Source organism: Pseudomonas sp. NGC7, assembly GCF_047159675.1.
In the GTDB taxonomy this organism is placed as follows: domain Bacteria; phylum Pseudomonadota; class Gammaproteobacteria; order Pseudomonadales; family Pseudomonadaceae; genus Aquipseudomonas; species Aquipseudomonas kermanshahensis.
Map to the genome: position 1 here is coordinate 1,975,099 of NZ_BAAFZY010000001.1, position 56,949 is coordinate 2,032,047.

Below are 56,949 nucleotides of genomic sequence, written 5' to 3' on the forward strand. Positions count from 1 at the left end.
ATAGGCAATCAGGTCCCGTACCCCACGGTCCGCCACAAACGCCGCACTGGCCGGGTTGCTGGCCAGCACATCCTGGTCAAGGCTGACCCGGCGGGTAACCGCACGCCCTTGGCGCATCTCCCAACCCGTGCTGCGCAAGGCACCCAGCTCGGCGCGCAACGCCGCGAACTGGTCAGCGGGCAGGGCGTTTTCGCGGATGAAAAACCCGTTTTCTTCAAAATGCGCACGCTCGCCGGCATCCAGGCGCGATGCCAGGGCCTGGCGACGGTAGCTGGCCATGGCCATCGCCAATTGGCGACGCTGCACATGCAGGCCAAGCGCATTGAGCCGCGCACTGCCGAGCACCGGGTTGTTCTCGAACGATTTCGCGTGGGTGGCCAGTTGCATGCAATGCCAGGGGAGCGCCGCATAGCGGCCGATGTCCTTGATCGATACGGGCATGTTCTAGTCCTTTGATGGGGCCAGTGGCCGGCCGCAGCCGAGCATGGTCCGGGAGTAATTGAGCAGCGGCGCCACGCGCCGGTGTTCGGCCAACCGCGCAGGGCGCGGCATCGACAGGCAAGCGAGGGCGTGCCAGGCATCGCAGGGCAAGTCTTGCTGAACGTCGGCATAGCTCGCATAGCGCATCAAGGCGCCGGCTACCAACTGGTCCAGGGTCAGGCACCGGGTGCGGCGCGGCAGCGGCTGGTGGTCGTGGGTCAACCCCCAGCCGGCGTAGAACGGTGTGCCGTAGGTCACCACCGGCACGCCGCGCAGCAGCGCTTCGAAGCCAGCGGTGGAGCTCAAGGTGTGCAGCGCATCGACCTGGCCGTAGAGGCTGGCGATATCGACACCGCCCAACACCTGGTCAGCCAGGCCCGCCAATAGCGCCGGGGCAACCTGGCCCTGGCGCTTGCCGGCCTCGACGTCCGGGTGGGGTTTGTAGATGATCCAGGCGTCCGGCAACTGCGCGCGCACCCGTTGCAGCAGGCGCAGGTTGCAGCCTGCGCCGCCGCCACTGCACAGCGCCGAAGCGTCATCTTCGACCTGGCCCACCACCAGCACCCGTGCTTGGCCCGGCTGGCCCAGCAACGGCGGAATCGGCCCGCTGCGCAGGTTGAACTTGCTGGTGCCGCTGGCGACGATCTGCGCCCTTAACTGCGCGGCTTCGGCCAGGCTGGCGTCGTCGAAGTCGGTATTGAGCAGCAGCCATTCCAGGTCACTGTCCGACGCGGCGTCATAGTGAATGCCGCCACGGTCCAGCACCAACGACAGGGCCGGGCTGTTACTCACCCCCAACCCCGTGGACCGCATGAAGCCGTCCTCGACCCGCCAGATCGGCACCCCCTGCTGGCGCGCGCGTTCAGCCAGGCTGGCGGGCTCCCGCGCCGCCCACACCAGCAGCCGCCCGTTTTCTGCCGCCACCTGCTGCACCAGTTGCGGGCTATCCACGGTAAAACGCAGCTGGCCCCAGCGGCTGGCAAAGAAGCGGCGAATGTTGTGCTGCTTGTGGCGCTTGACCCCCAGCACCGTGGTAGGCCCGGCAAATTCAGTGTCGCGTGCCTTTTTGCGCGCCAGCTGGCGAGCGACGGTCAGCGCATCGGTCAGCTGGCCGGTGAGCGGGTCGACATAGCGGCAATAACGGATGTACGCCGCCGCCACCAGTTGTTCCAGGCTCGGCCGCGCCTGGCGGCGGGGGATGGGCATGCGGTCGTCGGTCAGGCCCCAGCCAGCGTAAAACGGCAGCCCGAAGCAGGTCACCGCCACGCCCTGAATCAACGCCTCGAGCCCAGCCTGGCTGGTGCCCACATACACCCGCTGAGCCCGCTTGGCCAACGACGCCCACGCCACTGGTCGTGCCTCCAGCGGCACGCCCCGGGCTTGCGCGGCGGCCAGCAGGCAGCTGGGTTTCTGCCCGCCCAGGCAGTCCGGGTGAATACGCACCCGCACATCGGCATCAGGGTGCTCGGCCAAAGCGACATCAAGCATGCGCACGTAGTCCGCTTCGCACAAACCGCCACCGGGGATCGAATAGTCGCCCGCCGTCTGGTCAACCACCAGCACCAACGGCCGCTCACGGCCCAGCGGGTCGTCTGCGGGCAGGTCCTGGGCATTGTTGTACTTGCCGATGCCCGTGCTGCGCATCAGCGAGATCAGCGCGTGCGCGCACTCCAGCTCATGCTCGGTTAGCGCCTCGGGCTGTTGCAGGATGTTCTCGAGCAGCGAAGGCCGGTCTGCCAGGTAGTGAATACCTATCGGGTCGACCACCATCGACATCGGCGTGTCGCCTTCGATGCCCAGCGACGAAGACCGTAAAAAACCGTCCTCCAGCGCGATATAAGGCAGCCCCCAGCGCTGGCACAACACGCGCGCCTGCGCAGAAGACTGTTTGTAGCCGATGCCGGCAATCGCCTTGAGCCCCTTCGGCGCCTTGCTACCCCGGCGCCACAGCCAGAAGGGCGGGCCCTCGGGCCCAAGAAACTGCGGCAGGTGCAACACCTTCCAGGCAACCCACTGCGACATGATGCCGACCCAACCCGGGCCGTCCACCAGTGCTTGCAAGGCCACTGCTGCCGGCGCTTCAATACGGTTCATGGCACCCCCCGCCACATGCCACGCACCGGCGGGAACGGCACCCAACGCTTGCGGCGCAGGGCAAAGCCATTGTGCAGGTACAGCCGTTTGGCCCGTGGGTTGTTCAGCGGCACTTCCAGTTCGACCTGGGTAAAGCCCAGCTTGGCCGCATGCGCACAGCACGCCTGCACCAACGCCGCCCCCATGCCTTGCTGGCGAGCTGCTTTGCTCACGCGCAGTCCATACAACAAGAACGGGTAACGCCACTCGCGCAGCTCGCTCAGGCAAAACCCGGCAAAGCGCACCCAGCCACTGATTAGCCCGAACTCGCGAATGAACGGCCGCCAGTGCAACGCAAATGGCCCACGCCCGTCATGCTTCAAGGCGGCAAAACCCAGCGCCTGCTCGCCCTCGAAGGCCAGCAGCACGCGGTCCCAGTGAATGGCCCCGCCCAGCAGGCGATAGCGGCAAGTAGGGTTACCAATCAGAAACGCCAGCGAACCGCGCCCCTGGGTCAGCAACTGAGCCAAGGCAGGGTCTGCGGCACGCTCCGGCGCCAGGTCCGATCCCAGAACAATGCGCACCACGTTTTCAGGCTACCCCAGCCACGGCACTGTGCGCCGCCTGGCCCTGTGCGGGCGCCTGGGCGTGTGCCAGCAGTGCGCTGGACAGCTTGTGTACAGCGATGGGGCACGCTTGGCTGCCAGGCTGGCGCCGGTTGGACCAGATCAGGTAGTCAGTGTCGCCGGCCGGCGCGCCGACTGCCTGGTAAACCTCGGGCAGGATCGGTACATGGTCACCAAAGAAGCACAGCAGCGCCTCGTTCGGCTGGCTCAGTAACGTTTCGCGCAGCATGCCAAGCATGCGATCGGCATTGCCGATATGCCGCAGGTAAGGCGCCAGGTCTTGCATGCCCGGTTGCAACGGGCGGTCGAACCAGGCCGGCAGCTCGTGCTCGGCCACGCTTTCCAGGTGCAGCGGCCCGTGGTTTTCCATGGTGACCGCGTGGATGAACAACGGCTGAGTACGCCCAGGCGCCTCCAGCAGTTCGCGAATCTTCTGCGCAACCGCGCAATCGCCAATGAACGGCCCAGCCTTTTGCGACGGGTTGAACGCGCGCACATCGATGAACTCATCGAAGCCCAACGCCGGCAGCACTTTATTGCGGCCGTAGAACCCACCGTCATACGGGTGAATGCACACCGTGCGGTAGCCCAGCGCCTTCAGCCGCGAAGCGATGCTCGGCAAGCCCCGGCGCGCCAATACGCGATAAGGGTTGAAACGGTGCACGCCAAGCCGCTCGGACGGGATGCCCGTGAGGTAGGCGAACTCGGTACGCACCGTGTTGGCCCCCCACGCCGCCACCTGCAGCTTGCCGCGCGCAAGCGCCTGGCTGGCCAGCACGTCATACTCGCCCAGCACCTCGGCCCGCACGCCAGGCCACAAGCCACGCACATCAAAGAACGACTCGCTCTGCACCGACACCAAGTCCGCCAGCCCATTCCCCGTGGGAGCGGCTTTACCCGCGAATGCGCCAGCCGCCCCGACACTACCCTCACAAGCAAACGGCGACCCCAACCCAGCCTGATCAACCGGCGCCCGCGCCGCCCAAAAATACCGCCACAAACTAGCCGCCAACCCCCAGCCCCGCACATCACGCTCGGCATCAAAGCTCGGCACCACCCGACGATGCCCCAACCGCAGCAACCCCAGGCCAATCACCACCGGCAGCAACGCCTCACCCCGCGCCCCCGGCACCTCGAAGCGCAAGCCCGCCCACAGGTAAACCAGAAACCCGACCGCCAGCACTGCCGCTTTACCAAACCCAAAGAACGGCAAATACAACCGCGGAAACTTCACCGCATCGCTGAAGTACTCGAAATCCGCACACACAAACGGTTCGCGCAGCGAGTGGTACTTCGAGTTGCTCACCAGCACGATCAGCACCCACAGCAACAGCAGGTTCACGCCACTGAACAGTGGCCGCGCGGTCAGCGCATACAGCAACCCAAACCCCACGCACCACAACCCCACATGCAGCATCCAGCAGTCAGCCGGGCGGCGCAGGGCAGGGCGGGGTATCAACAAGCGTTCGACCAGCACGGTCAGCATCAGGCCGATCAACGCAACCGGTAGCAGAGAAACATCAATCACTGTACTTCAGCCCACGCAGGATCATCGAAGAAAGCCACTGCGGGATCAGCCCCAGCAGCCAGGTGCCCAGGTTGAGCGGGAACGGAAAACTGATACGCGCCTGGTTCGCAGCCAGCCCACGCTTGATGCGCTTGGCTGCTTTTTCGGCGGTCCACAAAAACGGCTTGGGCCCCGGCATTTCGAAGCACATCTTCGATTCCACGTAGCCCGGCACGATCACATTCACCTTCACCCCTTCCGGCGCCAGCCAATCGCGGATCGCTTCGCCATACACCCGAATCGCCGCCTTGCTGGCACTGTAGGTAGGCGTCACCGGCAGCCCACGCCAGCCCGCCAGCGAGCTGAACAGCGCAATCTGCCCATGGCCCCGGCTGCGCATGGCTGGCAGCGCCGCTTCCACGGTGGCCAGCGCCGCCATCACATTCACCTCGAGCAACGCCCGGCTGTCGTCCCAGCACTCGGCCTCGCCATTGGCGCCCACTGCCGTGTTGAGCCCGGCACCGACCAGCACCAGGTCCGGCTGATGCGCCTCGCTGACCCGCCGCACCATCGCCCGCAGGCCATCCAGGTCGCGCACGTCGATGGCTTCCAGCAGTACCTCGGCGCCCAAGGCGCGGCACTGCTCGGCCATCTCATCCAGGCGGTCCAGGCGCCGGCCTTGCAGAATCAGCGTCACGCCCGGCGCAGCATAGGCAGGCGCCAGCGCGCCGCCGATGCCGCCGGTGGCGCCGGTGATGAGGATGCAGCGGGGTGAAGCGGTGTGGTTCATAGGTATTTTTCGATTCTTGAAGTTTTCGCCATCAGCACTTCGAGGCAATTGGTGACCGCCATGTCGATGCCGCAGCCGGTGTAGAAACCGCCGTTGACCTGGGTGGTGTGGATGACTGTGTTGCGAAAACGATGAAAGAGCTTGATGTCTGGCATGTCCGGGGATTGCCAGAAATCGGCCAGCGCGCCTTGGTGAGTCAGGCCGGGCATGGCGTAGATTGGGTCGGCCAGCGTGATGGTTGGGCGGCCGTGGAGGATGGCTGATGCGCCGGCGGTGCTGTTGATGGTAATCATGCCGGTGATGTGAGAGAGCAATGTCGGCATGTGCCCGCTCTCCATGAATACGACGCGGTCTGCCACATCGTACTCGCGCGCCAGCGCTTCGGTGACCTTGCGGTAGTTGACTAGCCCCGGTGTCAACGGGTGGTTTTTGATCAACAGACGTGCGTTGAATGGCGCGTTCAGCGAAAACGAGTCGATCACATGCCTGATGACCTGGGTCATGTTGGAGAATGGCGAGTGATCGCGAATCTGCGCATCACTGTCCAGTTGCAGCGGTAGTAAGAACGTTGGTTGGCGCTCACGGGCAACATCGGCCACGAGTGCGTCGTCGCGGCTGCGAGCGAGCAAAAGACGCAAGCCCTGGCGAATGAACCCCGCGTATTCCACTGCAGCGTTAAACGGCGCGTGGGTCTGGTATTTCGGGTAGAACAGCGGGTTCAACGCTCCGCTGGCGTGATACAGCACGTCGTGTGCCGCGCGGGCGGCAAAAGACAGCTTGAACGCGTTGCCGTTCTGGTAGCGGGGGATGTACTTGCCCACTTCGCGGTACCAGTCGGGGTCCCTTGGCAAGCGCGAGTTGTTATTGACGCCATCGCGCTCCAGGGTGATCCAGTACGGGCGGAAGTAGCCTTCCTCGAACACGTGCACACGAATGCCCTGCAACCGGGCCAGCTTCACTGCGGTGCGGTGCACGGGGCGGCAATCGCCGAACAGCACCAGGTCGGTGATGTCGAGCTGGCGAAAGACATGGGAATACCAAGCATCCAGGTCTTCAGCCTTTTGCGGGCAACTCATGTTTGGGCCATCAGCACCGTAAAGTTCGTCACCGACATTGAAACGTACACTGTGCACAGTTTGGCCAATGTCACGCAGCCCTTTGGCCAGGCGGCTGAAGAAAGGCGAACTGACACCCTGCAGGAACAGAAAATTGTGCGTAGGGATGCGCAGCAGTGGACCACGCGTCGCCCTCGTATTCAGCCGGTCGGGCGCTTCATGCCCAACAAACTGCTCAAGCGTCGTTTCAAGTCCTGCCATCTGGAGATTGCTCCGAGCTGCGGTAGCCCATGCCAATGTTGTAATTCGTAGAGAGTCTGTTCAGCAGTGGTAAAACGATTGGTGATGCGACTGACATAGGTGGGGTAGAGCAAAAGTGTTCCCGCTACCAGTTGATCAAGTGTCAATTTTCGCGACCTTCGCGCTTGAACCTGCGGTTCCAGTTCACGATCGTCGGTTAGCCCCCAGCCGGCATAGAACGGCTGCCCGTAGGTCGTTACAGGTACGCCGCGCAACAGCGCTTCGAAACCCGACTGCGACGTCAGTACATGCAATTCGTCAACCACTTCCAGCAACTGCTGCAGCGGCGTGTTGCCAATCACCTCATTGCACCAGTGAACTGTTTGCGCTTCGTCATCGCCCTCGGGTCGTGTGCCGGCGAGTACCTCTGGGTGCGGCTTGTACAGCACCCAGGCCAAGGGATTGGCCTCACGCACTGCACGTAGCAGTTGGAGGTTGCTGCGAATGCGCGCGCTGCCGTAGCGAATGGAGGCATCTCCCTCGACCTGGCCGGTGACGAGAATGACGCGTTGCGCCGCTGGAGGACGCTGCCAGGCAGTACCGGGTAGATTGTATTTGGTCAGGCCAGCACTACAGATGGCCATGCGCAAGTCTGCGGCGCGACTCAGGAGGGCGTGATCAAAGCTGCCGCTGGCGAGAATCTGCTCCAAGCGAGAGGGGCGAGTAGCGTCGTAGTAGATACCCAGGTCATCAACCACCCATGACAATGGTCGTGCTTTACCTGCGCCCAAGCCGACAGAGCGCAGAAAACCGTCTTCAACACGGTTAACCTGTTGTGGGTGGGCATGGAGTTCGGCGTCGTGTTTACAGCCCCAAGAGACGACGGGTAGCGACGGCGAAAGAGGCTTCTTTGGTTTGATGAAGCGAATCGCGCTGCCGTCGAAAAACAGTTTAGCCAGTGGCATTTTCCAGCGACTGAAACCACAGATTTGTACTTGTGGGGGCATTAAGCTGCGGTGATGTCGCTGTAGGCCTAGCCAGTTAATGAGTGCTTCTGGCGTGCAAGAGTCGCCGCGCTCCGGACAGACATATCGCGGATAGCGCACCAAACTGGCATGGATCAACTGTGCCAGGCACACGGGTGTGCGTCGATGAGGGGCAGGGAGGCGATCATCTGTCAGCCCCCAGCCGGCATAGAAGGGCATGCCCCACGTGTGTACCTGCACGTTCCAGAGCAGGGCGTCGAAGCCCAGTTGCGAGGTCATTACGTAAACTGCTCGTACGCGCGGCATCAACTCAGCGGGATGAATGTTCTGAGCAAGGATCCGGACCCGCGGGTGCTTGGCCACTTCGGTCAAGTCAAAGTGTCCTGTTTTTCGGCGTGCGACGACGTCGGGATGCACTTTGAGCAAGATGGTGTGTTGGGGGTAGCGGGCTAACGCCGCATCGAGCATCGCCTTGAAGTCGGCGGGCCCAGCACCTTGAAGTGAGGCATCGCCCCGGGTTTGGTCGGCGACCAGTACACAGTCGTTGGGAAGTGTCGGTGTCTCGATTCTGGCGTCGTTGTATTTTGATACCCGATTTCGCTGCCATAGTGCCTGAAGCGAAAGTGCACGCGCATGTTCTTCGGGCGAGAGTGGCTTGACGATGAGTTGCTCCAGGCGAGAAGGGTGCCCGGAATCGTAATAAACACCGACGTCATCGACGATCAATGAGAGTGGTGGGTCGTCCGCACCCAAACCGACCGAGCGAAGGAAGCCATCCTCCAGAGTCAAGACAGGTTTGCCCGCTTTCTTAGCCTCAGCAATGGCCTGAAGTGCACTAGGTTTACGGCCCCATGCCATTACCCAGTCCGTTTTCACGACATCACCCACGACACCGCTCTGCAGCGAAAAATCAGGCAGCAACGAGGGCAAAGTAGTGATCTGCTGAGCTCCCTTTGAGAGGATCAGCAGGCGTGGGCGAGGCAGAGCATCATCCATAAACGTGGAGCGGCGTTCCATGCGTCGGACAGCTGAGGGCTAAAAGCCCTTAGGATCCAGTGAATTTTGAGGTCGCGAATCTTAATACAAATTCACGTTCATAGGATGACCCAAGTCGAAAATTTCCGATGAAATCCGAAGATTCCTACAGTTCCCCACGGATGACATCAAAATGATATCTGTTCACAGCAGAGTCAGCAGGTACTCGTATTTTTCTAGCAGCAGCGGCATGCGATTCTGCTCTTGGTATTCCTTGATGGTTTCTGGGCGCAGGCAGTGGTAAAGCGCAGTCTGCAAGAAGACATAGCGCTGGTTGCGTAATGCGTCTTCCTGGTCGAAGTGGGGAGCCAGCGCTTCGCGGTAGGCTTTTTCGAATTGGGCTTGAGCTAAAAGGAACTCTGACATCTCCTTACGTCGGAAGAGGCTACCCAGATAGGCGCCGCCGTCGAACCCGATCCTTCCAATTTTGGCCTCACTCCAATCGATGAGATAAAGGCGACGCTTGCGTATGAACAGGTTTTTGCGCAAATAGTCCATGTGGCTTATGCATCGGGGGCTGCGCCTTGCCTGAGATGCCAGCGTGCGAATTACGGGGGCAAATGCTCTGAGACGCTGCGCCAGCCCAGTAAATCGGGAGTCTTCGCGAGCCAAACGCTCTAGCTCAGGCAGGCAGCGTGTGAAGTTGAAACGTGGGCGCAATAGGAACCAAGGACGGAAAAAGTCCATGCTCCATAAGAGCAGGGTCTGATTTCGTGGCATTGCCTCGATGTAGGCGCTACTTCGTTCCTCTTGCTCGGCGATGCCTCGCCCCAAATGGCGGCCGATGGATTGCATACGGGGAGGGCGCCCTCGAATGTAGCGAGTGAAGATCAGGCTTTCCCATGGTGTCTCGATCACGCCTAGGCAGGGCGGATAGCGGAAATAGACGCTGCCTTGGAGCATCCCCTCAGCGCGGTGGAATCGTGCTTCCTGACTGCCAATGAATGCCACCTTGCGTATCGATTTCTCCACTACATCCATCGGTTTGCCGGTGATGGGGTCAATCAGGCGATGGAACCGAACATAGTTGACGAATGAGGCATTCGACTCCAGGTCGCGGCTGTGAATTGTCAGGGGGAGCCCGCCCCACTGAGGCATCAAGGTGTGGATATGGTGCTCGAGTGAAGCTCGCTGCCAGCGGAAGAAGGTCTTATGTTGGGCAGAGGGCTGGGTAGGGGCAGTCATTAGCTGTAGTCAGGTATAGCCGGGGGTCCGACCTGTATTTTTAAGGGGGCGGTATGCTGCGTCATAAGAGAACCACGCACAACGAAAAGTTTCGCAGCGCGGTCAATTGCTTGATGGCACAAGGCTAGTCTGAATGCCTGATTTTTGGGCGAATAGGGCGTACGATGAAGCCTGAAGCCCGGTAGTCTGATTCCGGATCGTTCAGGAGAGCTTATCTTTGCTTAATGTTGCAAACCCCTTAATATTCGTGCCCTTGCAAACCTGCAGCATTCAGGGACGGACATGAATCATCTCACCATTGCCAAAGAAGCCCTCATCGCTCAAGCCCAGGCTGTCAGTCAGCTGGCTGACCGAATCGACGGGGAGTTTCAGAGTGCTGTCGACCTCATTCTTGCCTGTAAAGGGCGTACGGTCGTCTGCGGTATGGGCAAGTCCGGGCTTATCGGTCAGAAGATGGTGGCCACCTTCGCGTCTACCGGGACGCCCAGTTTCTTCCTTCATCCGGCTGAGGCCTTCCATGGCGATTTGGGAATGCTCAAGCCAGTCGATGTGCTTATCCTGATTAGCTACAGCGGCGAGACCGAAGAATTAATTAAGCTGATTCCTAGCCTGAAGTCTTTTGGTAACAAATTTATTGCAATGACTGGCAATGGGCAGTCAACACTAGCTCGGCATGCTGACATCTGGCTGGATATCTCTGTCGAGCGAGAAGTATGTCCGAACAACCTTGCACCCACCACTTCCACCATCGCCACCATGGCCATGGGGGATGCATTGGCAGTTGCGTTGATCGAGGCCATCCAGTTCAAACCGATGGACTTTGCTCGTTATCACCCTGGCGGTAGCTTGGGCAGAAAGCTCTTGACTCGTGTGTCAGATGTTATGCACAGCCCGGCGCCCTTCGTCAGTCCGTCCACCAGCTTCCATGACTGTCTGCTGATGATGACGCAGGGCCGACTTGGCCTCACGTTGGTGAGTGACGAAGGGCGTCTGGTAGGGATCGTCACTGACGGAGACCTGCGCCGCGCTTTGCTAGATAACCCGGGGGTGGTAGGGGAGAAGGTTTCGGCGTTCATGACGGCTACGCCACACGAGATTGCCTCTGATGCGTTGATATCTGAGGCTGAAGGATACATGCATGAAAACAAGATCCGCGCGTTGGCGGTGAGAGATGCTTTGACGGGCGAAGTGAGCGGGATTGTGGAGATTTTTGACTGATCCCGAGGCATCAAAGGGCGTGTTTCAGCGTGTTCGAGCGCGCCTTTCGTCTATGGTTGTGAGCTGTAGTATTACGGTTGACCCTGATTTTTTGGAAGCAGTGCTTGCCTGATACATAAACTGAAATATTCGGTGCTCTATGATCAATTCAGCTCAGTGATGACTATAGATCTTAGAGTGTCGATATTCGGAGGGTCAGGATAATGTTTCTAGTTGCCTTATTCGCGATCGCAATGATTTTTCTCTGCTCCAGCCTTGGGTGGTTATTGCATTTGGATGACTGTGAGGGCTTTTAATGTCCAGTCGAGGGGTGCCCTTGACTTGAGCTAGGCACGCCCTGATACTCGTAGCTTTGCGGGCTTCGAGGTTTGGGTTTGGTATGGCGGTGAAATCGAAAAAAGTTGTACTAGGCTGTAATGTGAGTGATGCATTGTCGGATATTGGTGCATACAACTACTTTATGGTTGATCATTCGGCCTATCCTTCCTGTGATAATCTACTACATGTAAGTCGAAAAGACCCTGGCGCTAAAGAGTTGGTAGTTGCACTCGCCAATGCGGGTTTTAGTCTTTATAAATCGGAAGAGCATGTTTCAAAATTTGTTAGGAATAGCGAAATCGCAAATTTCTGGCATCGAGTAAAGGAAGGTGACTTTCTAACCTCAGACGGTCTGGTTTATCAGGTCGATCTTCCGGCAAATCCAGCGGTTTCTAAACTTTTGGTTGTTTTTTCCTCCATTGGTGAGGACATATTTATGTCTAGCCTGATGAGGATGTTTACCTTTAATTTTAAATCTATTGCTAAGTACATTCCAGCCGATGCCGCTGTTCTGCGAATTGCTGATGTTGGATCTGTGGTGGGAAGCTTCTATCTGAATAATAATTCGGATCGGACGTTCGGTGATCGTGTGACGGCCTTGATTCACAAGGTGAGTGATGATCTGAGGCTCTCTGCGGAAAACGTGACGTTGTACGGAGCGTCCAAGGGCGGAACCGCTGCGCTATATCATGGCGTCACAGGTGGGTTTAATGCGGTTGTTGTAGATCCAATAGTCTCAGATGAGTATTATGAGAGAGTTTTTGCGGACTCACATTTTACGCAGGGCACTTTTCCAGAAACTAAACAACAAACGTTCTCAAGGATTCTTGAGTCGGACAGGCTGTTGAAGCAGAAGATTTCGATTATCTATTCAGCTCGTTCGCCGCAGTACAGTTACATTGGTAGTATTGTTCGTGAGTCGAAGCTGGGAAGGCAGTTCAATTATTTGAATTCGTTGAACCCTTTGATTAATGACCATCCTGATGTGGGCGTGCAGACTGTGAATATTGCTGTAATGCTAATCAATATGTCCATGTATCACCTTAAGCCAGACACTTATAATATCGAGGTTGTTTGACGCCTATTGGCGACTGCGTTCATTGTATGGAGTGGGGCCATCGGTGATGGCCCCTGTTCTATTTAGTAGGCCTTGCCTGCTTTGTAGTAGTTCTCGAAGCAGAAGTTTGTTGCGTCAATGTACCCCTCTGCGCCCCCGCAGTCGAAGCGTTTGCCCTTGAACTTGTAAGCGATTACGCAACCGTTTCGTGCCTGTTTCATCAGGGCGTCAGTAATCTGAATTTCGCCACCTTTTCCAGGTTCAGTATCTGCGATGATGTCGAAGATGTCTGGGGTGAGTATGTAGCGTCCGATAATCGCTAGGTTGGACGGTGCGTCCTCCGGTTTCGGTTTTTCGACCATATTGGTGACGCGGAAGATATCGTCACGGATCATGTCGCCAGCAATAACTCCGTATTTATGGGTCTCTTGCGGGTCGACTTCCTGAATCGCAACGATTGAGCAGCGGAACTGTTTGTACAGTTTAACCATTTGCGTTAAAACACCATCACCTTCAGGGTTGACGCACAGGTCATCTGCCAGCACGACGGCGAATGGCTCATCACCGATCAGTGGGCGGCCTGTCAAGATTGCATGGCCTAAGCCCTTCATCTCAGTCTGGCGAGTGTACGAGAAGCTGCACTCCGAAAGCAGCCGACGGATACCTACCAGGTATTTTTCCTTATCGGTACCCTTGATTTGATTTTCCAGCTCATAGCTGATGTCGAAATGGTCCTCAAGGGCACGCTTGCCGCGGCCAGTGACAATGGAAATTTCGCTTAAGCCAGCGTCCAGTGCTTCTTCTACGCCGTACTGGATGAGAGGTTTGTTTACAACCGGCAGCATTTCCTTAGGCATTGCTTTGGTGGCTGGCAAAAAACGAGTGCCATAACCAGCGGCCGGAAATAAGCATTTCTTGATCATGAGTAACCTTAAATTGAGTGGCGCGAAATCTCAATGACTAGAGTTTTCGGTAGAGTGAATCATTTGAAAATATCATTCAGTACGTTGCCGAGCCGCAGGCCAGCGGCCAATAGTCGCTCGTCAACGATTTCCATATTTTCCTTGTAGTAATCCTTATCCAAGGAAATGGGGCGTCTAGATTTAGCTAAAGCATAGTTATCTCCATATATTATGCGTTTGGCAATGTCATGGCTCTCCATTGCCCATTGTTCTGGGGTGCCTTGTTGCACGGTTTTGTGTTTGGCAAGTAGTCGTTTAGCTATGGACTCGGAGCTCTGCTTAGAGCTTCGTATGATGATGGTATCCCAAACTTTGTGGAGTTCCCATTTCTGTCGGCTGGGCTGGGTGCGCATCGCGCCGGTTTCTTGTATCCCATGCAAAGGTTGGTGAACGTCTCCAATGTAGTGGACGAGAAACTTCAGAGCGCGCTGTTGCTCTATGGGGTCGGAGTCTTCGCGTCTGCCATCCTTTAATTCGCTCTCGGCTTTCAGGATGCCATAGACAACACATTTGTACTTCCCAGAACAGTCGCGTTTAGCCGAGTAACTTGTAGCTTTGAATGGGATTTTAACAACGTGGCTGATCTGAGGGCCAGGCTCTTTACCGCGAATTTTGTCGGCCCATGATGCAATGTCGGATATTTTGCCATTGGCATCTCGATGCATGATGATATCAATGCCGGCCCTGGCTTCCGGGGTGAGTTGTTGCTCGGCGATTAGAGCCACGACTTTGTGTCCTTCGACACCCCACCCGAACGAATGCTGGCAATAGGCCATGGAGAGGAGTGCGATAAGGGCTATTTTAAATCGATTGAGCATTTGGCCTCCTATGGGCTGCCCAGGAAAGTCAATAAGCAGGCGCCATTAAATTGACGCACATTATCCTTTCCTGTTTAATTCATTGCGTGGCTAGGGTATCATTCATCGAAGATGAAGCAAGTCCGAATGAGAAGGACATCACGTTTTGAAAATTTCAGGGCTTTTAGTTTTCGCCGCTTCATCGGGTTGGAGCGTTTAGTAGAAATGGATAGCAGGCGATAATTAGATTCTTCTGATATTGGATTCATGGATTTAAGCATTTTAAAAGGGTTTGGGATGACTGAAGTTGTGAGTGTCGACGATTCGTTGCGGCTGTCTGAAGTTCTTCGTGTGAGCGGGAAGAGAAAGGTTCAACTGCTGGGGCATGATTCGGATAATCTGAAGCTTCTCCGTACGCAAATTTTTTCCCAAATCAAGTCGACAGGCGGCCGTCAGGTCGAATGGTTCGAGGCTCTACCAGAAGCTCTAGAAGGGGCTCTACAAGAGGCCTTGCCAGACGGTTTGCAGGCTGAGGATGGCGCGTGCCTGACCGTTTCGTTGTTTGCAGGCATTCCTGCTGACGTTTTCCTGATGTTCGATCTGGCGGACCGACAGCACCTCAATCAAATCCAAGCTGATGGTAAGTCAGCCCTTAGCAACTTTAAGAAAATTCTTGTTCCAGGGCAGTGGATGGCGCGCAGTCTGCTGGGCGACAAAAGGCTCGGCTTAAAGGCCACAGATGTTTTGGTTGTGGGGGCTCCTAGGATTGACTATCTAAGATCGCTGGCTGAGCAAGCCGGCGAGACGGGTGAGAGAACGACTCCCCGTGTTCTTTTTGCCCCGATTCATAGTAACTGGTTTGACGCGGCCGGAAACCCTATGAGCTCTAGCTCGGGTCTCCAGGAATACCTAGAGGAGCTTGGGCACCACTGCGAGCTAACCGTTTCCGAGGACCAGCGAAATAAGATCAATAAACGGCCAGTAACGCGTGAGCTGATAGACGCTGATATTGTTATAACTGACTACACCTCCGTCGCATATGAGGCGTGGGCCCTAGGTAAACCGGTGATTTTTCCACGGTGGATCCTCGGGGATGCCATCTTGGAAAAGGCGCCAAACTCTGCAGAGGCGGAAATCTATCGGCGAAAACTGGGCTACCATCCTGAGAGTTTTGATGCGTTGCTCGAACTGATAGTTGCTGGCAGCAAGCTTGAAGTGAGCGCCGAGGTCAAAGATTTTTGCCGCGAGTATTTGAGCAATTTTGAAGAGTCAAATAGCGCCAGTAAGATTTGTGCTCATCTGGAATACCTAAGTGATCCGCAGTGGGAAGAGCGTGAAGAGAAAACGCTTGCGGATATTGAGCGATATTTGAAAGAGCATCAGTGGGCACAGGCCGAGTCTGCGCTCATGAGCTTGGTTTCGGTTTATCCTGAGGATGCCAGTCTCAATAATAAATTGGCACTTGCTTACCAAGGGCAGCACAAGTGGTGGCAAGTAGTTGCGACACTGCAAGCTGTTGTTCGCGTAGTGCGCAATAGCGCAGACATTTATCATCGACTGGGTGTTGCTGAGAAAAAAATGGGGCATTTCCGCTCCGCTGCGAACGCCTATGAGCATGCTATTTTGCTGAGTAAGACAGTGCCTGCGGAGTGGTACTACCGCCTTGGCTACTGCTATGAAACACCATGTCATGAGGGGCCGGCTGACTTGCCTGCTGCTATCAATGCCTATCAAAAAGCCTGTGAGCTGGACAAAAAGCACAATGCAGGTAAGTTTGGTATAGGCGTGTTTCATGCCGCCGCCGGTCGTTGGTCCAGAGCAAATGCTTCGTTTACCGAGCAATTGAACTTGGTGAAATTTGACTTCGATCTGCATTTCCGCCTTGGTCGTGCCCAGGAACGATGCTATCTATGGGCTGACGCTGAAGTATCGTTCCGGAATGCCGTTGGATTGCGGATGAAATCGGCTGAATCGCATTTCCGACTTGGCTTTACTCTGGAGCGTCAGAATAAGTTCGAGGCAGCCCTTTCTTCGTATAAGTACGCGATTACGCTCGGCGGAAAAAATATTGCCGAGTGGCGTTATCGGGCTGGTATTCTGCTCATGGAGTTGGGTAGGTTAGACGAGGCCTGTAATCTGTTTATGTCGATGCAGGGTAGCGGGGCTCACCAAGACTTTGACAGAAAGCGATATGAAGCATCGCTAATGTCAAATCGTATCGATACCATCAAAGCCGAGTTGGCCGACAACGCGGAGAAGAGTAGTGTTTGGTATGAGTTTTATGAGGCTAATCTACAGCTTGGGATGGCCGGTGCGGCAAGAGATAGCTTGGCAAATGCAGTGCGTTTCGCCCAAGAAGAACAAGTTCAGAAGCTTGTCTCTCTTTCGGGTTCGTTAAACACGAAGCTCGCCGAAGTTCAGTTTATTGAAAGCCGTTTGGAGAGAGATTGCACCCAGCCGGCCACTTGGATCTCCTACAGCAAGGCCCTTGTAGTCGTCGGGCAACTGGCAGCCGCGGCTGAAGCGATCCAGCAGGCTATCTGGCGTACGAATCAGCATGAAGCTGGTCTGTATTATGAGCTCGGAAGATTGTTGGCTCTCTCTGGTGCGATTGAAAAAGCTTGTGAAGCGTTCCGTTCGTACAAAATTATCCAGCGTCCGACCAGTGCTTATGAAGACAAGTTCCTCACCGACAGCACGCTAAACTTCCATGCTACGTATAAAGAGTATATCGAGCTACTGCCGGTAATGGATGATTGCATCCTCTATGAGGTGCATAATGGGTCATCAATGGCGTGTAACCCGCTTGCAATTTTTGAGCATGTTCTCGCTAGTGAGGAATATGCCAATCATAAGCATTTCTGGGTGATTAATGATCTTACTAAAGTTGAGCAAAGATTTAGAAATTTAAAGAATGTATTCTTTGTCAAGCGGGGCAGTGCACTCTACCTTCGTTTGATTGCTTCGTGTAAGTATCTGATTTGTAACGGTACCTTTGCAGAGTACTTTGTCCGGAAGCCAGGTCAGCAGTACCTGAATACCTGGCATGGAACTCCGCTGAAGACGCTTGGCCGCGCAATGAATACGCCACCGTACACGCGTGCCAATACGGCGCGTAACTTCCTGCACGCGACTCATTTGATTTTCCCTAATGAGCACACTCGCCTAACTCAGATTGAAGGTCATAGCATTGATCGGATTGTGAGCGGCGCTCAGTTGATTAGCGGTTATCCACGAAATGATCAGCTTTACAAGATTGACCAGGAAAAGCTGTACGAAGTTCGTCGGACTTTGGGTATTTCAAGTCGCAAACCAGTTGTCCTGTTTGCGCCTACCTATCGCGGTAGCTGGAATACGCCTGAGCTAGAAGCTGAGGTGCTGATCGAGCAGTTGAAGAGCATTATTTCGGATGATTACACTCTGCTTTTCCGAGGCCATCATTTGGTCGAAAAGCAGCTGGTTGAGATGAAGTTGCCAGTAAAGCTGGCGCCTCAATCGATTGATACTAATGCCTTGTTGCCAGTCGCAGATGTTCTGATTTCCGATTATTCGTCGATCATTATTGACTACATGACGCTTCAGCGTCCTGTCCTCCACTTCATTCCTGACTGGGATGAGTATAAGTCCGAGCGCGGCCTGTACTTCGAGCGCAGTGACTTGCCGTGGCCACAATGCCAGACGACAGATGAGCTCCGCGGCTTGATTCATAGTGCGTTGAATGATCCAGGCTTGTATGTCAATGCAACCTATCGAGAGTTCCATGAGCGCTTCTGTGGTGTTGAAGATGGTCGTTCGACTCAGCGAGTGGTCGAGTTCTTCTTCCAAGAAAGGGGAGTAGCGTCTCCGCGTAACGATAAAAAGCCGATTGTTGTACGATCTGCGCTTGGTACTATCAATGGTGTTGCGACTTCTGCAATTTCATTAGTGCAGAATCTTGCTGCACAAGGCAAAGATGTAGTGCTCCTTCTCGATACGGTAGAGTTGCGTAAGGAGGAGGCTGGGTTTGACGCGATACGCAAACTCGAGGAAGTGGCGAATGTGATCTTCCGAAGTGGTCGGACTTCCATGAGTCTCGAGCAGCAATGGGTCTCTGATAAGTTCAACGCTGAAGGTATCTTCTATTCGCAAACAATGCGCGATGTGTACGAATCTGCGATGCAGCAAGAAGTCTATCGTGTGGTCGCGGGCCTAGAGGCTGAGATCAGTGTTGATCACCAGGGCTATCACCCATTCTGGGCGGGTTTCATGGCGGCTATTCCAGCTAATCGTCATTTGATTTACCTCCATAATGATATGTTGGAGGAGTCGGAGAAGCGTCTTCCCAATTTGCGAAAAGTTTTTGAGTTTTATAGAGACTATGATGCTTTCCTTAATGTGTCTGAAAGCTCAATGCAAACCAATCGTGAGAGTTTCAAGGGTATAAATCCTGGTATCGTTGATCAGTTCCATCTCGTTAGAAACGGCTTGGATGTAAATCGAATTATCACTGATGCAGAATTGGAGCCTGATGACGCTGGTTATCATTTGCTTAAATCTGATCCGAGATTCAAGATTGTCAACGTGGCGCGCATGTGGCCCGAAAAAAACCAAGTAAGACTTATCGAGATGGTCAAGTTACTCGTGGAAGAAGGGCATGATGTTGCTCTTTATATACTTGGTACTGGCCCGCTTCACGCGGAGTTGGAAAATCTGATTAAAGAGCTTGAGCTGAAGGATCGAGTGATACTGCTTGGCGTTCAGCGCAATCCTTTCCCGTTCGTGAAGGCTTCGCAGTGTCACGTGCTGTCTTCAGATTACGAGGGGCAGGGTATAGTTTTGCTTGAGGCGATGACGTTGGGTGTTCCCTGTGTCTCCACTGATATTCCTGGCCCTGACAGTGTATTGGAGAACGGTTTGGGTATACTCACCCCGTTGACTCCTGAGGGCTTGGCTGAAGGTGTTAAACAAGTTATCAAAGGGGAGTTTATTCCGCGACCGTTTGATGCTCGCGAATATAACGCGGTCGCTTATGGGGACTTTGCACTCGCTGCCCAGTAACGAAAAAACGCCGGGTTTTGTCCCGGCGTTTTTTTTGGGGGGGGAGGGGCACCGAGCTTATTCTAAGTGCCCCTTCTGATGCTGGCTTATTTCACTTTTTGATCGCAGCGTTTGGGTTGGGTTGTAGTGTGAATGTCTTCGGTTTGAAAACTTCGATCTCTGCCGCGTCAATTGAGTGCTGTAACTCGGTGCAAAACCTCTCTGCATCTTTAAAGCCTATTTGGCATATCTTGCTGGGGTCGTAATTCCACCACTGCAGCCGGAGCAGTTCGGCAATTATTTCCTCCGAGAACCGATACTTCAGAACTTTTGCAGGATTACCACCCACAACCGCGTAGGGGGGGACGTCCTTTGTAACCAGTGCACCAGCGGCTATCACGGCCCCGTCGCCGATTGTAATACCCATCCTCAATGTTACATCGCGACCAATCCAGACATCATTTCCAATTTGCGGATAGGCCTTTCTGTCATATTTGTGCCAGTTGTACTGCTTTGTCTGCTCTTCGTTAGTGAAGTCGCGGACGAGATCGTTACCAGGCCTAAACGTGATGATAGAAGTAGTCACGAGGTCCATGGGGTGATGAGAGTCAAGTATGACGAGGCCAGTCGAGATTGAGCAGTATCGCCCTACCTTCATTGATTCAGCCAGGGCTGAATATGAGTATGAGAGTGAGCCGATGGAGCACAGGCCGGAGTACTTGCCTCCTCCTATGCTGCCTCTGTATGAGCCTTTGTAAAGAGCTGAGTGGCTCTCTATTGTCACTGCCCGCCAAGAAGGAATCGGTTGGTCAAGGGTCAGCCAGCCGTACTTTTTCTGCGACGGTTTCGGAGAGTTGAGTTTGAAAAGAATGCGGTTATTCCAAAACTCTTGTGCCAGGGCTTGAGTTATTATCATTTTACTTCCTACTCATGCTGCGCGCCGGCAAGTGGCAACGTGGCGCGGTGTGGGGCCCGGCCAGCGTAGCCGAGCGTAGAGGTCGCCCGATGATCGAGTGCCTTTATAACTATGTCAATTATTCTTCTTAGAGCTAGAGAAGCCTCCGCAGGAATTTCTCAAAGTCCCAAGCCTATAAGTACATTCAAAGTGCTTAAAGAGTGCAGCATGGTCACCCAGTGGGCAACCCAAACTTAATGCCCCACCTGTTCACAGGTGGGGCATTAAGTACTTTAAACAGCGACCAAGGGAGGTGCTCCGCGGCTCGGTGCAAGAACTTTTTTTGCGATCCTGAGATTGCCGGATTCCCAGACCTCGTCTACCGCTTCCGCAATTAGCTTGTAGGATGAGCCGAGTGTGCGCCGGGGTAAGTAGGACTCCATAAACTGTAGTGTGCGTGCATCTGGGCAGGTGACCTGGCGGATCATGTCCACCATCTCATCAAAGCTGTTGGCATGCAGTCCTAGACGCTCATGGAATATATGGCTTTCCGCCGAGCCGAGATCGTCATAAAGGTTGCCTTCACCAATAAGCCAAGACGGGAAGATTACAGGTTTACCCAGCGCCCACGCTTCATAAACAAGTGTGCCACGATCGGCGATAACAACATCCGCTTCGATGAGCTTTTCAAAAGTCGGTTTTTTGGACTCTCGTAGGTTTGGATGGAGCGAGACATCGTAATCGAAGAGCGTACGCAATCTATCTTCGTAGTGAAGAATGCCCGGATAGCTGGAAATCACGCCAGCTTTGCTTTCAGCGTTATGCGTCGGCGCCCACAAGACCTTAATCTTGCGGAAGGGGGAGAGTTTTCCGAGCTTCTCCGCCAGCGTTCGTTCTGACAAGTACTTACGCTGGGCAGCCAGCAGCGTATCGATTCGTGGCCAACCTACGACCTTAATCTGATTAGCCGACAATTCCACGCCACGGGTTGTGAGCAACTTACGCTTGAGCCAATCACCCGGCACGCAGACCGTTCGATACTTGTTGATCTCAAAGCCCCGTTGAGGGTCGCGTCGGGTCAGGTAATTCTTATCGGCAAGGCCATGAGACATCATGACGTGTGCACGTCGATAAATGAAAAACGTTACGTTCACCGCGCCTGCCCGTGTTACCACGGGCGCTTGCGTTGATTCCCAGTCGGGCAGCTGTGCGTCGATGCCCGCAGCAAATTCCTGCTCCAGCAAGCGGAGATTTTCGCTGGCAACGTAGGTGTAATGAACCTGTTTGCGGTCACTCATCGCATCCGACCTCAGGCGACCGCAGGGGTCGCTGGGTTTTTCAGGTGAGATTTGATCAAGCTGCTGGAGATCTCTGGAGTGCGAGACAGATATACGACTTCGCAAATGTCGTTAAGGAAGTCGAACTTGCCCTGCCAATCATCCCCCATCACAAAAATGTCAACATTATGAGCGATGATGTCTTCTCGCTTCTGCTCCCAAGTGAGTTCGGGGATGACGAGGTCTACGTGACGGCAGGCTGCTACGAGTTGGCTTCTGTCGGCGTAACTAGAGTACGATTTTTTGCCCTTGCCTTCGTTGAAGCTGTCCTCGGAGACGGCCACAATCAAGCGGTCGCCCAGGGAGCGTGCGCGCTCGAGCAAGCGAACGTGGCCGACATGGAACAAGTCAAAGGTGCCGTAGGTGATTACGGTTTTAGCACGAGTGCTCATGTGATCTTCCTGATTATGAGTCGATAAAATGTTATCGAATGGTTAATGGACGAAGTGCTTCAAAGACTGTTGATAAAGTCTTTACATTCCTCATCGACTTTGTAACGTGATCGCGACCACGTTACCCCGTGCTTAATGACTTTTGCCGGGATGCCGACCGCGAGTGTGCACGCGGGTACATCTTTCGTGACCACGGATGCCGCGCCTATTATCGCACCTTGGCAGATTCTATTGCCCGGCAGAACGATGACGCGCTTGCCAAGCCAGACGCGTGGTTCAATGATGGTCTGAGCGTCTTCAGAGTTGATCAGCTCAAGCGTGTCGATATCGACGATGCCATGGGCATCATGGCCTTGTATGACGACATCTTCACCAATCAGGCATTGCTTGCCAATACTGATACCGGTGCCATGCACAGCGATGTGCATACCCCGTGAGGTAACAGCATCGCCCACGCAAATTGTCGGCTTGAGGTTGTTAAGGCGAATGTCAAACTTTCCTTCGCATTTCGCCCCAATGAATACCTTTGCGTGGCTCTGACGGAACATCACCCGGATCTGGGCGGTGTCACTGAGGATGACGAGTGTGCAGTTGACAACTTTCTTCTTTCCCAAGAACTTGATTTCGACATTCTTCTTTCGTTGGAGAATATCGTTGTAGATCTTGGCTGTGGTGAATAGCTTGCAGCTCGGCTCGAAGAAGTCCGGCAGTATCTGCTTGGCCGCCAACTCGCTCAGGGCATACTCCTTGATCGGGAGTGTGCGTGTCTCTACGTCCAGCATCGTATCGATGCTGGTTTCGGGAAACATTGATTTAAATAGCTTCTCAATCACTGGATTTTTCCTTGATCCTGGTCGTCTAGGCAAGCTTACGCACTAGGTGAGGGGCTATGACGCTCCCACGGGGCGCTTTGGAATAGACGCTGATCGAAGAAAATCTGAGTCTGATTCTTATAGGTGGTGTCTTCTGCGCTGCCATTGCCATCGTTAAAGCAAATGAGCTTGTACTTGAAGCGCTCTTTGTTGACCACTCGGGAGATATTGGTGGGGCGAATGATGATACCTGGAGCATCTGCCTTGACCGCCAGGCCCGATGCGTAGGCAAAGTGGTGATAGAGGAATGATGTTAGGTTGATATCATCCGGGCTACGGCGTTTGGCCGATCGTGTCAAGGTGAAGACTTCTGGGAATAGCCCTTCGATCTTTTCTAATACCGACTTTTTCAAGCAGTAGGGTACATGCCGATGGAGGTTTTTGGCTTCGTAACTCGGGAAAACAGTCCGTAGCAACTTGCGTGAGTTGCTAGCAGCGACCAAATAGTCTGGTGTCTCTTCGTTGATTGCGTCACCGGCCATTCCGTAAGGTTCGAAGTAGGCAAGTGAGCGCCCGATCTCATCGAAGAAATCAGTCGGCAGGCACGGCTGGCCTAGGACAAAATCATCGTTTAGGTAGATGAAGTTTTCGCTAAGTCCTGGTATCCGATGCAGGCATGCTTCGATGGCGTGCGAGTTGAAGTTCGGAAGCACATCGGTATCTGGGAAGATCTCGTTGTGATCAACCCATACTACCTTTTTGTCATCGCGCAGCCATTCTGGTTTCTGGCAGTTAGAGACAACATAGATCTTGTTCAACCAAGGTGCGTACTTATTCAGCGAGCGTAGCGAATAGCGGAGCTCGTCGTTATTGGTATAGCGGTCTGGATCGAAGCCTTCTTCCGGGAAGGACTCTGTCCATAAGGTTTGCCAGTTTTCGTCTGTGTGGTTTACCCAGGTGTAAACCGCGTCGATGGTCTGATAATCCACGCGCTTGGCTTTGGGGGCGTAGATTTCTTCAAACATATCTATTGGGAAGCGGCGCTGCCATGCCCGGCCCGAGCGCATGGTGGCTTCACCCGTAGCGGCGAGGTCGTAGAGGTAGAAGTGCAGAACATGGGTCTCGCCAAGGATATTGCACAGTTCGACGACAAAATCTGGACGTTGCGCTAGCGCTGAACAGACTGCTTTCACATCAAAGCGGTCATCTGCACGCGAGGCTAGATTGAATCCACCGCCTAGGGTGTAGATTGTTACATTGGTCGGTGTGGATTCTTTTAGTCCGGCGATGAAGCTGATCAGGCCGTTGAGATACCCGCTCCACAGTACCAAGCTGTTAGGGTTGACGCCGTCCTCGGCGCCTATTCCAGCATTGAGATACTTGCGAATGTACTCCGGCAGCCCCAGGCGATTCACCTCTAAAAGGTCGACACTGCGTGTCACCGTCTGAGGTTTTGCTTCGGTCTTGGTGATAGCTGCAGGTGGAGCATCCTTGAAGACACGTTTACGAAACATGTCATAGAAAAACATGTTTGGGTCACGAAGAAATTTCCGTATTTTTTTGTACTTCACTGGCTTTTTATTCATTTAATAAAAATCTCAAACGTCGCTTGAAAGTATCGAATCTGTCTATGTGGCCTGGTTTGTTCTCGAAGAGCGCTGAGTAGTCGTCGACGCTTCGATCAGACAGGCGACAGGCTTCGATAAATTCTTCCAATAGGCTTTTGGAAATGTCGTCGCCCCAGTTCCTGTTGTGAGTTTCCACGAATCTTGAGTAATTAGATTCCCGTCTCTCTTTGTGCGCGATTACATTAGGTCGTTCATGATAAAGATGGAAAACAAAATCTTTGTTTAATAGAGCATCAAGAGAAAGGCGGCCTAGCGCGCGCCTGAACCCCGAGGTGAACAATGGCGAGCGCGCACTCTTGTTAGACATCATTTCTCTGCATGGCTGCAATGATCCATAATGCTGCGCCAAACGCATCATGAAGTCGAAGTCTTCGTAACCATGCCCGCTGTAGGATTCGTTGAACTGGCCGATGGCAGCGTAGTCATCACTTTTCATCAAAGTGACAGACGAGGGATTCGCCAGGTGCAGGAATTCTTTTCGAGAAAACGAGAAGTATTTTTCTTTCAGTAAAGCTGGGGTTGTTTTCCCCTTGCAAAGGTCTTTTGACCCTTTGGCCGTCAGATACATGCAGGGGAGGAAATAGAACGGGGAATGCTTGGCGGCTATAAGGTCTCTGTATTTTTCCAGGAGGGAAAAGTCGGGCCAAATGTCGACGTCCAGTAAGGCAATCAGCTCCGTGTTCACCACTTCGAATGCTCTGTTTCGGAGCAAAGATGGGTTCACTGAACCTGTATAGTGCTTTTTGGCCAGCAGCGTAGTATAGCGGTTGTTCTCTAGGCTTTTTTTGAGGCGCCGGTCATTGAGGCTGTTCTGATCGTTGAGCGAGAAAATCAGAGGTATGCGCGCGCTCTCGGCAGCGTCCGACATCCGGACTGCTTTTCGCAGAATATCCAGCGGACGTTGTGATAAGTCGAGAGGTACGATAATCGAGATGTCATTCATCGTTCAGGTTGCTGTTTACTCAGGACTGACGGTTATGCCGGTGTATTCAAGAGTCGGTGACGATGAGGTGGTCCATCTGACTCGCTGCGCGTAATCATGCCCGGCTGCCCGGGCATGTTTACGCCAGCTATCAATTCACACCAGTCGCGCGTCCCAGAACCATGGTTTGCACGATCGGGGAGATGACTTTTTGCCACTCATACACGGCTGCGTTTGTTACGTAGATCGTATCGTCTGGTTTAACCATCACCTGGCGGGCATAGAAAATGGCCGCAGGGTCTCGCATGTTCAGGCGCAGGACGACAGGTTTCGGTTTGCCAGCCTCCATGCGGAAGACGAAGACGCCTTCTGCGTTGGCGCTGCCTTCGCGCAGGCCACCTACGCTGCCCAATGCATCGAGCAGGCTAGTATTGCGGTCGGGCAAGTCTTTCAGCCCTGGCGATGTTACAGCGCCCATGGCGACGAAGCGCTGTCGTGCCCTGTCAAGCACTACTTCAGAGTTCGGGCGCAAAACCATGTTGTTGCCTGCCAAAACTTCTTCATAGTTGAACTGTTGGACTTGGCTGCCGTTGCGCACAGTCACGTTAACCAAGTGAGGCTCGAGTACCGGGCCTCCCGCCTGGTTGACAGCGTCGAGCAGGGTCAGCGGACCCTGGAGGGTGCTGAAACGTCCTGGGGTTTTAACCGCGCCAGCAACCAGTACCGAGCCCGACAGGTCACCTACCAGCTCGACGTGAGTCTGCACGTCTGTAGTAATGCCTTTCAATTGACGATGGATCATGTTTTCAACTTGATTCAATGTCATGCCGGCGACGAATTGGCGGCCCACATAAGGGAGAGATAGCTTCCCTTCAGAGTCAATACGAGACTTGAGCTGTGTGCCACCCGTAGCCAGCGGGGCGAACAGAGACGAGCCTTCCGGTGCGGTGTCAGCGATCAATACATTGAGTGTGTCACCTGCCATTAGCCGTACTTCCGGCGGCACGGGCTTGGTGACCGTTGCCAGCACCGGTGGAACAGCACCTCGCATGTAGGGCGCGATGGTCTTCGCGTCAATGTCGACGAGGGTGTAGGCCTCGGTTTTACTTTCGATCGCGCCTTTGTAAGGGCCTGCGCCGGAAATCGTACCGCCGCAACCGGCCAGGCTCAGGCTTGCCAGGGCCAGTGCTGCCAGCTTCAGGTTGAAGGTGCGAGAGACAGCCAGGGATTTAATCACGATGATCCTCGATCGAAGCCAGAATGAAGCGGGTGATGCCGTAGAGCATCAACAGGCCAAGCAAAATGGTCGCCAGGTTGTACCAACGTTCTGGGTACAGGGCGAGTTGTGGGGTATTTGGGCTAACAACTGTTACTAGCGTCCGAATTTTCTTACTAGCTTCGATGCGGGCGTTGTCAACAGCGGCAACAGCAGTCTTGTAGCTTTCTTCAGCGATCCCGGCATCCAGCGTCAGTTGTTGGAAGCGCGAGGCCACTACGTTCAACTGTGTACCTTGTGGGGAGGAGACCAAAAGGCGTTTTTCTTTACTCAGCTGTTGAGTAATCGATTCAACCTTCTGACGCTGCTGCCTGACCTGAGGGGCATCATTGCGCAGTTTGAAGGTCATCTCGGTAAGGAGGGCCTGCTCCTTCGTGTATTGGCTCTCGAGGTCGGCAATGATAGTTGCCCGACTTTGGGCTGTGGTGCCGCCGTCAAGAACCTTGTTCTCGTTCTGGAACGTCAGCAGTTGAGTTTTGCGTTTGGCGTAGTTCAGCCGTGCGGTTTCCAGTTCGCCTTGGGCGAACTTCATTTGTTCGCGTGCAATCTTATGGCTGACTTCGTTGACGAAGTGTTCGCTGGCTTGCAGGATGGTGCGAAGCATCTTCTCGGAAAGCTCAGGCGTGAAGGCCTGGACTTCTACGCGCAGCAGGCCAGTCGTTTCGTCGTAGTGGGCTGAAACCATGCGCTGGTAGTACTTGAGCAGGTCTTCACGTTCGGCATTCTCATCCAGCCAGAAGAAAATGTCGCTGCGCTGGGCGGCATACTGCTCAATCCAGTGCACGCGCTCTTCCAGTAGCAACATCATGTCTGTCGACGTTATGTACTCACGAAGGTAAAGCGTTTCCTCTCGCGACGCCGGGTTGGTCCCGGTCAAAAGAGTCGCGAGACCTGGGACCTGCGCTGCCTGGTTATTGCCGTCTTGACGCACCACCACTTGGGAAGAGCTGACAAAGCGGTCAACGGCGAACGCACCGTAGTAGACGACCGCCAGGACCATTGGTAGGGCGACCATTGCGATTGCTAGGCCCCAGCCCTTGAATTTACCCGTGCTGCTCATAATGTGATGCATCCTTGAATGGAACAGTCTTGCAAAAAAATATTATTAGGCGCTATAAGCTTTGATGCCTTCGATCACGTCTTCGTAAATCTCTATTTCGCCATCTTTCACGAGCAAAACGATATCGCAGAGTTTGCTGATTTCTGACATCGAGTGTGACACGAGTACAACATTGGAGGTCTTTAGCTTCTCGCGAAAAATCTTCCTGCACTTACGTTTGAACTGAGCGTCACCCACCGACATGACTTCGTCGATTAAGTAGTAATCGAAGTCAAACGCCATGCTTAGGCCAAAGGCAACGCGAGAGCGCATACCGGACGAGTATGTTTTAATCGGTTCGTCTATCCAGGTGCCAATTTCGGCGAACTCTTGGACAAAGCGAATCTTCTCGCGCATTGCTTCGCCTTCTGCGCCATAGACTCGGCAGACGAATTTGATGTTGTCCCTACCGGACATACTGCCTTGGAACCCACCCGTCAAACCAACCGGCCAGGAGATACTTCTGTCGGTGACAATCGTGCCCGAGTCAGGCACGTCGGCCCCACCTAGGAGCCGCATGAGTGTTGACTTGCCAGCGCCGTTACGGCCGATAAGGCCGATGTTCTTCCCAGGTGGAATAGCTAGCGACAGATTCCGAAAGACATATCGGCGCCCCTTGGGCGTCAGATATGACTTGGTGACGTTTCTCAATTCGAACACGGTAGCCGGGCCTTATCCATTCTTGGTGGAAATCAAATGCAGCCTGCGTGCCCTGTAGCTGCCCAGCGAAATGAACAACAGCACCAGGGTGAAGCCAGTCACGTAACCGATTGAGATGCCGTCGACCATTGCGTAATGCGGCAGTACCTCGCCGCGAATCAGTTCGGTCAAGTGAAGAAACGGGTTGAGCAGCAGGATCGGCATCAATGCGTGTGGCAGGTACGCCGCAGGGATGAGTACCCCTGATATGAAATAGAGGGGGAAGAAAACCATGCGTATGACCAGCTTCAGGCTAGGTAAGGCATGCGTGATCAGCGCCAATACCATGCCGAGACTGAACGCAAAAAGCAGGCCAAGCGTCAGTGTCATGAACCACATCAGTGGGTTGTTGATGGACATATCGAACCCCCACCAGGCAAAGCCGAACACGATAAGGGCGTAGACAAGCCCGCTGATGCAGGCTTCGACGATTACGCGTGCTATGTAGGTGTCGAGGGGTTTGATCTGTTTGTAGCCGAACAGGGATCGGTTCTCCCGTAGGCTGTCCATCAACCTGAGTGCCGTGTTGCGGTAGAGCAAAAACGGAGCCATGCCCACCAGCACGAAAACGGGGTACTCGACCCCGGAGATCGTCCGGCCACGAATCATGGTGTACAGCAGTGAGAAAATCAGCAGATGGCAAATTGGCTCGATCAGGATCCAGACCGCGCCCATGCGTCGATCCCCAATGCGGGCTCGTGCCTCGCGCAGGACTAGGGCAAAGATGACTGATTTCTGAATCTGCAGCGACGAACGAGGCTTCAAGATGGTTACCGCAAAGCAAAGCAGCGCGCCTAAGCACGCCGGAATTCATCTTCACGAAAGGCCCGATTCCCTTGGCGGGTAGGCTGGGGATTTCCCGGATACTTCCATGTTCTAAGGTGCGCGAGGGTAATTCGATAAGACGCAAGCGTCAAGAAAATTGAGCGAATTTGCAATCTTAAGCCTGCTCGATTCACTCGATCTGTGGTGATAGCGACACAGTCACCTCTCTGCACATCTCAATAGTTGGCTGCAAGATCCGTATGTCGGCAGGGGCTAGATGATTAGGGGCTGTAGCCCAAGAGCTGCATAGTTATGGGTGGTGTCAAAAGATATCACCTCGGGATGTGCCAGTTTACACGGTGGGTCCGTCTTGGCCCTTATAACGTCGATATCCACTGATTGCGCTGGCAATGCGACCTGCTCAATCGACTGTTATCTCAGCACAATTGCTACAAAATAGGACTCAATGCTGGCTAAAATTTATCCATTATGGCTATAGAATTCAGAAGCTTACGGGCTCAGATGGGTTTTTGAGGCCTGTATGATTGGTTCGAAAGGCATCAATTGCGTCAGGTTTGAATAGGGCACGCGATGTCCCAGCTGTCTCTCCACAGGCAGATCGGCATTTTTTGGGGGCGATTGAGATCTGAAAGGAGGCTGACTAATAGAGTCAATGTCACGATGGCGGCCAAGCTTACAATTTATCCCGCCAGCCATTCCCCTAGCGAGCACAGTGCCTATAATGCCCGCCGAAATTGGCAGCAGCTGGCTGTTGTTCATGGACAGATTATGCATCAAGGAAATCATTCGCAATGCCGTACTACCGTAACCCCCGTGATGTGACGGCCCTCCCTGCCTGGCAGGCGCTTCAGCACCACCGTGAGGCCATGCAGAACTTCAGCATGCGCGAAGCCTTTGCCGCTGATGCCAAGCGCTTTGATCAATTCTCCCTGAGCAGCTGCGGCCTGTTCCTCGACTACTCGAAAAACCTGATCACCGAGCAAAGCCGCGACCTGCTGGTGAACCTGGCCAACGAAGTCGGCCTGCAGGATGCGATCAAGTCGATGTTCAGCGGCGAGATCATCAACGCCTCCGAAGGCCGTCCGGTGCTGCACACCGCCCTGCGCCGCCCGGTGGGCGACAAGCTCAGCGTCAACGGCGTCAACGTGATGCCGGAAGTGCACAAAGTGCTTAACCAGATCACCGAACTGGTCGGACGCATTCATAACGGTCTGTGGCGCGGTTACAGCGAAAAGCCGATCACCGACGTGGTCAACATCGGTATCGGCGGTTCGTTCCTCGGCCCTGAACTGGTCTCCGAAGCGCTGCTGCCCTACGCACAACGCGGCGTACGCTGCCATTACTTGGCTAACATCGACGGCAGTGAGTTCCACGAACTGTCGGCCAACCTGCGCGCCGAAACCACCCTGTTCATTGTCTCGTCGAAGTCGTTCAACACGTTAGAGACGTTGAAGAACGCCATGGCTGCGCGCACCTGGTACTTGGCCCATGGCGGGGCGGAATCCGAGTTGTACCGGCACTTCATTGCCGTCTCCAGCAACAAGGCTGCCGCCGTCGCCTTCGGTATCCGTGAAGAGAACATCTTCCCGATGTGGGACTGGGTCGGTGGGCGCTATTCGCTGTGGTCGGCCATCGGCCTGCCGATCGCCTTGGCCATCGGTACCGCCAACTTCAAGGAGCTGTTGTCTGGTGCCTACACCATGGACCAGCACTTCCAGACCGCGCCGTTCGATCAGAACATGCCGGTGCTGCTGGCCCTGCTGGGCGTGTGGTATGGCAACTTCTGGGGCGCCCGCAGCCATGCGATCCTGCCGTATGACCACTACCTGCGAAACATCACCAAGCATTTGCAACAGCTGGACATGGAGTCCAATGGCAAGAGCGTCCTGCAGGATGGAACGCCGGTGAAGACCGAAACCGGCCCGGTTATCTGGGGCGGCGTTGGCTGCAACGGGCAACATGCTTATCACCAGCTCTTGCACCAGGGCACCCACCTTATCCCTGCTGACTTCATCGTACCGGTAGTGAGTTTCAACCCAGTGGTTGACCATCATCAATGGCTGTACGCCAACTGCCTTTCGCAGAGTCAGGCGTTGATGCTGGGCAAGACCCGCGATGAGGCAGAAAGCGAGCTGCGGGAAAAAGGCCTGAATGAAGCAGATATCGAGAAGCTGGCCCCGCATAAAGTGATTCCGGGTAACCGCCCAAGTAACACCTTGGTTGTCGAACGCATTAACCCGCGCCGTCTTGGTGCACTGGTTGCAATGTACGAGCATAAAGTCTTCGTGCAGAGCGTGATCTGGGGTGTGAATGCCTTCGATCAGTGGGGGGTCGAGCTGGGTAAGGAGCTGGGCAACGGCGTATACGGGCGTTTAGTCGGGAGTAACGATGAGGCTGCTGAAGATGGCTCAACGCAAGGTCTGATCAATTACTTCCGTGGTCGCCACCGCGGCTGATTGTTTTTGCCGAGAAGTCATAAACGAATCGCTCGTGCCCATTGCTGAGAAGCAATGGGCACGAGCGATTTACGAATGCGGCCCCGCAAGTGCGCGCCCTATATCTACCCTAGTTAGGTGTCGAGTCTCGCTTTAAGGGGCGAACTACTTTGCTTGCGTTTTTGTAGGAATGTTCATAGTCAGAAGTCCGAATGTAAGTATTACCTTAAGGTACTTTTCGTGCAGGTTATAAAATATTTGGATTAAGGCTAGTCATCATGTGAAGTGTGGGGCCATGGCGCTTTATATGGGTATACGAAGCTCCGCTATTTGCTGTCCCATTTGGTAACGATTCATCGAGCCGCCTGTCTAGTTAGAACAATGGAATACCGCTAGGGTTGATTGCGCAGCCAAAGGAACGCTGCTGCTAGATAAGACCAACCCAAGGAGTGATCCCTAATGCGCAATACCGTTCTGTCCTACCTGCTTCTGCCCCTGTTCGCCAGCTTGTCCTTCTCGGTCAGCGCCGCCCCCGCCAGCACCACCGCCATGCAGGAACCAGTGCCAATCGTCACCCACATGGAAGCTCAGACCACCCGCCTAGACCTGAACAAGGCCGATGCCCCAACCCTGCAAAAAGAACTGAACGGCATCGGCAAGGCCAAGGCTGAAGCGATCGTCGCCTACCGAGAAGCCAACGGCCCATTCGCGTCGGTGGACGAGCTGCTGGAGATCAAGGGAATCGGCAATGCGTTGCTGGAGCGTAATCGGGACAAGGTAATGGTGGAGTAATCAGCAGTCGGGCTGGGCAGGCGATGCTTGGCTCAGCCCATTTATGGACGTCTGCATTACTTAAGCATGGAGAGGTATAGGTAAAACCAGCTGGAACTCGAGCGGAGAGTGGGTTGGATTCTTCGCGGGCAAGCCCGCTCCCACAGGTCCAGCTGCCACATGTAGAGAAGGGGCGGACTAAGGCCTTTTCATTTGGCATGACAGCGACGTCGAATGGACGTTGCTGTCTTCTACAGGGAATGGAGCAGGGGGTTTAACGGTCCTGCGCGTCCTTCGCATCGGCTTCAGCATTGCGCTCATGCACCTTGCGCAGTTGCTCATCCGTCAACGGCAGTTTCTTCGCCGTATCTCGCAGCATCATCAAGCCGCCGACAATCGAGCCGAGGGCTATGATGAGTATCAGCCAGGCATACCAGGGCATTGTCGTTCTCCTTTGATCATCATGGGGCGGCGCTTGTATGAAATTTGAGCAATTGCCGGTTCCTTTGGTTCAATTATAGAAGTCAGGCCTTGCAGGGCCAATTCCATGACCCGCGGCCCCCAAAGCCTGCGCCACTTCGTTTACAATGCGCGCCGTTTTCGACTTGCCAAGAGACCCTGACCATGTCCGCCTGCCAGACGCCCCTGATCGTCGCCCTCGACTTCCCTACCCGTGAGGCCGCTCTGAAGCTGGCTGACCAGCTTGACCCTGCGCTGTGCCGGGTAAAGGTTGGCAAGGAGCTGTTCACCAGCAGTGCCTCGGGCATCGTCGAAACCTTGTGTGCCAAGGGCTTCGAAGTATTCCTCGACCTCAAGTTCCACGATATCCCCAACACCACGGCCATGGCCGTCAAGGCTGCCGCCGAGATGGGCGTGTGGATGGTCAACGTGCATTGCTCCGGTGGCCTGCGCATGATGTCGGCCTGCCGTGAAGTGCTGGCCAAGCGCAGCGGCCCGCAGCCGTTGCTGATTGGCGTGACCGTGCTGACCAGCATGGAACGTGAAGACCTGGCGGGTATCGGCCTGGATGTTGACCCGCAAGAACAAGTGCTGCGCCTGGCGGCATTGGCCGAGAAGGCGGGCATGGACGGGCTGGTGTGCTCGGCGCTGGAGGCGACGGCACTGAAGGCTGCGCACCCTTCGCTGCAACTGGTGACCCCGGGTATTCGCCCGGCGGGTAGCGCTCAGGATGACCAACGCCGCATTTTGACCCCGCGTCAGGCGTTGGATGCTGGCTCGGATTACTTGGTGATCGGGCGGCCGATCAGCCAGGCGGCGGACCCGGCACAGGCTTTGGCTGCGGTTGTAGCTGAAATTCGCGGGTAAGGGGCTGGGTTGCGTTTGCGTTTGCGTCGGTAGGGGTTCGCCACAGCAGTTTTGGTGCCTGTGAGATCGAGCGCCGCCCGCGCGGCGCATCGCGAGCAACGCTCGCTCCTACGTTTGTTTCGGGCCAGTTATTCCTGGGGCAAACGCGCGCGAACGCCTTGTTTATTCGACGCGATATCGCGCCATGCGCCAAGGCGGTCGCGCGCGCCTGCTACAGGCGTTATTGGCCAAAAACAAACGTAGCGATGCGCCGCGCGGGCGGCGCTCGATTTACGCCCCGATACAACAATCGAGACAGGCACTGAAATCCAGGGCCTACGCTGTCAGACCTTCAACACCAACTTGCCAAAATTCTCGCCGCTGAACAGCTTGAGCAGCGTCTCTGGGAAGGTCTCCAACCCTTCCACCACATCTTCCTTACTCTTCACTTTGCCAGCGGCCAGCCAGCCGGCGATTTCCTGCGCGGCTTTGCCGTAATCCTTGGCATGGTCAAATACCACAAAGCCTTCCATGCGCGCGCGGTTCACCAGCAGCGACAGGTAGTTGGCCGGGCCTTTGACGGCTTCTTTGTTGTTGTACTGGCTGATGGCGCCGCAGATGACGATGCGGGCCTTGAGGTTGATGCGGGTGAGCACGGCATCGAGGATCTCGCCGCCAACGTTGTCAAAGTACACGTCTACCCCTTTCGGGCATTCGCGCTTGAGGCCGGCCAGTACGTCTTCGGCCTTGTAGTCGATGACGCCGTCGAAGCCGAGTTCGTCCTTGAGGTATTGGCATTTTTCGGCGCCGCCGGCGATGCCGACCACATGGCAGCCTTTGAGCTTGGCGATCTGCCCGACGATGCTGCCGACTGCGCCGGCGGCGCCGGAGATGACCACGGTGTCACCGGCTTTGGGTTGGCCGACTTCGAGCAGGGCGAAGTAGGCGGTCATGCCGGTCATGCCCAGGGCCGAGAGGTAGCGGGGCAGGGGGGCGAGGCTGGGGTCGATTTTGTGCAGGCCTTGGGGCTCGCCGGTGAAGTAGTCCTGCACGCCGAGCGGGCCGCTGACGTGGTCGCCGGGTTTGTAGTCGGGGTGGTTGGAGGCCACCACTTCGCCGACGCCGAGGGCGCGCATCACTTGGCCGAGGGCCACCGGGGGGATATAGGACTTGCCTTCGTTCATCCAGCCGCGCATGGCGGGGTCGAGGGACAGGTACAGGTTGCGCACCAGAATCTGGCCTTCGCCGGGCTGTTCGGCGGGTACTGTCTCGAAGCTGAAGTCGTCACGGCGCACGGCGCCGACCGGGCGTTTGGCGAGCAGGAAGCGGCGGTTGGTCTGGGTCATGGCGGGTCCTTGTGGGCAGTTGATCGGTGTAGGGGCAATTTACCTTGCTGATGCAGGTTGTAGCGCAAAATCACTGGTAGGCATGGTAGCTCAACCGTGGGTGTGATGATGCTGCACGGGGGGGAAGGGGGTGACTATGCTCTGGGGCAGCGGGTGGGTGATGGTTGGTGGGTGTTTGGCGCGGCATTGGGTAATGGCCGGCAGGTGTTCGGCGGAAGATGTTTGGTGGCCGGGAGATCGAGCGCCGCCCGCGCGGCGCATCGCGAGCAACGCTCGCTCCTACGTTTGTTTTTGGCCAGTAACGCCTGTGACAGGCGCGCGCGACCGCCTTGTTTGTTCGACGCGATATCGCGCCATGCACCAAAGGCGGTCGCGCGCGTTTGCCCCAGGAATAACTGGCCCGAAACAAACGTAGGAGCGAGCGTTGCTCGCGATGCGCCGCGCGGGCGGCGCTCGATCTCACAGGCGCCACCCTCTCCAGCCCCGCACCTAGCGGCCCTGATGCAATCCCCCAAAAAACAACCAGGAGCAAACGATGAGCATGACCTTTTCCGGCCAGGTAGCCCTGGTCACCGGTGGCGCCGCAGGTATCGGCCGGGCAACGGCGCTGGCCTTCGCCCGTGAAGGCTTGAAGGTGGTGGTGGCCGACCTCGACCCAGTCGGCGGTGAGGCCACGGTGGCGTTGATTCACGAGGCGGGCGGTGATGCGATGTTCATCGCCTGCGATGTCACCCGGGAAGCGGATGTGCGCCAGCTGCATGAGCAGCTCATCGCCGCCTATGGCCGCTTGGACTATGCCTACAACAATGCCGGTATCGAGATCGAGCAGGGCCGTTTGGCCGAGGGCAGCGAGGCGCAGTTCGACGCCATCATGGGCGTCAACGTCAAAGGGGTGTGGCTGTGCATGAAGTATCAGTTGCCATTGCTGCTGGCCCAGGGCGGTGGGGCGATCGTCAATACTGCGTCGGTGGCGGGGCTGGGGGCGGCGCCGAAAATGAGCATTTACAGTGCCTCCAAGCACGCGGTCATCGGCCTGACCAAGTCGGCGGCCATCGAGTATGCGAAGAAGGGCATCCGGGTTAACGCGGTGTGCCCGGCGGTGATCGATACCGACATGTTCCGCCGTGCCTATGAAGCGGACCCGCGCAAGGCGGAATTCGCGGCGGCGATGCACCCGGTGGGGCGCATCGGCAAGGTGGAGGAGATTGCCAGCGCGGTGCTGTACCTGTGCAGCGATGGGGCAGCCTTCACCACGGGGCACAGCCTGACAGTGGATGGCGGGGCTACGGCGATCTGACAAGTCCGGGGCATGTGATCTTTTTTGTAGGAGCGGCCTTGCGTCGCGAAAGGGCCGCAGAGCGGCCCCACGATTTCAGCGTTTTGGCACAGGATGCTGGGGCCGCTCTGCGGCCCTTTCGCGACGCAAGGCCGCTCCTACAAGGGTCAGTTGCGTACTTGTAGCTGCGGGCTTTGCGCTGCAGGAGTCCGCGCAGACAAGCACAACGCCAACCCAACCAGCACGCACCCCAGCAGCAGCACCCCACCAAACACCAGCAAGGCCATCCGTGACCCCAAGCGGTCGCTCAGCAACCCGGTAAAGATCACCGGCAAGCTGAAGCCCAGGTACGCCAGTAGGAAGAACCCGGCACTGGCCCGGGTTTTTTCTGTGCCGGCCAGTTGGTTCACCGCCGCCAACCCGCCCAGGTAGATAAACCCGTAACACGCACTGCTGGCCGCCACCGCGCCCAGCAACACGGCCCCCAGTCGCCCAGCATCGGCACCCCAAGCCAGCACCGCGTAACTGCACGGCAGAATCAGCAGCCCCAGCAGCGTGGCCTTGAGGCTCGACAGGCGACGTGCCATCGGCTGAAACAACAAGCCGCAGCTGATCACGCAGAAGGTCGAAAACCCCGACCAGGCACTCAAGCCATGCTGGCGCAAAATCCCCGGCAGCAGGGCGATGACCAAGCCAACGCAGGCCCAGGCCAGCAAGATGGCCAGGCCATAGGCAACGCTGCCGCGGGGGTAGCACGGCAGCCGCAGCATGGCGCTGCGCTGTGTCGGGCGCGGGTCGGGCAGGCGCCAGACCAGCACCAGGGCAATGGCGGCGAGTAGCAGCTGCAGGTGGAAGCTGCCTGGGGTCAGGCTCGGGCCGCGCAGCAAGAACAGGCTGGTAAGCGCGGCGCCCAGGCCAAAGCCCAGCGAGGTGCTGGCGGTGACCCAGTTGGCGGCACGGGGGCTGCCGTCACTGCCCATCAGCTCGCCCATGTAGGCGGTTGCCGTGGCCGAGGCAAGGCCGGTGCCCAGGCCCAGGAACAGCCGCGCCAGGCCAAGGGTTTGCAGGCTGGGGGCGAGTAGCATGAGCACCGTGGCGATCATCGACAGGATCAGCGCGGCGATGATCATAGGGCGGCGGCCAACCCGGTCGGCCAGCCCGCCGAGGGCCAGTAGTACCGGGAGTACGCCCAGCACGTAGCCGGAGAAGGCCACGGCGGTGGCGGCGGCCCCCTGGCCGGAGAGGTCGGCGTAGGTGATGTAGAGCGGGGCCTGGAGGTTGACGGCGAGGGTGATCAGGCATAGGGCGAAGGCCAGTCTGGCGGGGGCGCGGGGCATGGGTAAGATCCTGGTTTTTTAAAGGGCAGTGCCACAGGTACAGCGCAGTTCAATGGGCGGTGAAAAATCCGGGTAGGAGCAGCCTTGTGCTGCGAAGAGGCCAGTGAAAGCAGCCAAGACTTCCGGTGTTTTCACCGGCCTCTTCGCGGGGCAAGCCCGCTCCCACAGGTACAGCGTGCTCCTACCCGAATCGCGTGCGATGTGAGGGCCGCGCCGGTGTGGCAACAATGATTCCAAGCAGCCCCCGCAACCAGACACACCGCCACCCCATTTATGCTTAACTGTTCGCTCAAAACCTGCGAACACTTGCCATGCACTTCCCTCTAGACCGCACCAGCCCGACGCCCTTGGTGCAGCAGCTCACCAACCACCTGCAAACCTGGATCGGCCACCAACGCCTGCGCCCCGGCGCCCGTCTACCGTCGATCCGTGCGTTGGCGCGCAGCCAGGCGGTCAGCGCGTCTTGTGTGATCGAGGCCTATGATCGCCTGGTCGCCAGCGGCTGGCTGGAGGCGCGGCATGGCACCGGCTTTTTCGTCGCCGAGCGTAAACCGGTGGGCGAGGCGGACGATGGCTTGCCTTGGGGCGAGGCTGGCGATGGCCACTGGCGGCAGTTTCGCGAGGGCCATGACGAGCTGCTGAAGCTCGGCTGTGGCTGGTTGCCCAACAGCTGGCGTGCGGCCACCGAGCTGGCCCAGGCGGTGCGCCAGGTCAGCCGCGGCAACCCGCAGGACCTGTTCGACTACTGCCCACCGCTGGGCCTGGCCAGCCTGCGTCAGCAACTGCACAAGCGCCTGGCGCGCCAGGGCATCGCCGCCGGCCCCGAACGCATCCTCACCACTCAAGGCGCCAGCCATGGCCTCGACCTGCTGGTGCGCACCTTGCTGCGCCCTGGCGATACGGTGCTGGTGGAAAACCCCGGTTACTACAACCTGTACAACCTGCTGCGCCAGCACCAGGTGCGCATGTTGCCCGTGCCCCGCCTGGCCGAAGGCCCAGACCTGGCGGCGCTGGAGCGCTTGCTGGCCGAACACCGCCCGCGTTGCCTGTTCATCAACAGCCTGTACCACAACCCGACCGGCACCAGCCTGACCCCCAAGGTTGCCTACCGCCTGCTGGAGCTGGCCCGCGAGCACGACCTGCGCATCATCGAAGACGATATCTACGCCGACTTCCAGGAAGGCCCGGCCACGCGCCTGGCCACGCTGGACAGCGAACAGCGTGTCATCTACATGGCCAGCTTCTCCAAAACCCTCAGCAGCTCGCTGCGGGTCGGCTACCTGGTCGCCGACCCGGCCCTGCTGGCGCGGCTGGCCGAGCTGAAGATGGTCAGTGGCATCGGCACGTCGCGCTTCGCCGAGCAGGTGGTGGGGCAGATGCTTGCCAACGGCAGCTACCGCAAAAGCGTGCAACGCCTGCGGGTGCGCCTGGGCCAGCACATGGCCAAATTGCTCGGGCAGTTGGAGCAGGCGGGGTGGGAGGTGTTCTGTGAGCCTTACGGCGGTATGTTCGTGTGGGCGCGGGTACCCGGGCGTGACGTTGCCAGCTTGGAGCGGCTGGCCCTGGAGCATGCGGTGCTGCTCACCCCTGGCAGCGCCTTCGATTACCAGGGTGCGACCAGCGATTGGCTGCGCATCAATGTCGCTTACGGGCAGGATTCCCGCGCCCAGGCCTTCTTCAAACACGCAGGGCGACCTCCAGCACCCTGAAAGCGACACGCTCATAGCTATTTGACACTATTCTGGCGTCAGGCCCTTGTGAGTGCACGGGTATCGTTGCCACGCTTGGCCTTCGGCAAAACCTGACAAGGTGAAGGGGAATCGGCGATGGGCGCGACCAAGCACGGTGTTCTGGCCAACCTGGGCATGGCCCGCAAGCTCGGCCTGGGCTTTACCCTGGTGCTGTTGTTGACGCTGGCGGTGGCGGCCATCGGCATCGCCGCGTTGCACAGCGTGGGCCAACGCTTCGACGGCTTGCGCCAGCTGGCCCAGTTCAATACCGACCTGCTCAGGTTGCGCCAGCACGAACAAACCTTTGCCATGAGTTCTGACATCAAGCAGGCCGAGGCCTTGCGCACGGGCCTGCAGGGCATGGCCGAACGTGCCCGTGGCTTGCCGGCGCTGGCGGCGGCCGAGGCTGAGCTAAGCGCCTATGGCCAGGCGTTCGAGGCCTTTGTCGAAGCGGTGCAGGCCAAGGAGCTGGCGCTGGACATGGCCAGTTGGTCGGTGTCCAGCGTGGCCAACAACCTGGATGTGCTGCAGGCCGGGCTGGCCGACGACGGCACCTACACCCTCAAACAATCCCAGGGCCAGCAGGGCGGCGAGTTTCTGGAGCAGGCCGCGCAGGTGGCGCAGGTGTCGCGGCTGATGCTGCAAGCAATGGACGAAGCCCGCGTGCGCCTGGACAAGAGCCGCAAGGGTGAAGAAGGCACGGGCCAGACGCGCATCGCCCAGACCCTCGAAGCCGCAAGCCTGGTCGAACAGCTCAAGGCCGCCGTCAGTGATGCCGGGTACCAGAGTGTGCTGGGCGAAGTGGCTGGGCACATCGGCAGTTTCTCCGACAAACTCAACGAATACACCGACCTGCTGGCCAAGGAGCAGGGCCTGAAGGCGCAGCTGCAGGCGCGGGCCGAGCAGGTCACCGGCCGGGTCGACCAGGCCTACCTGGCGCAGGAGCAGGCCCTGCAAGGTGAGTTGTCGCGCAATGCCCTGGCCATTGCCCTGGCCACGGGGCTGGCGCTGTTGGTGGGTGTGCTGGCGGCCTGGCTGATCACCCGTGCGGTGGTCGGGCCGCTCAAGCGCGTCATCGCCCGTGCCCAGCGCATTGCCGCGGGCGAGTTGAGCCTGGAAGCAGAAGCGCCGCGCCGCGACGAGGTGGGGCAGTTGATGCAGGCCATGCAGCAGATGGCGGCCGGGCTGTCGGGCATTGTCAGCGGGCTGCAGCAGGGAATCGAGCAACTGGCCGGCAGTGCGCAGGCGCTGTCGGCGGTGACCGAGCAGACCAACCGCGAGGTGGGCAGCCAGAAGGAGGAGACCGAACAGGTGGCCACCGCCATGCAGCAGATGACGGCCACCGTGCATGACGTGGCGCGCAATGCCGAGGAAGCGGCGCAGGCGGCCCAGTCTGCCGATGACAAGGTCGAGTCTGGGCAAGTGGTGGTGCGTCAGAGCATGCAGCGTATCGAGCAGTTGGCGTCGGCTGCCGAGACGGCCAGTGCCGGCATCGACAGCCTCAGTGCCGAGATCCACACCATCGGCGATGTACTGGAAGTGATCAAAAGCGTCGCCGAGCAGACCAACCTGCTGGCGCTCAATGCCGCGATCGAAGCGGCGCGTGCGGGCGAGCAGGGGCGTGGTTTTGCGGTGGTGGCCGATGAGGTGCGGGCCTTGGCCCGGCGTACCCGGCAATCGACCGAGCAGATCGAGACCCTGGTGGGGAGCTTGCGCGGCAACGCCCAACAGTCGGTGGCGCAGATCCGCGGCAGTACCGAGCTGGTGCGTTTGGCGGTGGCGGATGTGTTGCAGACTGAAAGTGCGCTGGGCAGCATTGCCTCGGCGGTTTCAATGATCCAGCAGATGAACCAGCAGATTGCCGCCGCGGCCGAGCAGCAGAGCTCGGTGGCCGAAGAGATCAGCCGCAGCGTTACGCAGATCCGCGGCAGTGCTGATCAGGCGGCGTTGGCGATGCAGGACAATGCCAGGTCGAGTGTCGAGCTGGCGCAGTTGGGCACGGACTTGAAGGGGATGGTGGGGCATTTCAGGTTGTAGGCGCTTGGCGGGGCAGGTGTGTCGGTATTGAGATCGAGCGCCGCCCGCGCGGCGCATCGCGAGCAACGCTCGCTCCTACGTTTGTTTTTGGCCAATAACGCCTGTGACAGGCGCACGCGACCGCCTTGTTTGTTCGACGCGATATCGCGCCATGCGCCAAGGCGGTCGCGCGCGTTTGCCCCAGGAATAACTGGCCCGAAACAAACGTAGGAGCGAGCGTTGCTCGCGATGCGCCGCGCGGGCGGCGCTCGATCTCAACCCCGACGCCGAGCTCCCGTCATACCCTACGCGGATTCAAAATCATCAACGTCAAAACCCCCGCCACAATCCCCCAGAACGCCGACCCGATCGAGAACAGCGTCAACCCCGACGCCGTCACCATAAAGGTAATCAACGCCGCCTCACGCTCGCGCGCCTCGCTCATGGCCACGGTCAGCCCGTTCATGATCGAGCCGAACAACGCCAAGGCCGCAATCGACAGCACCAGCTCTTTCGGCAACGCCGCAAACAGCGCCGCCAACGTTGCCCCGAACACCCCGGCAATGCCATAGAAAATCCCGCACCACACCGCCGCGGTGTAGCGCTTGCTCGGGTCTTCATGGGCATGTGGCCCGGTGCAGATCGCTGCGCTGATCGCCGCCAGGTTCACCCCGTGCGAGCCAAACGGTGCCAGCAGCAACGAGGCAAACCCGGTCGCCGAAATCAACGGTGAAGCCGGCACCTGGTAACCATCGGCCCGCAGCACGGCCACGCCGGGCATGTTCTGCGAGGTCATCGCCACCACGAACAGCGGAATCCCAATGCTGATGGTCGCCCCTAGCGAGAAGCTCGGCGTGGTCCACACCGGCGTGGCCACTTCCAGGCGGAAGCCGCTGAAGTCCAGCAGGCCAAGGGCGCCAGACAGCGCCGTACCGACCAGCAACGCGGCCAGCACGCAGTAACGCGGCGACAGGCGCTTGACCAGCAGGTAGCTGAAGAACATGCCCAGCACCAGCACGGTGCGGTGCTGCGCGGCGACAAAGATCTCGCTGCCGATCTTGAACAAGATACCCGCCAGCAGCGCCGAGGCCAGTGAGGCCGGAATACGTTTGACCAGGCGCTCGAAGCTGCCGGTCAGGCCGCAGATCAGCACCAGCACGGCGCAGGTGATGTACGCCCCAATGGCCTCGCCATAGCTGACGCCGCCCAGGCTGGTAATCAGCAGCGCAGCGCCTGGGGTCGACCAGGCCACGGTGATCGGCGTGCGGTAGCGCAGCGACAGGCCAATGCTGCACACCGCCATGCCGATCGACAGCGCCCAGATCCAGGACGAAATCTGCGCAGTGGTCAGCCCGGCCGCCTGGCCGGCCTGAAACATCAGCACCAGTGAGCTGGTATAGCCGGTGAGCATGGCAATGAAGCCGGCGACCACCGCCGACGGGGAGCTGTCTGCCAGGGGCCGCAGGCGTGCGGAAGTGGCATCGGTCATGAACAAAATCCTTGTAAAGGTGTAAGCAGTTTTTTCAGACTAACGCGAGCAAGGTTGATCCTTGCCATACAGCGGCCATTGCTTTTAGCCGTACAGTCGCCAACTATTGGGCACGAATGCGCAACTGCATGGGAGGGGAGGGGTGATGTACAAGGTCTATGGCGATTACCAGTCGGGCAACTGCTACAAGGTCAAGCTGATGCTGAGCCTGCTGGGCCGGCCGTATGAGTGGCACCCGGTGGATATTCTAAAAGGCGAAACCGAGACGCCTGAATTTCTGGCGATGAACCCCAATGGCAAGGTGCCGGTGCTGGAGCTGGAAGACGGCACGTACCTGTGGGAATCCAATGCCATCCTCAACTTCCTCGCCGACGGCAGCGAGTTCCTGCCTACTGAGCCGCGGTTGCGCACGCAGGTCTTGCAGTGGCAGTTTTTCGAGCAGTATAGCCATGAGCCGTATATTGCCGTGGCGCGGTTCATCCAGTTTTACCTGGGGCTGCCGGATGATCGGTTGGAGGAGTACCGCAAGCTGCACAAGGGCGGGTACAAGGCGCTGAAGGTAATGGAGCGGCAGTTGCAGATGACGCCGTACCTGGTGGGGCAGCAGTATTCGATTGCCGACGTGGCGTTGTATGCCTACACCCATGTGGCGCAGCAGGGTGGGTTCGACCTGACGGATTACCCGGCGGTCAGGGCCTGGCTGGAGCGCGTGGCCAGCCATCCGCGGCATGTGCCGATGGTGGGCTGAGCCTGTACCGGCCTCTTCGCGGTCCGACTTGTCCCGCGAAGAGGCCGGTAGCCCCCACGCGTTTCTGTCAAACGGACGCGAAGCGCTTGTCCAGGTAGGCAATGATGGCCTTGGACTCATACATCCAGCTCACCTTGCCTTCTTCCTCGATGCGCAGGCACGGCACTTTCACGCGGCCACCGCCTTCCAGCAGCGCCTGGCGATGCTCCGGGTCGTTCTTGGCGTCACGCAGCGCCACCGGCACGTTCAAGCGGTGCAGGGTGCGGCGGGTTTTGACGCAGAACGGGCAGGCATGGAACTGGTACAGCGCAAGGCCACTGGCCGCTTGCTCGACACGCGCCTGGGCGGCGGCATCGCGCTTGCGCTTGGCCGGGCGGCTGATCCAGTCGCCGAACACGATGAGCTGGCCGAGGCCAACCCGCAGGGCTTTGACGATCATGGGCAACTCCTGAAAAGAAAAAGCCGACCCAGCAGGGTCGGCTCAGGGTAACCAGCCAATCACTTGATCAGGCTGAGGAACTCACTGCGGGTGGCGGCGTTGGCGCGGAATTCGCCCAGCATCACCGAGGTGATCATGCTCGAATTCTGCTTCTCGACACCGCGCATCATCATGCACATGTGCTTGGCTTCGATGACCACGGCCACGCCGGCAGCGCCCGTTACCTGCTCGACCGCTTCGGCGATCTGGCGGCTGAGGTTTTCCTGAATCTGCAGGCGGCGTGCGTACATGTCGACGATGCGTGCCACCTTCGACAGGCCCAGCACCTTGCCCTTGGGCAGGTAGGCCACGTGCGCCTTGCCGATGAAGGGCAGCATGTGGTGCTCGCACATCGAGTACAGCTCGATGTCCCGGACCAGTACCATCTCGCTGTTGTCGGAGGTGAACAGCGCGCCGTTGGTGACTTCTTCCAGCGTCTGCTCATAACCGCGGCAAAGGTACTTCATGGCCTTTGCAGCCCGCTTGGGCGTGTCGAGCAGGCCCTCACGGGAGACGTCCTCGCCGATCTGGCTGAGAATCTCGGTGTAGTTCTGTTCCAGGGACATGTATCTACCTGTGGGAAAAATCGCAAAAACGAAGGGTACGGCGGCAAGGGCGGCGCTGCAAGCGCGGCGTTACTCGTCGCGTCCTTCGAGCATGGTTCGTTTAAGCATCACATACACCGCGCCGGTGCCGCCATGGCGCGGGTTGCACGAGGCAAAACCGAGCACTTGCGGGTGCTGGCGCAGCCAGGTGTTGACGTGACTCTTGATCATCGGGCGCTTGCCGTCGAGGCGCGCGGCCTTGCCGTGGGTGACGCGGACACAGCGCACTTCCAGCTTGGTGGCCTCGGCGATGAAGTCCCAGAGTGTTTCACGGGCTTTCTCGACGGTCATGCCGTGCAGGTCGAGGCTGCCCTCGAAGGCAATCTGGCCGAGCTTGAGTTTGCGCAGTTGGGTTTCCTGCACGCCGTCACGGCGCCACATCAGCTCGTCTTCGGCGCCAACGTCGATGACGAACTGGTCGGACATGCCGTCGATCACCAGTGCCTTGTCGCTGCGCACGGTAGCCGCCTGCCGCAGGCCGGCCAGCTGCTTGCGGTCGGCCTTGGGTTTGCCGACCTCGGCACGGTCGTGCTTGATCGGCTTGACGCCGCGCACTTCGGCATGGAACAGGGAAAAGTCGTCGTCTTGCATGATGCCTCCACGTGGGCGGCGTAGTTTACGCGACTGTGGGGCTGTGTGCAGCCTGTGCGGGCCTCTTCGCGGGCAAGCCCGCTCCCACAGGTTAGGTGAAGGCCCTGAGGGCAGCACAGTACCTGTGGGAGCGGGCTTGCCCCGCGAAGAGGCCCGCACAGGCGAACAAAAGACTCAGTCGTGTTTTTTCATCAAGTGCGGCGACAGGTTCAATTCCCGCCCGCGACGCAGGCGAATACGGCTGCGCCGCCAGAAGCGCACGCCCAGCCACAGCAACAGCAAGCCAGCCCCGGTGAGGATGCTGGCCAGCGGTTTGTTGGCATTGAGTTCTTGCAGGGCCGGGTAATTGCCCAGCAGGCCGGCGATGCCGGCCATGGCCAGCAGCACACCCAGCGTTGCCAGCAAGGCGGACAGGCCGGCAGCCAGGCGTGCGCCCCAATTGCGCGGTTCGCGCGTGCGCAGGCGTTTGGCGTCGAAACTGCCTTTGAGCTTCATTCCGATTTCCTCTGTGGATATCCGGAATTCGACCTGCGCTCGCCCTTTGGGTTCCGCCCGGCTGCCGGGCGGTCGTTACCCGCCCTGGATCAGATCAGGCTGGCGGTAGGGGCGACACAGGCGAAGTTGTCGGCCATCACGGCCATTTCACACTGGTGAATCTGTGCGGCCGGGATGACCCCGTCCTTGAACGCCAGGTCGCGGGTCGCCGAGGCGTCTTCCACCAGGGTGCACCGATAACCATAGTCCTTGGCGCGGCGCACGGTGGTGCTGACGCTGGAGTGGCTCATGAAACCGCAGACGATCAGGTCCAGGTGGCCCAGCGCCTGCAGGGTGTCGTGCAGCTTGGTGTTCTTGAACGCGTTAGGCATGCGCTTTTCGATGACAGTTTCGCCTTCGAGTGGCTCCAGCCCAGGGATGAACTGGCCACCGCTGCCTTGTGGGTCGAAACGGCCACCGACAGTGCCCAGGTGACGGACGTGGATGATCGGACGGCCGCTCTTGCGCGCGGCATCGAGCAACCGGGCGATGTTGGCCACGGCCTCGTCCATGCCCGACAGTGCCAGGGGACCACTGAGGTACTCCTTTTGCGCATCGATGATGATCAGGCTGGCGTGGCTCAGCTTGGCCGGCGGGTAGTCGCGACCAGTGAGGCGGAACATCGTGGTTGGAACGGACATCAAGGGCTCCTTGGAAGGGCTTTTGTATACCTATTGTCCCTTGCCTTGGCGTCAATGGGAATGGTTGACATCGCAAACAGCATGGTTACTGGCCTGTGGCTACCCTTTGGGGAACGCCAAGGAACAATTGTGCGGGTTGGGCTGTTAGACTTTTGTACGGTCTGAATTAGGAGTACCCCCGTGATCACATCCCGTCTGCGCACGCTGCGCGACTACATTCGCTGGGCGGTCAGCCGCTTCCACGAGCGCGAGCTGTTCTTCGGCCACGGTGCCGACAACGCCTGGGACGAAGCCCGCCTGCTGGTGCTGGGCGCCGTGCACCTGCCATGGGAGGTGGCCGACAGCTACCTGGACTGCATGCTCGAGGACGACGAACGCGTGCGCCTGCAGCACCTGCTCAAGCGGCGCATAGAAGAGCGCGTGCCCACCGCCTACCTGCTGGGCGAGGCGTGGTTCTGTGGCATGTCGTTCATTGTCGACGAGCGCGTGCTGGTGCCCCGTTCGCCGATTGGCGAGCTGATCGAAAAACGTTTCGAGCCGTGGCTGGCGTCAGAGCCTGCGCGCATTCTGGACCTGTGCACCGGGTCTGGTTGCATCGGCATCGTCGCGGCCGAAGTGTTCCCCGAGGCCGAAGTGGTGCTGGGCGACCTGTCGTTCGATGCCCTTGAGGTGGCGAACCAGAACATCGAGCGTCACGGCCTGGACATGCGCGTCTACACCGTGCAGGGCGATGGTTTCGATGGCCTGCCAGGGCAGCGCTTTGACCTGATCCTGTCCAACCCGCCGTATGTCGATGCCGAAGATTTTGGCGACATGCCGGCCGAGTATCACCACGAGCCTGAGCTGGGCCTGGCCTGCGGTAACGATGGCCTGGACCTGGTGCGGCGGATGCTGGCCGAGGCGGCTGACCACCTGACCGACAAAGGGTTGCTGATTGTCGAAGTGGGCAACAGCCAGGTGCATGTCGAGTCGCTGTACCCCGAGGTGGATTTCGCCTGGCTGGAATTCGAGCGGGGCGGGCATGGGGTGTTCATGCTGACAGCCGAGCAGTGCCGGCAGCATCAAGAGCTGTTCAAAGCCCGAGTTTGAGTGGGGGCTGCTTTGCAGCCCATCGCCGGCAAGCCGGCTCCCACAGGTACAGCGCCGTTTTCAAGGCCAGTGCTGCACCTGTGGGAGCAGGTTTACCCGCGAAGCAGGCGCCACGGTCTCAGCGGGTAGCAATCCAGATCAACAACCCGGCCTGAAACATCGCAAATGCCACCAGGCAGGTGATGGTAAAGCGCAACCCGCCATCTTCACGCCGGTACTTGGCCACCCGCTCATCCCGTTCGCGCAGTTGGCCTTCCATTTCCTGCAGCTGTTGATCGGCCTGCTGCAGCAAGTTGGCCGCATCGAGAATCTCCACCCGCTGCAGCCGCTCGCTGCTCCAGGCGCCTTTCAGCTGGCCCACCGTGGCTTCAACGGTACGGCCTTTGAGGTGCTGAGGGTCTTCGTACTCCACTTCGATACCCACCCCGCGCAAGAACTGGTCCCGGCGCAGGCGTGAATCCTCGCTCAGGGCATCCTTGCTCGGCAGTGCCATGCCTTCGACCCGGTAATGCGACCACCTGCGCTGCAGCCATTGCACGGCCTGGGCCAGCATGAAGCGGCCGATACCGCGGTTCAGGGGTTCCAACTGCAGGCCCTGGTCGCTGCCAATGCGCACCAGGCGTTCGGCGTGGTCGACGCGGATATCCAGGTGGTTCTGTTCTTTGCGCACTTTTTGCCCTGGCAGCTGGATTTCCATGCGCAGCAGGCTGTGGGCTTTGTCGTGGCGCTCGGCGTAGCCGAACTGCACAAAACGCAGGGGGCGGGCGCCGGTGGCGCGGTCGGTGGGCAAGGGGGCCAGGCGCAACAGCTGGAAGTGTTCGGCGGCAAGGTCGGCCCAAGGCAGCGCGGCGCCGTCCTGGGGTTGTGGCTCGTCGGCCGGCTCTTGGGCGGCGGGGGCAATTGTCATGGGGCTGTCCTTATGTGCGTGCTGGCAGCCAGAGGGGCACTGCGTGCCCCTTTCGCGACACAAGGCCGCTCCTACAAAAGCGTACGCGATCGCCAGTGTAGGAGCGGCCTTGTGTCGCGAAAGGGCCGCGCAGCGGCCCCAATTCTTGCCGCCATCTACTCTATCGGCAGCCCCGGCCAAGACCTGAGGGTCAGGCCGATGGCAAATGCTGGATGAACGTGACGATCCGCTCCCCCAGCTCACGGGCCAGTGGCAGCTCGGGGTTGAGGTAGCTGTCACGCTGTTCGCTCATGGCCTTGGGGCTGATGCGCAGCATGTGGTTCATGCCATCGATCAGCACCAGTTGCGCATCCGGTTTCGCAGCCTTGAGGCGCTCGGCATCCGTTACGTCGACCTGCACGTCATTGCGGCCCTGGACGATCAGCGCCGGCATCGGCAATTGCGCGAACGCCGCCGCCGGGTTCTGCCGGAACAGCGAAATCAAGTAGGGCTGCACGCTGGGGCGGAACACCTGGCGCAGCGGCGCGGGCACATCCAGGCTGGTCTGCCCAGCCTGCAGGCGGTCGAGCAAGTCACTGCCACGGGCCAATTGGGCGGGCGGCAGGCGCTGGGCCAACTGTTCGCGCAGTACGTCGGCCAACGGGCGGCCGACGCCGGCCAAGGTGATCACCGCGCTGGCACCTGCCTGTTCGGCGGCGAGGCTGGCGATCAGCGCGCCTTCGCTGTGGCCCACCAGAATCAGCGGGCCGAACCGCGGGTCGGCCTTGAGCTTGTGGCTCCAGGCAACCACATCGGCGACATAGCGCTCGACGCTGAGGTCACGCTCATCGGGCGTGGCCGGCTGGCTCGCGGCCACGCCGCGCTTGTCATAGCGCACGCTGGCAATGTGGTCGTTGGCCAGCACCAGGGCCAGCCGCTTGAGGTTGTCGATACGCCCCGTGGCCGGGTTGTTGCCGTCTCGGTCGGTGGGGCCGGAGCCCGCGATGATCAACACCACCGGGGGCGGCGTGGCCTGTTGTGGTAGCAGCAGGCTGCCGTGCAGCACGCCCTGGCCGGTGTCGAGGTCGATGGGGCGCTGCAAGACGGTGGGGGAGGCGGCCTGGGCGAGGCCAGCACAGAGCATGAACAACAAGGCGACGAGGCGCGGCATCATGGGGTACTACGGTGGGGAGATGTCGGTTTGACCCAATGTTTGTGGGAAGGTTCGGTGGGTAGTTGCCTGTGCGGGCCCTTTCGCGGGCAAGCCCGCTCCCACAGGATGGACTGCCCCCAGAAAGTTGGACAGTTTCAGCTAGCAGCCTGAGCCCTGTAATCAACAGGGCTCAGGCCGTTAAGCCTTAGCTTGATGCGGTCGGGGCTATAGCTCAGCTGGGAGAGCGCCTGCATGGCATGCAGGAGGTCAGCGGTTCGATCCCGCTTAGCTCCACCAATTTTGCCGCGGTTTGTGAAAACGAACCGGCACGAAGGTTACGTCCCCTTCGTCTAGTGGCCTAGGACACCGCCCTTTCACGGCGGTAACAGGGGTTCGAGTCCCCTAGGGGACGCCATCGCGGGTATAGGTCTTACGCTCTTGCATGGAACCTCCTGAATGGGCGAATCATATCGCCCTTAAGAGGTGTCCGGGATCATTAGGCCAGTTCAGCTTGCCCCGCGAAGAGGCCGGCGCAGGCAACCGCACATCTCAATCCACCCCAACAAACCCACCGGTCTGGTGATGCCACAACCGCGCATACAACCCTTGCTGCGCCAGCAACTCACTGTGGCTGCCACTCTCGACGATATGCCCTTTGTCCAGCACCACCAGCCGGTCCATCCGGGCAATGGTCGAAAGCCGGTGGGCGATGGCGATCACGGTCTTGCCCTGCATGAGCGTTTCCAGGCTCTCCTGGATCGCGGCTTCAACCTCAGAATCCAGCGCTGAAGTGGCCTCGTCCATGATCAGGATCGGTGCGTTCTTCAATAGCACCCTCGCAATCGCGATACGTTGACGCTGGCCGCCAGACAACTTGACCCCACGCTCGCCCACATGCGCATCGAAGCCGGTACGCCCTTGGGCGTCGGTCAACTGCGGAATGAACTCGTCGGCGCGGGCGCGGCGTACGGCTTCAAGCAGTGCCGCTTCGCTGGCCTCTGGGCGGCCGTACAGCAGGTTGTCGCGGATCGAGCGGTGCAACAGCGAGGTGTCCTGGGTGATCATGCCAATCTGCGCACGCAGGCTGGCCTGGCTCACTTCGGCAATGTCCTGGCCATCGATGAGGATGCGCCCACCCTGCACGTCATACAGCCGCAGCAGCAGGTTCACCAGGGTCGATTTGCCTGCGCCAGAAGGGCCGATCAGGCCAATCTTTTCGCCCGGGGGGATGTTCAGATTGAGCCCTTCGATCACGTTGCTGGCTTTGCCGTAGTGGAAGTCCACATCGTCGAAATGCACCGCGCCACGGCTCACCTTCAATGCCGGCGCATTGGGCTTGTCAGTGACGGTGACCGGCTGGGCGATGGTCTGCAGGCCGTCCTGGACCATGCCGATGTTCTCGAAGATGCCGTTGACCACCCACATGATCCAGCCCGACATGTTGACGATGCGGATCACCAACCCGGTGGTCAGGGCAATTGCCCCCACGGTAATCAGCGACTGGCTCCACAGCCACAGCGCCAGGCCGGTGGTGCCGACCACCAGCAAGCCGTTGAGGGTGGTGATGACCACGTCCATGCTGGTGATCACCCGCGAGGCCAGTTGCGTTTTTTCGGTCTGCTCGCGGATCGCCTCACGGGCGTACTGCTGTTCGTAGTCGGTATGGGCGAACAGCTTGAGGGTGGCGATGTTGGTGTAGCCGTCGACGATGCGCCCCATCAGTTTGGAGCGTGCGTCGGACGAAATTACCGAGCGCGCCTTTACCCGTGGCACGAAGTAGAACAGCGCGGCGATGTAACAGGCGATCCACGCCAACAGTGGCAGCATCAGGCGCCAGTCGGCCTCGGCGAACAGGACCAGCGAGCTGACGGCATAGATCAGCACGTGCCACAGGGCGTCCACTGCCTGTACCGCCGAATCGCGCAGCGAGTTGCCGGTTTGCATGATGCGCTGGGCAATACGCCCGGCGAAGTCGCTTTGAAAGAAGTTCAGGCTCTGCTTGAGCACATAGGAGTGGTTTTGCCAGCGGATCAGGCTGGTCATGCCCGGGTTGATGGTCTGGTGCACCAGCAGGTCGTGCAGGCCGAAGAACAGCGGGCGCAGCAGCAGGATCACCACCAGCATCCAGATCAGCTCACCGCTGTGTTCGCTGAAGAAGTTGGCATTGGGCGTGCCTTGGGCCAGGTCGATGATACGGCTCAGGTAGCTGAACATCGCCACTTCGATCAACGAAGCGACCAGGCCGACCACCAGCAGGGCGGCGAAGCTTGGCCAGACCTGGCGCAGGTAATACAGGTAGAACGGCCACACCGTGCTCGGCGGTGCTTCGCTCGGTGCCTCGCGAAAAATGTCGATAAGTCGTTCGAAACGGCGGTACAGCATGGGTGACAACACTCCTGTTGGTCCGGCCTTCAGGCGGGTTCACGTCCCTGTGAAACCTGCATTCAGTCGATACGTTTGGTGGACTTGATATAGACCGGATCGGCCGGCACGTCGCGCATGCCCTTTTTCACAGTGGTCGGTGAGTTGACGATCTGGTCGACCACTTCCATGCCTTTGGTCACCTTGCCAAACACGGCATAGCCACGGTCACGGCCTGGGTTGAGGAAGTCGTTGTCAGCCACGTTGATGAAGAACTGGCTGGTAGCCGAATTCGGGTCCGAGGTGCGGGCCATGGACAGGGTGCCGCGGGTGTTCAGCAAGCCATTGCTGGCTTCGTTGCGGATCGGGTCCTGGGTGCTCTTCTGCACCATCTGGTCGGTGAAGCCGCCGCCCTGGACCATGAAGCCCGGGATCACGCGGTGGAAGATGGTGTTGTTGTAGAAGCCGCTGTCGACGTACTGGAGGAAGTTCTTGGTACTGATCGGCGCCTTCTCGGCATTCAACTCGATTTCGACCTGACCGAAGCTGGTGTCCAGCAACACGTGAGGGGTCTTGTCGGACGCCATGACGCTGGTGGCGAAGGCGACCGAGCAGGCGGTGAGCAGGAGTTTTTTCAGCATGGGCTCAAAGATCCTTGAGAGGTGGAAGCAGCTGCAAGAAACTGCAGCAGGGTCTGGTTGAAGACCTCGGGTTGATCGAGGGGCGTAGCGTGCCGGGAATCGTCGATGACTACCAGCCTGGCCTGCGGCATCAGGGCTACGTAGCGCTCTTTCAGATGTATCGGCGTGTAATCGTGGTCGGCGGCAATCACCAGCGTGGGACAGCGAATTTGCCCAATGCGTTCCTGCACGCCCCAGTCAACGATGGCGTCGAAGCTTTTGAGGTAGGCGCGCTTGTCGTTGCGTGCCCAGCGCTGCGCCATCTTCTGGCGCAGGTCAGCTTGGCCGGGCTTGGGGAACAGGCGCTGGGCCAGGCCTTTGCCCACGGTCTCGACGCTGAGCAGGCGTGCCAGGCCCCAACGCTTGGCCCACCAGGCCCAGTCGCTGCGGGAGCGGCGCTTAACCTCCGGGGCGCTGTTGACAATGCACAGGCTGCGCAGCCAGCGCGGGTGATCGACGGCAAACTGGAAGCCGACCATCCCACCCATCGACAGGCCCACGAAGTGCACCGGGCCGGTCTGCAGGTGTTCGAGCAGGGCCAGCAGGTCTTCGCTGAAGGTGGCGATCTGGTAGCCGTCGCGGGGTTTGTCGGAGCGGCCGTGCCCGCGAATGTCCATGACGATGACCCGGTAGTGGCGGCTCAACAGCGGTATCTGCAGCTCCCAGTCCTGGCAGCTGGAGCCCAGGCCATGCAGCAGCACCAAGGGTTCGCCCTGGCCGTATTCCTCGTAATGCAGTAAGCATCCTTCGTGTTCGAAATAGGCCATGGGCGCGGTCCTCTCAGGCTTGTGGGGGGGCTGCGAAGGGCACGTCCAGAGGCGCGGTGTCGAAGTTGCGCAGCAGGTCGATGAGAATCTGCGTAGCCGGGCCCAGGGTCTTCTCTTTGCTCGAATAAAGGTAGAACAGTGGGTGACGGCTGCCACCCTGATCCAGCGGCAACGGCTTGAGCACGCCTTCACGCAGTTCGCGCTCGATCATGTGCCGCGGCAGCCAGGCAAAGCCCAGGCCGCTGCTGACGAAGGTGGTGGCGGTGCCCAAGCTGCCGACGGTCCAGCGCTGCTCTGCGCCCAGCCAGCCGACATCCAGCGGTTGGGCGCGGCCAGAGTCGCGGATCACCACCTGCAGCTGGCTTTCCAGGTCCTGGAAGGTAATTTCACGGCCCAGGCGGTGCAGGCTGTGTTCGGGGTGGGCAACGGCGATGAACTCTACCGCGCTCAGTTCGGCGCCCAGGTAGCCGCCGATGCTGTAGCTGCTGATGGCCAGGTCAGCGATGCCTTCGCGTAGCACTTCCTCGACGCCCGACAACACCTCTTCACGCAGACGCACCCGGCAACCGCGGCTTTGCGGCATGAACGCACTCAGCGCACGAACCAGCCGGGCGCTGGGGTAGGCGGCGTCGACCACCACGCGCACCTCGGCTTCCCAGCCTTGCTCCATGTGATGGGCAAGGTCTTCGAGCTGGCTGGCCTGTTTGACCAGGTGGCGTGAGCGGCGCAGCAGCACGTTGCCAGCCTCGGTGAGCACCGCTTTGCGCCCATCGATGCGCAGCAGCGGAACACCGAGCTGCTCTTGCATGCGGGCCACGGTGTAGCTGACCGACGACTGCGAACGGTGCAGCGCCTCGGCGGCCTGGGCAAACCCCCCGTGATCGACCACTGCTTGCAGTGTTCGCCACTGATCAAGGGTTACGCGCGGCGCTTTCATGTTTCGCTCCTGTTGTCCTAAGCTGCGCTCTTCCAAGGAGAGCGCCCCATGAAGAAATGTTGTGCGGCAATACTGATGTGCCTGCCCCTCGGTGCCATGGCTTACCCCATCGATGTGGAGAAGCAATTGGAGGATGGGGTCAAGCTCGACTACACGGCCTACGATACCGCCTACGACATTGGCGCCATCACCCTCAACAACTATGGGCAGGTGCCTGCAGCCTGCAAGGTGATGTTCCGCAACGGCCCGGAAGCGCCCCGGGTGCGCCGGGTGAACGTGCCGGCGGGTAAAAGCGTCGACGTCACCGCCAAGTTCAATCGCCAGATCATCAAATTGCGGATCAGCGTGAACTGTACAGCGGAATAAACGGATTAATCGATTGATTGAACCCACTTTTTACGCTTTTTTATCGATAGGTCAAGCCTTAATCTCACCTCCATCGAATCGCACCCTTTTTGCCGATGGAGGCACCCCATGTCCCGCGTACTGATCATCGAAAGCAGCGCCCGTCAGCAGGATTCCGTTTCCCGTCAACTGACCCGCGACTTTATCCAGCAATGGCAGGCCGCCCACCCGAGCGATGAGATCACCGTACGTGACCTGGCTGTGACCTCGGTGCCGCACCTGGATGCCAACCTGCTCGGTGGCTGGATGAAGCCCGAAGAGCAGCGCAGTGCCGCCGAACTCGAAGCACTGGCCCGCTCCAATGAGCTGACGGATGAACTGCTGGCGGCCGACGTGCTGGTGATGGCTGCGCCGATGTACAACTTCACCATCCCCAGCACCCTCAAGGCCTGGCTGGACCACGTGTTGCGCGCCGGCATCACCTTCAAGTACACCCCGACCGGCCCGCAGGGCCTGCTGACTGGCAAGCGCGCCATCGTCCTGACCGCCCGCGGTGGCATTCATGCCGGCGCCACCAGCGACCACCAGGAACCCTACCTGCGCCAGGTGATGGCGTTCATCGGCATTCACGATGTGAATTTCATCCATGCCGAAGGCCTGAACATGAGCGGCGACTTCCACGAAAAGGGCATCAACCAGGCCAAGGCCAAGCTGGCTGCGGTGGCCTGAGCGTCAACGAATTCCCAACCCTGACACCTGTTTTTGCTCCTTTGGGTGTACCTGCCCGGCCTGATGGCCGGGCTTTTTTATGCCTGCGGCCCATGCGATCAATTGTAGGAGCGGCCTTGTGTCGCGAAAGGGCTGCAAAGCAGCCCCATCATGCTTGAGGTGAAGCGTAAATCTGGGGCCGCTACGCAGCCCTTTCGCGACACAAGGCCGCTCCTACAAAAACTCAGCCCCCACATTCCGCAGGGTTGAACAGATTGCCCGCAACCCGCTAAGGTCGCCGCCTTGATCCACGAGAGGCAACCATGGGCTACCTGATTATCGTCGCGCTGATTCAGGCGTTTTCCTTCAGCCTGATCGGCGAGTACCTGGCTGGGCACGTCGACAGCTACTTTGCCGTGCTCGCCCGGGTGCTGCTGGCAGGCCTGGTGTTCTTGCCGCTGACCCGCTGGCGCCAGGTCGAGCCGCGCTTCATGCGTTCGATGCTGCTGATCGGTGCGCTGCAATATGGCATTACCTATGTCTGCCTGTACCTGAGCTTTCGCGTGCTCACCGTGCCAGAAGTGCTGCTGTTCACCATCCTCACGCCGTTGCACGTGACCCTGATCGAAGATGCCTTGAACCGGCGTTTCAACCCATGGGCGTTGCTGGCCGCGCTGGTGGCCGTGGCGGGAGCCGCGGTGATTCGTTTCGACAGCATCAGTGGTGAGTTCTTCATCGGCTTCCTGCTGCTGCAACTGGCCAACTTCACCTATGCCGCCGGCCAGGTGCTGTACCGTCACCTGATCGCCCGAAACCCCAGCGACCTGCCGCACTACAAGCGCTTCGGCTACTTCTACCTCGGGGCCTTGATCGTCGTGCTGCCGGCGTTTTTGCTGTTCGGCAATGCCCAGCACCTGCCCAGCACCGATGTGCAATGGCTGGTGCTGTTGTTCCTTGGGTTGTGCCCGACCGCGCTGGGCCTGTACTGGTGGAACAAGGGCGCGTGCCTGGTTTCCGGGGCGACGCTGGCCGTGATGAACAACCTGCATGTGCCGGTGGGGCTGTTGCTCAACCTGTTGATCTGGAACCAGCACGAGCCACTGGGGCGGTTGCTTATTGGCGGCGCGGTGATTCTGGCGTCGGTGTGGATGAGCCGGTTGGGTAGCCGCACTGACGTCGCGCTGACCCGCAAGGCCTGATATGCATACCCTCGTTGTCATCGTCGCGCCGATCTTTGCCCTCATCCTGGTCGGCTACCTGTGCCGTCGCGCCAACAAGCTCGGCGACAAGGCCGCAGCCGAAATCAACAAGATGGTGGTCTGGCTCTGCCTGCCGGCCTTGCTGTTCAAGGTGACCGCCACTGCGACCTGGAGCGAGATCTGGCACCCAGGCTTCATCGTGGCGTTTGGCACGGGCGCTCTGGCCATGTTCGTGGTCACGCTGGCGTGGCGGCTGTACAGCGGCCATAACCTGGTTGCCGCGAGCATCGACGGGCTCAGTGCAGGGTATGCCAACACCGGCTACATCGGC

General features: G+C 58.5%; 50 protein-coding genes, 2 tRNA genes and 1 pseudogene (2 of these 53 cut by a window edge). 18 read left to right on the plus strand and 35 right to left on the minus strand.

What is annotated here, in order from left to right; genetic code table 11:
* The 8 genes from ACMCNM_RS09020 to ACMCNM_RS09055 form a co-directional block, all read right to left on the minus strand.
* Window positions 1-441, minus strand: partial view of a phytanoyl-CoA dioxygenase family protein gene (locus ACMCNM_RS09020; RefSeq protein WP_412764234.1) — the start only. Its footprint begins 603 nt before the window's first position; 441 of the gene's 1,044 nt are visible here — the first part of the coding sequence; it begins with the start codon at window positions 439-441; its stop codon lies off the left edge, out of view.
* A 3-nt stretch (window positions 442-444) separates the two neighbouring features.
* On the minus strand, window positions 445-2,574 hold the full coding sequence (locus tag ACMCNM_RS09025; protein ID WP_412764235.1) for a capsular polysaccharide biosynthesis protein: 2,130 nt from the start codon (window positions 2,572-2,574) through the stop codon (window positions 445-447).
* Entirely contained in the window at window positions 2,571-3,140 is a 570-nt protein-coding gene (locus ACMCNM_RS09030; RefSeq protein ID WP_412764236.1) for a GNAT family N-acetyltransferase, read from the minus strand. The genes ACMCNM_RS09025 and ACMCNM_RS09030 overlap by 4 nt, the downstream gene beginning before the upstream one ends.
* 4 nt (window positions 3,141-3,144) lie before the next feature.
* Entirely contained in the window at window positions 3,145-4,692 is a 1,548-nt protein-coding gene (locus tag ACMCNM_RS09035) for an LTA synthase family protein (protein WP_412765909.1), read from the minus strand.
* Window positions 4,693-4,699: 7 nt separating this feature from the next.
* Window positions 4,700-5,476: an SDR family NAD(P)-dependent oxidoreductase gene (locus ACMCNM_RS09040; RefSeq protein ID WP_027595982.1), complete on the minus strand. Its 777-nt coding sequence runs from the start codon at window positions 5,474-5,476 to the stop codon at window positions 4,700-4,702.
* Window positions 5,473-6,792, minus strand: a complete 1,320-nt coding sequence (locus tag ACMCNM_RS09045; RefSeq protein ID WP_085273749.1) for a capsule biosynthesis protein — start codon at window positions 6,790-6,792, stop codon at window positions 5,473-5,475. The genes ACMCNM_RS09040 and ACMCNM_RS09045 overlap by 4 nt, the downstream gene beginning before the upstream one ends.
* On the minus strand, window positions 6,732-8,753 hold the full coding sequence (locus tag ACMCNM_RS09050) for a capsular polysaccharide biosynthesis protein (RefSeq protein WP_339550145.1): 2,022 nt from the start codon (window positions 8,751-8,753) through the stop codon (window positions 6,732-6,734). The genes ACMCNM_RS09045 and ACMCNM_RS09050 overlap by 61 nt, the downstream gene beginning before the upstream one ends.
* A 183-nt stretch (window positions 8,754-8,936) precedes the next feature.
* Window positions 8,937-9,977: a phosphotransferase gene (locus ACMCNM_RS09055; protein ID WP_085273748.1), complete on the minus strand. Its 1,041-nt coding sequence runs from the start codon at window positions 9,975-9,977 to the stop codon at window positions 8,937-8,939.
* Between the two features lie 282 nt (window positions 9,978-10,259).
* Between ACMCNM_RS09055 and ACMCNM_RS09060 the strand changes: the two genes are divergently transcribed.
* Both ACMCNM_RS09060 and ACMCNM_RS09065 read left to right on the plus strand, forming a co-directional pair.
* A complete protein-coding gene (locus tag ACMCNM_RS09060; protein ID WP_085273747.1) occupies window positions 10,260-11,195 on the plus strand; it encodes a KpsF/GutQ family sugar-phosphate isomerase in 936 nt (311 codons plus the stop codon).
* Between the two features lie 418 nt (window positions 11,196-11,613).
* Window positions 11,614-12,591 (plus strand): XcbB/CpsF family capsular polysaccharide biosynthesis protein, encoded by a 978-nt coding sequence (locus tag ACMCNM_RS09065; RefSeq protein ID WP_412764237.1) that lies wholly within the window; start codon window positions 11,614-11,616, stop codon window positions 12,589-12,591.
* Between the two features lie 62 nt (window positions 12,592-12,653).
* Here the strand turns inward: ACMCNM_RS09065 and galU are convergent, their stop codons facing one another.
* Window positions 12,654-13,493, minus strand: a complete 840-nt coding sequence (gene galU, locus ACMCNM_RS09070) for a UTP--glucose-1-phosphate uridylyltransferase GalU (protein ID WP_085273745.1) — start codon at window positions 13,491-13,493, stop codon at window positions 12,654-12,656.
* Window positions 13,494-13,552: 59 nt separating this feature from the next.
* Entirely contained in the window at window positions 13,553-14,350 is a 798-nt protein-coding gene (locus ACMCNM_RS09075) for a S1/P1 nuclease (protein ID WP_412764238.1), read from the minus strand.
* Window positions 14,351-14,626: 276 nt separating this feature from the next.
* Between ACMCNM_RS09075 and ACMCNM_RS09080 the strand changes: the two genes are divergently transcribed.
* Window positions 14,627-19,366, plus strand: a complete 4,740-nt coding sequence (locus ACMCNM_RS09080) for a CDP-glycerol glycerophosphotransferase family protein (RefSeq protein ID WP_412764239.1) — start codon at window positions 14,627-14,629, stop codon at window positions 19,364-19,366.
* Window positions 19,367-19,457: 91 nt separating this feature from the next.
* Here ACMCNM_RS09080 and ACMCNM_RS09085 read toward each other — a convergent pair whose 3' ends face one another.
* The 10 genes from ACMCNM_RS09085 to ACMCNM_RS09130 form a co-directional block, all read right to left on the minus strand.
* A complete protein-coding gene (locus ACMCNM_RS09085) occupies window positions 19,458-20,261 on the minus strand; it encodes a CatB-related O-acetyltransferase (RefSeq protein ID WP_085273742.1) in 804 nt (267 codons plus the stop codon).
* Window positions 20,262-20,533: 272 nt separating this feature from the next.
* A complete protein-coding gene (locus ACMCNM_RS09090; RefSeq protein WP_085273741.1) occupies window positions 20,534-21,538 on the minus strand; it encodes a hypothetical protein in 1,005 nt (334 codons plus the stop codon).
* A gap of 11 nt (window positions 21,539-21,549) precedes the next feature.
* Window positions 21,550-21,969, minus strand: a complete 420-nt coding sequence (gene tagD / locus ACMCNM_RS09095) for a glycerol-3-phosphate cytidylyltransferase (protein ID WP_085273740.1) — start codon at window positions 21,967-21,969, stop codon at window positions 21,550-21,552.
* Window positions 21,970-22,028: 59 nt separating this feature from the next.
* Window positions 22,029-22,802 carry a hypothetical protein gene (locus ACMCNM_RS09100; RefSeq protein WP_085273739.1) on the minus strand — a complete coding sequence of 258 codons (774 nt, stop codon included), beginning with the start codon at window positions 22,800-22,802 and terminating at the stop codon, window positions 22,029-22,031.
* Window positions 22,803-22,837: 35 nt separating this feature from the next.
* Window positions 22,838-24,367: a stealth conserved region 3 domain-containing protein gene (locus ACMCNM_RS09105; RefSeq protein WP_085273738.1), complete on the minus strand. Its 1,530-nt coding sequence runs from the start codon at window positions 24,365-24,367 to the stop codon at window positions 22,838-22,840.
* Window positions 24,360-25,352 (minus strand): capsular biosynthesis protein, encoded by a 993-nt coding sequence (locus ACMCNM_RS09110; protein WP_085273737.1) that lies wholly within the window; start codon window positions 25,350-25,352, stop codon window positions 24,360-24,362. Before ACMCNM_RS09110 ends, ACMCNM_RS09105 begins: the two co-directional genes overlap by 8 nt.
* Before the next feature lie 130 nt (window positions 25,353-25,482).
* Window positions 25,483-26,568 (minus strand): polysaccharide biosynthesis/export family protein, encoded by a 1,086-nt coding sequence (locus tag ACMCNM_RS09115; RefSeq protein WP_085273736.1) that lies wholly within the window; start codon window positions 26,566-26,568, stop codon window positions 25,483-25,485.
* Window positions 26,561-27,667 carry an ABC transporter permease gene (locus ACMCNM_RS09120; protein ID WP_085273735.1) on the minus strand — a complete coding sequence of 369 codons (1,107 nt, stop codon included), beginning with the start codon at window positions 27,665-27,667 and terminating at the stop codon, window positions 26,561-26,563. Before ACMCNM_RS09120 ends, ACMCNM_RS09115 begins: the two co-directional genes overlap by 8 nt.
* Window positions 27,668-27,712: 45 nt before the next feature.
* On the minus strand, window positions 27,713-28,366 hold the full coding sequence (locus ACMCNM_RS09125) for an ABC transporter ATP-binding protein (RefSeq protein WP_085273734.1): 654 nt from the start codon (window positions 28,364-28,366) through the stop codon (window positions 27,713-27,715).
* Window positions 28,367-28,378: 12 nt separating this feature from the next.
* Window positions 28,379-29,080 carry an ABC transporter permease gene (locus tag ACMCNM_RS09130; protein WP_412764240.1) on the minus strand — a complete coding sequence of 234 codons (702 nt, stop codon included), beginning with the start codon at window positions 29,078-29,080 and terminating at the stop codon, window positions 28,379-28,381.
* Window positions 29,081-29,982: 902 nt separating this feature from the next.
* On the opposite strand from ACMCNM_RS09130, the gene pgi reads away from it, so the two are divergent.
* The gene (gene pgi, locus ACMCNM_RS09135; protein WP_186679468.1) at window positions 29,983-31,647 is read left to right on the plus strand and encodes a glucose-6-phosphate isomerase; all 1,665 of its coding nucleotides are present in this window, start codon (window positions 29,983-29,985) and stop codon (window positions 31,645-31,647) included.
* Window positions 31,648-32,085: 438 nt separating this feature from the next.
* Window positions 32,086-32,418, plus strand: a complete 333-nt coding sequence (locus ACMCNM_RS09140) for a ComEA family DNA-binding protein (protein WP_085273731.1) — start codon at window positions 32,086-32,088, stop codon at window positions 32,416-32,418.
* A 253-nt stretch (window positions 32,419-32,671) separates the two neighbouring features.
* On the opposite strand, the gene ACMCNM_RS09145 is transcribed toward ACMCNM_RS09140, so the two are convergent.
* Entirely contained in the window at window positions 32,672-32,839 is a 168-nt protein-coding gene (locus tag ACMCNM_RS09145; protein ID WP_016500979.1) for a DUF2897 family protein, read from the minus strand.
* Window positions 32,840-33,021: 182 nt separating this feature from the next.
* Between ACMCNM_RS09145 and pyrF the strand changes: the two genes are divergently transcribed.
* Window positions 33,022-33,723 carry an orotidine-5'-phosphate decarboxylase gene (gene pyrF / locus ACMCNM_RS09150; RefSeq protein ID WP_027595997.1) on the plus strand — a complete coding sequence of 234 codons (702 nt, stop codon included), beginning with the start codon at window positions 33,022-33,024 and terminating at the stop codon, window positions 33,721-33,723.
* 323 nt (window positions 33,724-34,046) lie between these two features.
* On the opposite strand, the gene ACMCNM_RS09155 is transcribed toward pyrF, so the two are convergent.
* Window positions 34,047-35,048 carry an NADP-dependent oxidoreductase gene (locus tag ACMCNM_RS09155; RefSeq protein ID WP_412764241.1) on the minus strand — a complete coding sequence of 334 codons (1,002 nt, stop codon included), beginning with the start codon at window positions 35,046-35,048 and terminating at the stop codon, window positions 34,047-34,049.
* A 535-nt stretch (window positions 35,049-35,583) separates the two neighbouring features.
* Here ACMCNM_RS09155 and ACMCNM_RS09160 point away from each other — a divergent pair.
* Window positions 35,584-36,345, plus strand: coding sequence for an SDR family oxidoreductase (locus tag ACMCNM_RS09160; protein ID WP_186679476.1), 762 nt, complete (start codon window positions 35,584-35,586; stop codon window positions 36,343-36,345).
* A 146-nt stretch (window positions 36,346-36,491) separates the two neighbouring features.
* Here ACMCNM_RS09160 and ACMCNM_RS09165 read toward each other — a convergent pair whose 3' ends face one another.
* Entirely contained in the window at window positions 36,492-37,661 is a 1,170-nt protein-coding gene (locus ACMCNM_RS09165) for an MFS transporter (RefSeq protein WP_412764242.1), read from the minus strand.
* Between the two features lie 311 nt (window positions 37,662-37,972).
* Between ACMCNM_RS09165 and ACMCNM_RS09170 the strand changes: the two genes are divergently transcribed.
* From ACMCNM_RS09170 to ACMCNM_RS09180, 3 genes and pseudogenes are all read left to right on the plus strand, one after another.
* Entirely contained in the window at window positions 37,973-39,370 is a 1,398-nt protein-coding gene (locus ACMCNM_RS09170) for a PLP-dependent aminotransferase family protein (protein WP_186703944.1), read from the plus strand.
* 669 nt (window positions 39,371-40,039) lie between these two features.
* Window positions 40,040-40,567 (plus strand): annotated as a pseudogene (locus ACMCNM_RS09175) (HAMP domain-containing protein); the annotation flags it as partial.
* A complete protein-coding gene (locus tag ACMCNM_RS09180; protein ID WP_371098508.1) occupies window positions 40,565-41,428 on the plus strand; it encodes a methyl-accepting chemotaxis protein in 864 nt (287 codons plus the stop codon). The pseudogene ACMCNM_RS09175 and the gene ACMCNM_RS09180, both read left to right, overlap by 3 nt.
* Window positions 41,429-41,705: 277 nt before the next feature.
* On the opposite strand, the gene ACMCNM_RS09185 is transcribed toward ACMCNM_RS09180, so the two are convergent.
* Window positions 41,706-42,896, minus strand: coding sequence for a benzoate/H(+) symporter BenE family transporter (locus ACMCNM_RS09185; protein ID WP_412764243.1), 1,191 nt, complete (start codon window positions 42,894-42,896; stop codon window positions 41,706-41,708).
* Between the two features lie 145 nt (window positions 42,897-43,041).
* On the opposite strand from ACMCNM_RS09185, the gene ACMCNM_RS09190 reads away from it, so the two are divergent.
* Window positions 43,042-43,644 (plus strand): glutathione S-transferase family protein, encoded by a 603-nt coding sequence (locus tag ACMCNM_RS09190; protein WP_085273724.1) that lies wholly within the window; start codon window positions 43,042-43,044, stop codon window positions 43,642-43,644.
* A 67-nt stretch (window positions 43,645-43,711) separates the two neighbouring features.
* Here the strand turns inward: ACMCNM_RS09190 and ACMCNM_RS09195 are convergent, their stop codons facing one another.
* The 5 genes from ACMCNM_RS09195 to ACMCNM_RS09215 form a co-directional block, all read right to left on the minus strand.
* Window positions 43,712-44,083 carry a glutaredoxin family protein gene (locus tag ACMCNM_RS09195; RefSeq protein WP_412764244.1) on the minus strand — a complete coding sequence of 124 codons (372 nt, stop codon included), beginning with the start codon at window positions 44,081-44,083 and terminating at the stop codon, window positions 43,712-43,714.
* A 59-nt stretch (window positions 44,084-44,142) separates the two neighbouring features.
* Complete coding sequence (gene folE, locus ACMCNM_RS09200; RefSeq protein ID WP_186679489.1) at window positions 44,143-44,688, minus strand: GTP cyclohydrolase I FolE; 546 nt, start codon at window positions 44,686-44,688, stop codon at window positions 44,143-44,145.
* A gap of 69 nt (window positions 44,689-44,757) precedes the next feature.
* On the minus strand, window positions 44,758-45,318 hold the full coding sequence (locus ACMCNM_RS09205) for a Smr/MutS family protein (RefSeq protein WP_027596007.1): 561 nt from the start codon (window positions 45,316-45,318) through the stop codon (window positions 44,758-44,760).
* Between the two features lie 174 nt (window positions 45,319-45,492).
* The gene (locus ACMCNM_RS09210) at window positions 45,493-45,813 is read right to left on the minus strand and encodes a hypothetical protein (protein ID WP_027596008.1); all 321 of its coding nucleotides are present in this window, start codon (window positions 45,811-45,813) and stop codon (window positions 45,493-45,495) included.
* An 89-nt stretch (window positions 45,814-45,902) separates the two neighbouring features.
* Window positions 45,903-46,493 carry a cysteine hydrolase family protein gene (locus ACMCNM_RS09215; protein WP_085273722.1) on the minus strand — a complete coding sequence of 197 codons (591 nt, stop codon included), beginning with the start codon at window positions 46,491-46,493 and terminating at the stop codon, window positions 45,903-45,905.
* 180 nt (window positions 46,494-46,673) lie between these two features.
* Between ACMCNM_RS09215 and prmB the strand changes: the two genes are divergently transcribed.
* Window positions 46,674-47,582 carry a 50S ribosomal protein L3 N(5)-glutamine methyltransferase gene (gene prmB / locus ACMCNM_RS09220; RefSeq protein ID WP_027596010.1) on the plus strand — a complete coding sequence of 303 codons (909 nt, stop codon included), beginning with the start codon at window positions 46,674-46,676 and terminating at the stop codon, window positions 47,580-47,582.
* Between the two features lie 118 nt (window positions 47,583-47,700).
* Here prmB and ACMCNM_RS09225 read toward each other — a convergent pair whose 3' ends face one another.
* Entirely contained in the window at window positions 47,701-48,489 is a 789-nt protein-coding gene (locus ACMCNM_RS09225; RefSeq protein WP_027596011.1) for a hypothetical protein, read from the minus strand.
* A gap of 190 nt (window positions 48,490-48,679) precedes the next feature.
* A complete protein-coding gene (locus ACMCNM_RS09230; protein WP_027596012.1) occupies window positions 48,680-49,642 on the minus strand; it encodes an alpha/beta hydrolase in 963 nt (320 codons plus the stop codon).
* Between the two features lie 200 nt (window positions 49,643-49,842).
* Between ACMCNM_RS09230 and ACMCNM_RS09235 the strand changes: the two genes are divergently transcribed.
* Window positions 49,843-49,918 (plus strand) — tRNA-Ala (locus tag ACMCNM_RS09235).
* 42 nt (window positions 49,919-49,960) lie between these two features.
* Window positions 49,961-50,036: transfer RNA gene (locus ACMCNM_RS09240), tRNA-Glu, on the plus strand.
* Window positions 50,037-50,170: 134 nt separating this feature from the next.
* Here the strand turns inward: ACMCNM_RS09240 and ACMCNM_RS09245 are convergent.
* From ACMCNM_RS09245 to ACMCNM_RS09260, 4 genes are all read right to left on the minus strand, one after another.
* Window positions 50,171-52,003 (minus strand): ABC transporter ATP-binding protein, encoded by a 1,833-nt coding sequence (locus ACMCNM_RS09245; protein WP_412764245.1) that lies wholly within the window; start codon window positions 52,001-52,003, stop codon window positions 50,171-50,173.
* A 62-nt stretch (window positions 52,004-52,065) separates the two neighbouring features.
* On the minus strand, window positions 52,066-52,623 hold the full coding sequence (locus ACMCNM_RS09250; RefSeq protein WP_412764246.1) for a peptidylprolyl isomerase: 558 nt from the start codon (window positions 52,621-52,623) through the stop codon (window positions 52,066-52,068).
* Window positions 52,617-53,429, minus strand: coding sequence for an alpha/beta fold hydrolase (locus ACMCNM_RS09255; protein ID WP_186681930.1), 813 nt, complete (start codon window positions 53,427-53,429; stop codon window positions 52,617-52,619). The genes ACMCNM_RS09250 and ACMCNM_RS09255 overlap by 7 nt, the downstream gene beginning before the upstream one ends.
* Window positions 53,430-53,442: 13 nt before the next feature.
* Window positions 53,443-54,366: a LysR family transcriptional regulator gene (locus ACMCNM_RS09260; protein WP_027593141.1), complete on the minus strand. Its 924-nt coding sequence runs from the start codon at window positions 54,364-54,366 to the stop codon at window positions 53,443-53,445.
* A 48-nt stretch (window positions 54,367-54,414) separates the two neighbouring features.
* Between ACMCNM_RS09260 and ACMCNM_RS09265 the strand changes: the two genes are divergently transcribed.
* From ACMCNM_RS09265 to ACMCNM_RS09280, 4 genes are all read left to right on the plus strand, one after another.
* Entirely contained in the window at window positions 54,415-54,732 is a 318-nt protein-coding gene (locus tag ACMCNM_RS09265) for a 3-phosphoglycerate kinase (RefSeq protein WP_099430150.1), read from the plus strand.
* Window positions 54,733-54,840: 108 nt separating this feature from the next.
* A complete protein-coding gene (locus tag ACMCNM_RS09270; protein ID WP_099455006.1) occupies window positions 54,841-55,440 on the plus strand; it encodes an FMN-dependent NADH-azoreductase in 600 nt (199 codons plus the stop codon).
* A gap of 302 nt (window positions 55,441-55,742) precedes the next feature.
* Window positions 55,743-56,618: a carboxylate/amino acid/amine transporter gene (locus ACMCNM_RS09275; protein WP_186681928.1), complete on the plus strand. Its 876-nt coding sequence runs from the start codon at window positions 55,743-55,745 to the stop codon at window positions 56,616-56,618.
* A gap of 1 nt (window position 56,619) precedes the next feature.
* Window positions 56,620-56,949, plus strand: partial view of an AEC family transporter gene (locus tag ACMCNM_RS09280; protein ID WP_412764247.1) — the 5' end (the start) only. 606 nt of this gene lie beyond the right edge of the window; 330 of the gene's 936 nt are visible here — the first part of the coding sequence; it begins with the start codon at window positions 56,620-56,622; the stop codon falls past the right edge of the window.

Bases quoted from the DNA above. Each gene is read 5' to 3' on its own strand.
- ACMCNM_RS09025 (WP_412764235.1), bottom strand. From the start codon at position 2,574: ATGAACCGTATTGAAGCGCCGGCAGCAGTGGCCTTGCAAGCACTGGTG.
- ACMCNM_RS09040 (WP_027595982.1), bottom strand. From the start codon at position 5,476: ATGAACCACACCGCTTCACCCCGCTGCATCCTCATCACCGGCGCCACC.
- ACMCNM_RS09045 (WP_085273749.1), bottom strand. From the start codon at position 6,792: ATGGCAGGACTTGAAACGACGCTTGAGCAGTTTGTTGGGCATGAAGCG.
- ACMCNM_RS09050 (WP_339550145.1), bottom strand. From the start codon at position 8,753: ATGGATGATGCTCTGCCTCGCCCACGCCTGCTGATCCTCTCAAAGGGA.
- ACMCNM_RS09055 (WP_085273748.1), bottom strand. From the start codon at position 9,977: ATGACTGCCCCTACCCAGCCCTCTGCCCAACATAAGACCTTCTTCCGC.
- ACMCNM_RS09060 (WP_085273747.1), top strand. From the start codon at position 10,260: ATGAATCATCTCACCATTGCCAAAGAAGCCCTCATCGCTCAAGCCCAG.
- galU (WP_085273745.1), bottom strand. From the start codon at position 13,493: ATGATCAAGAAATGCTTATTTCCGGCCGCTGGTTATGGCACTCGTTTT.
- ACMCNM_RS09075 (WP_412764238.1), bottom strand. From the start codon at position 14,350: ATGCTCAATCGATTTAAAATAGCCCTTATCGCACTCCTCTCCATGGCC.
- ACMCNM_RS09080 (WP_412764239.1), top strand. From the start codon at position 14,627: ATGACTGAAGTTGTGAGTGTCGACGATTCGTTGCGGCTGTCTGAAGTT.
- ACMCNM_RS09085 (WP_085273742.1), bottom strand. From the start codon at position 20,261: ATGATAATAACTCAAGCCCTGGCACAAGAGTTTTGGAATAACCGCATT.
- ACMCNM_RS09090 (WP_085273741.1), bottom strand. From the start codon at position 21,538: ATGAGTGACCGCAAACAGGTTCATTACACCTACGTTGCCAGCGAAAAT.
- tagD (WP_085273740.1), bottom strand. From the start codon at position 21,969: ATGAGCACTCGTGCTAAAACCGTAATCACCTACGGCACCTTTGACTTG.
- ACMCNM_RS09105 (WP_085273738.1), bottom strand. From the start codon at position 24,367: ATGAATAAAAAGCCAGTGAAGTACAAAAAAATACGGAAATTTCTTCGT.
- ACMCNM_RS09110 (WP_085273737.1), bottom strand. From the start codon at position 25,352: ATGAATGACATCTCGATTATCGTACCTCTCGACTTATCACAACGTCCG.
- ACMCNM_RS09120 (WP_085273735.1), bottom strand. From the start codon at position 27,667: ATGAGCAGCACGGGTAAATTCAAGGGCTGGGGCCTAGCAATCGCAATG.
- ACMCNM_RS09130 (WP_412764240.1), bottom strand. From the start codon at position 29,080: ATGGGCGCGGTCTGGATCCTGATCGAGCCAATTTGCCATCTGCTGATT.
- pgi (WP_186679468.1), top strand. From the start codon at position 29,983: ATGCCGTACTACCGTAACCCCCGTGATGTGACGGCCCTCCCTGCCTGG.
- ACMCNM_RS09140 (WP_085273731.1), top strand. From the start codon at position 32,086: ATGCGCAATACCGTTCTGTCCTACCTGCTTCTGCCCCTGTTCGCCAGC.
- ACMCNM_RS09145 (WP_016500979.1), bottom strand. From the start codon at position 32,839: ATGCCCTGGTATGCCTGGCTGATACTCATCATAGCCCTCGGCTCGATT.
- pyrF (WP_027595997.1), top strand. From the start codon at position 33,022: ATGTCCGCCTGCCAGACGCCCCTGATCGTCGCCCTCGACTTCCCTACC.
- ACMCNM_RS09155 (WP_412764241.1), bottom strand. From the start codon at position 35,048: ATGACCCAGACCAACCGCCGCTTCCTGCTCGCCAAACGCCCGGTCGGC.
- ACMCNM_RS09160 (WP_186679476.1), top strand. From the start codon at position 35,584: ATGAGCATGACCTTTTCCGGCCAGGTAGCCCTGGTCACCGGTGGCGCC.
- ACMCNM_RS09165 (WP_412764242.1), bottom strand. From the start codon at position 37,661: ATGCCCCGCGCCCCCGCCAGACTGGCCTTCGCCCTATGCCTGATCACC.
- ACMCNM_RS09170 (WP_186703944.1), top strand. From the start codon at position 37,973: ATGCACTTCCCTCTAGACCGCACCAGCCCGACGCCCTTGGTGCAGCAG.
- ACMCNM_RS09180 (WP_371098508.1), top strand. From the start codon at position 40,565: ATGGCGGCCGGGCTGTCGGGCATTGTCAGCGGGCTGCAGCAGGGAATC.
- ACMCNM_RS09185 (WP_412764243.1), bottom strand. From the start codon at position 42,896: ATGACCGATGCCACTTCCGCACGCCTGCGGCCCCTGGCAGACAGCTCC.
- ACMCNM_RS09190 (WP_085273724.1), top strand. From the start codon at position 43,042: ATGTACAAGGTCTATGGCGATTACCAGTCGGGCAACTGCTACAAGGTC.
- ACMCNM_RS09195 (WP_412764244.1), bottom strand. From the start codon at position 44,083: ATGATCGTCAAAGCCCTGCGGGTTGGCCTCGGCCAGCTCATCGTGTTC.
- folE (WP_186679489.1), bottom strand. From the start codon at position 44,688: ATGTCCCTGGAACAGAACTACACCGAGATTCTCAGCCAGATCGGCGAG.
- ACMCNM_RS09205 (WP_027596007.1), bottom strand. From the start codon at position 45,318: ATGCAAGACGACGACTTTTCCCTGTTCCATGCCGAAGTGCGCGGCGTC.
- ACMCNM_RS09210 (WP_027596008.1), bottom strand. From the start codon at position 45,813: ATGAAGCTCAAAGGCAGTTTCGACGCCAAACGCCTGCGCACGCGCGAA.
- ACMCNM_RS09215 (WP_085273722.1), bottom strand. From the start codon at position 46,493: ATGTCCGTTCCAACCACGATGTTCCGCCTCACTGGTCGCGACTACCCG.
- ACMCNM_RS09225 (WP_027596011.1), bottom strand. From the start codon at position 48,489: ATGACAATTGCCCCCGCCGCCCAAGAGCCGGCCGACGAGCCACAACCC.
- ACMCNM_RS09230 (WP_027596012.1), bottom strand. From the start codon at position 49,642: ATGATGCCGCGCCTCGTCGCCTTGTTGTTCATGCTCTGTGCTGGCCTC.
- ACMCNM_RS09245 (WP_412764245.1), bottom strand. From the start codon at position 52,003: ATGCTGTACCGCCGTTTCGAACGACTTATCGACATTTTTCGCGAGGCA.
- ACMCNM_RS09250 (WP_412764246.1), bottom strand. From the start codon at position 52,623: ATGCTGAAAAAACTCCTGCTCACCGCCTGCTCGGTCGCCTTCGCCACC.
- ACMCNM_RS09255 (WP_186681930.1), bottom strand. From the start codon at position 53,429: ATGGCCTATTTCGAACACGAAGGATGCTTACTGCATTACGAGGAATAC.
- ACMCNM_RS09260 (WP_027593141.1), bottom strand. From the start codon at position 54,366: ATGAAAGCGCCGCGCGTAACCCTTGATCAGTGGCGAACACTGCAAGCA.
- ACMCNM_RS09265 (WP_099430150.1), top strand. From the start codon at position 54,415: ATGAAGAAATGTTGTGCGGCAATACTGATGTGCCTGCCCCTCGGTGCC.
- ACMCNM_RS09270 (WP_099455006.1), top strand. From the start codon at position 54,841: ATGTCCCGCGTACTGATCATCGAAAGCAGCGCCCGTCAGCAGGATTCC.
- ACMCNM_RS09275 (WP_186681928.1), top strand. From the start codon at position 55,743: ATGGGCTACCTGATTATCGTCGCGCTGATTCAGGCGTTTTCCTTCAGC.